52 protein-coding genes and 2 pseudogenes (1 of these 54 running past the window's edge) are annotated in these 56,453 nt (G+C 70.8%); 26 read left to right on the top strand and 28 right to left on the bottom strand.

All coding sequences use genetic code 11. The features are described 5' to 3' along the window. Positions 1–143, bottom strand: partial view of a penicillin acylase family protein gene (locus CU044_RS33705; protein ID WP_129772553.1) — the beginning only. 2,704 nt of this gene lie to the left of the window's left edge; only the first 143 of its 2,847 coding nucleotides appear in the window; its start codon is at positions 141–143; its stop codon lies off the left edge, out of view. Between the two features lie 241 nt (positions 144–384). Between CU044_RS33705 and CU044_RS33700 the strand changes: the two genes are divergently transcribed. Further along, the gene (locus tag CU044_RS33700; RefSeq protein ID WP_129772552.1) at positions 385–996 is read left to right on the top strand and encodes a hypothetical protein; all 612 of its coding nucleotides are present in this window, start codon (positions 385–387) and stop codon (positions 994–996) included. Between the two features lie 209 nt (positions 997–1,205). Here the strand turns inward: CU044_RS33700 and soxR are convergent, their stop codons facing one another. Beyond that, positions 1,206–1,688: a redox-sensitive transcriptional activator SoxR gene (gene soxR, locus CU044_RS33695; protein WP_129772551.1), complete on the bottom strand. Its 483-nt coding sequence runs from the start codon at positions 1,686–1,688 to the stop codon at positions 1,206–1,208. A gap of 171 nt (positions 1,689–1,859) precedes the next feature. Here soxR and CU044_RS33690 point away from each other — a divergent pair, with 171 nt between their 5' ends. Beyond that, the gene (locus tag CU044_RS33690) at positions 1,860–2,321 is read left to right on the top strand and encodes a MaoC family dehydratase (RefSeq protein ID WP_129772550.1); all 462 of its coding nucleotides are present in this window, start codon (positions 1,860–1,862) and stop codon (positions 2,319–2,321) included. A gap of 69 nt (positions 2,322–2,390) precedes the next feature. Here the strand turns inward: CU044_RS33690 and CU044_RS33685 are convergent, their stop codons facing one another. Both CU044_RS33685 and CU044_RS33680 read right to left on the bottom strand, forming a co-directional pair. Continuing rightward, entirely contained in the window at positions 2,391–3,017 is a 627-nt protein-coding gene (locus CU044_RS33685; RefSeq protein ID WP_129772549.1) for a TetR/AcrR family transcriptional regulator, read from the bottom strand. Between the two features lie 201 nt (positions 3,018–3,218). After that, positions 3,219–3,692 (bottom strand): rhodanese-like domain-containing protein, encoded by a 474-nt coding sequence (locus tag CU044_RS33680; RefSeq protein ID WP_129772548.1) that lies wholly within the window; start codon positions 3,690–3,692, stop codon positions 3,219–3,221. Between the two features lie 93 nt (positions 3,693–3,785). On the opposite strand from CU044_RS33680, the gene CU044_RS33675 reads away from it, so the two are divergent. Further along, positions 3,786–4,247 carry an Lrp/AsnC family transcriptional regulator gene (locus tag CU044_RS33675; RefSeq protein ID WP_129772547.1) on the top strand — a complete coding sequence of 154 codons (462 nt, stop codon included), beginning with the start codon at positions 3,786–3,788 and terminating at the stop codon, positions 4,245–4,247. Between the two features lie 75 nt (positions 4,248–4,322). Here CU044_RS33675 and CU044_RS33670 read toward each other — a convergent pair whose 3' ends face one another. Both CU044_RS33670 and CU044_RS33665 read right to left on the bottom strand, forming a co-directional pair. After that, entirely contained in the window at positions 4,323–4,610 is a 288-nt protein-coding gene (locus CU044_RS33670) for a YiaA/YiaB family inner membrane protein (protein WP_275670244.1), read from the bottom strand. Positions 4,611–4,669: 59 nt separating this feature from the next. Beyond that, entirely contained in the window at positions 4,670–5,821 is a 1,152-nt protein-coding gene (locus CU044_RS33665) for an acyl-CoA dehydrogenase family protein (RefSeq protein ID WP_129772545.1), read from the bottom strand. Positions 5,822–5,875: 54 nt separating this feature from the next. On the opposite strand from CU044_RS33665, the gene CU044_RS33660 reads away from it, so the two are divergent. From CU044_RS33660 to CU044_RS33650, 3 genes are read left to right on the top strand one after another with little or no spacing between them, the layout of a single operon-like run. Continuing rightward, on the top strand, positions 5,876–6,529 hold the full coding sequence (locus CU044_RS33660; protein ID WP_193564148.1) for a TetR/AcrR family transcriptional regulator: 654 nt from the start codon (positions 5,876–5,878) through the stop codon (positions 6,527–6,529). A 49-nt stretch (positions 6,530–6,578) separates the two neighbouring features. Next, complete coding sequence (locus tag CU044_RS33655) at positions 6,579–7,313, top strand: winged helix-turn-helix domain-containing protein (RefSeq protein ID WP_129772543.1); 735 nt, start codon at positions 6,579–6,581, stop codon at positions 7,311–7,313. A gap of 32 nt (positions 7,314–7,345) precedes the next feature. After that, positions 7,346–8,356 (top strand): DMT family transporter, encoded by a 1,011-nt coding sequence (locus tag CU044_RS33650; RefSeq protein ID WP_129772542.1) that lies wholly within the window; start codon positions 7,346–7,348, stop codon positions 8,354–8,356. A gap of 7 nt (positions 8,357–8,363) precedes the next feature. On the opposite strand, the gene CU044_RS33645 is transcribed toward CU044_RS33650, so the two are convergent. The 6 genes from CU044_RS33645 to CU044_RS33620 form a co-directional block, all read right to left on the bottom strand. Beyond that, entirely contained in the window at positions 8,364–9,443 is a 1,080-nt protein-coding gene (locus tag CU044_RS33645) for a Zn-dependent alcohol dehydrogenase (RefSeq protein WP_193564135.1), read from the bottom strand. A 67-nt stretch (positions 9,444–9,510) separates the two neighbouring features. Continuing rightward, on the bottom strand, positions 9,511–10,857 hold the full coding sequence (locus CU044_RS33640) for an ABC transporter ATP-binding protein (protein WP_129772540.1): 1,347 nt from the start codon (positions 10,855–10,857) through the stop codon (positions 9,511–9,513). Positions 10,858–10,999: 142 nt separating this feature from the next. Then, positions 11,000–12,322 (bottom strand): MFS transporter, encoded by a 1,323-nt coding sequence (locus tag CU044_RS33635; protein ID WP_129772539.1) that lies wholly within the window; start codon positions 12,320–12,322, stop codon positions 11,000–11,002. Continuing rightward, positions 12,322–13,797 (bottom strand): citrate:proton symporter, encoded by a 1,476-nt coding sequence (locus CU044_RS33630; RefSeq protein WP_129772538.1) that lies wholly within the window; start codon positions 13,795–13,797, stop codon positions 12,322–12,324. Before CU044_RS33630 ends, CU044_RS33635 begins: the two co-directional genes overlap by 1 nt. A gap of 147 nt (positions 13,798–13,944) precedes the next feature. After that, positions 13,945–16,263: a molybdopterin oxidoreductase family protein gene (locus tag CU044_RS33625; protein WP_129772537.1), complete on the bottom strand. Its 2,319-nt coding sequence runs from the start codon at positions 16,261–16,263 to the stop codon at positions 13,945–13,947. 197 nt (positions 16,264–16,460) lie between these two features. Further along, the gene (locus CU044_RS33620) at positions 16,461–17,075 is read right to left on the bottom strand and encodes a TetR/AcrR family transcriptional regulator (protein ID WP_240046018.1); all 615 of its coding nucleotides are present in this window, start codon (positions 17,073–17,075) and stop codon (positions 16,461–16,463) included. A gap of 252 nt (positions 17,076–17,327) precedes the next feature. On the opposite strand from CU044_RS33620, the gene hmgA reads away from it, so the two are divergent. The 4 genes from hmgA to CU044_RS33600 all read left to right on the top strand — a co-directional run bounded on the left by hmgA (position 17,328) and on the right by CU044_RS33600 (position 21,344). Then, positions 17,328–18,659, top strand: coding sequence for a homogentisate 1,2-dioxygenase (gene hmgA, locus CU044_RS33615; protein WP_129772535.1), 1,332 nt, complete (start codon positions 17,328–17,330; stop codon positions 18,657–18,659). Positions 18,660–18,728: 69 nt separating this feature from the next. Then, complete coding sequence (locus CU044_RS33610; RefSeq protein WP_129772534.1) at positions 18,729–19,487, top strand: GntR family transcriptional regulator; 759 nt, start codon at positions 18,729–18,731, stop codon at positions 19,485–19,487. 136 nt (positions 19,488–19,623) lie between these two features. Continuing rightward, complete coding sequence (locus CU044_RS40130) at positions 19,624–20,178, top strand: hypothetical protein (protein WP_193564134.1); 555 nt, start codon at positions 19,624–19,626, stop codon at positions 20,176–20,178. A gap of 215 nt (positions 20,179–20,393) precedes the next feature. Continuing rightward, positions 20,394–21,344: a GNAT family N-acetyltransferase gene (locus CU044_RS33600; RefSeq protein WP_240045997.1), complete on the top strand. Its 951-nt coding sequence runs from the start codon at positions 20,394–20,396 to the stop codon at positions 21,342–21,344. 171 nt (positions 21,345–21,515) lie between these two features. Here the strand turns inward: CU044_RS33600 and CU044_RS33595 are convergent, their stop codons facing one another. The 3 genes from CU044_RS33595 to CU044_RS33585 are packed head-to-tail and all read right to left on the bottom strand — an operon-like array spanning position 21,516 to position 25,136. After that, positions 21,516–24,077 carry a hypothetical protein gene (locus CU044_RS33595; RefSeq protein WP_129772533.1) on the bottom strand — a complete coding sequence of 854 codons (2,562 nt, stop codon included), beginning with the start codon at positions 24,075–24,077 and terminating at the stop codon, positions 21,516–21,518. Next, complete coding sequence (locus CU044_RS33590) at positions 24,074–24,766, bottom strand: ABC transporter ATP-binding protein (RefSeq protein WP_240045996.1); 693 nt, start codon at positions 24,764–24,766, stop codon at positions 24,074–24,076. Before CU044_RS33590 ends, CU044_RS33595 begins: the two co-directional genes overlap by 4 nt. 1 nt (position 24,767) lies before the next feature. Continuing rightward, positions 24,768–25,136, bottom strand: a complete 369-nt coding sequence (locus tag CU044_RS33585; RefSeq protein WP_205124134.1) for a hypothetical protein — start codon at positions 25,134–25,136, stop codon at positions 24,768–24,770. Positions 25,137–25,984: 848 nt separating this feature from the next. Between CU044_RS33585 and CU044_RS33580 the strand changes: the two genes are divergently transcribed. Continuing rightward, a complete protein-coding gene (locus CU044_RS33580; RefSeq protein ID WP_129772531.1) occupies positions 25,985–27,196 on the top strand; it encodes a type ISP restriction/modification enzyme in 1,212 nt (403 codons plus the stop codon). A gap of 15 nt (positions 27,197–27,211) precedes the next feature. On the opposite strand, the gene CU044_RS33575 is transcribed toward CU044_RS33580, so the two are convergent. Continuing rightward, positions 27,212–27,958, bottom strand: a complete 747-nt coding sequence (locus CU044_RS33575; protein ID WP_129772530.1) for a TetR/AcrR family transcriptional regulator — start codon at positions 27,956–27,958, stop codon at positions 27,212–27,214. Between the two features lie 64 nt (positions 27,959–28,022). On the opposite strand from CU044_RS33575, the gene CU044_RS33570 reads away from it, so the two are divergent. Both CU044_RS33570 and CU044_RS33565 read left to right on the top strand, forming a co-directional pair. Then, positions 28,023–29,063 carry an ATP-binding cassette domain-containing protein gene (locus tag CU044_RS33570; RefSeq protein ID WP_129772529.1) on the top strand — a complete coding sequence of 347 codons (1,041 nt, stop codon included), beginning with the start codon at positions 28,023–28,025 and terminating at the stop codon, positions 29,061–29,063. Beyond that, positions 29,060–29,842, top strand: a complete 783-nt coding sequence (locus CU044_RS33565; protein ID WP_129772528.1) for an ABC transporter permease — start codon at positions 29,060–29,062, stop codon at positions 29,840–29,842. Before CU044_RS33570 ends, CU044_RS33565 begins: the two co-directional genes overlap by 4 nt. A 320-nt stretch (positions 29,843–30,162) precedes the next feature. Here the strand turns inward: CU044_RS33565 and CU044_RS33560 are convergent, their stop codons facing one another. Both CU044_RS33560 and CU044_RS33555 read right to left on the bottom strand, forming a co-directional pair. Next, positions 30,163–30,426 (bottom strand): hypothetical protein, encoded by a 264-nt coding sequence (locus tag CU044_RS33560; RefSeq protein ID WP_129772527.1) that lies wholly within the window; start codon positions 30,424–30,426, stop codon positions 30,163–30,165. A gap of 245 nt (positions 30,427–30,671) precedes the next feature. Beyond that, positions 30,672–31,481, bottom strand: a complete 810-nt coding sequence (locus CU044_RS33555) for an SGNH/GDSL hydrolase family protein (protein ID WP_129772526.1) — start codon at positions 31,479–31,481, stop codon at positions 30,672–30,674. A 457-nt stretch (positions 31,482–31,938) separates the two neighbouring features. Between CU044_RS33555 and CU044_RS33550 the strand changes: the two genes are divergently transcribed. Next, the gene (locus CU044_RS33550) at positions 31,939–33,048 is read left to right on the top strand and encodes a DUF5925 domain-containing protein (RefSeq protein ID WP_129772525.1); all 1,110 of its coding nucleotides are present in this window, start codon (positions 31,939–31,941) and stop codon (positions 33,046–33,048) included. A 66-nt stretch (positions 33,049–33,114) separates the two neighbouring features. Here the strand turns inward: CU044_RS33550 and CU044_RS33545 are convergent, their stop codons facing one another. The 5 genes from CU044_RS33545 to CU044_RS33525 form a co-directional block, all read right to left on the bottom strand. Next, positions 33,115–33,489 carry a GntR family transcriptional regulator gene (locus CU044_RS33545; RefSeq protein ID WP_030354975.1) on the bottom strand — a complete coding sequence of 125 codons (375 nt, stop codon included), beginning with the start codon at positions 33,487–33,489 and terminating at the stop codon, positions 33,115–33,117. Positions 33,490–33,606: 117 nt separating this feature from the next. Further along, the gene (locus tag CU044_RS33540) at positions 33,607–34,767 is read right to left on the bottom strand and encodes a methyltransferase domain-containing protein (protein WP_129772524.1); all 1,161 of its coding nucleotides are present in this window, start codon (positions 34,765–34,767) and stop codon (positions 33,607–33,609) included. A 129-nt stretch (positions 34,768–34,896) separates the two neighbouring features. Then, positions 34,897–36,411 (bottom strand): tripartite tricarboxylate transporter permease, encoded by a 1,515-nt coding sequence (locus CU044_RS33535; protein ID WP_129772523.1) that lies wholly within the window; start codon positions 36,409–36,411, stop codon positions 34,897–34,899. A 3-nt stretch (positions 36,412–36,414) separates the two neighbouring features. Then, positions 36,415–36,996 (bottom strand): tripartite tricarboxylate transporter TctB family protein, encoded by a 582-nt coding sequence (locus CU044_RS33530; RefSeq protein WP_129772827.1) that lies wholly within the window; start codon positions 36,994–36,996, stop codon positions 36,415–36,417. Continuing rightward, positions 36,996–37,979, bottom strand: a complete 984-nt coding sequence (locus CU044_RS33525; RefSeq protein ID WP_129772522.1) for a tripartite tricarboxylate transporter substrate binding protein — start codon at positions 37,977–37,979, stop codon at positions 36,996–36,998. Before CU044_RS33525 ends, CU044_RS33530 begins: the two co-directional genes overlap by 1 nt. 149 nt (positions 37,980–38,128) lie before the next feature. Here CU044_RS33525 and CU044_RS33520 point away from each other — a divergent pair, with 149 nt between their 5' ends. Next, positions 38,129–38,812 (top strand): response regulator, encoded by a 684-nt coding sequence (locus CU044_RS33520; RefSeq protein ID WP_193564147.1) that lies wholly within the window; start codon positions 38,129–38,131, stop codon positions 38,810–38,812. Here the strand turns inward: CU044_RS33520 and CU044_RS33515 are convergent. From CU044_RS33515 to CU044_RS33495, 4 genes are all read right to left on the bottom strand, one after another. Beyond that, positions 38,794–39,849 (bottom strand): methyltransferase domain-containing protein, encoded by a 1,056-nt coding sequence (locus CU044_RS33515; protein ID WP_240045995.1) that lies wholly within the window; start codon positions 39,847–39,849, stop codon positions 38,794–38,796. The two genes, CU044_RS33520 and CU044_RS33515, sit on opposite strands and share 19 nt — an antisense overlap. Positions 39,850–40,186: 337 nt before the next feature. Then, positions 40,187–40,408 carry a hypothetical protein gene (locus CU044_RS40255; RefSeq protein WP_345790166.1) on the bottom strand — a complete coding sequence of 74 codons (222 nt, stop codon included), beginning with the start codon at positions 40,406–40,408 and terminating at the stop codon, positions 40,187–40,189. A 1,610-nt stretch (positions 40,409–42,018) separates the two neighbouring features. Further along, positions 42,019–42,351 carry a divalent-cation tolerance protein CutA gene (gene cutA, locus CU044_RS33500; RefSeq protein WP_129772521.1) on the bottom strand — a complete coding sequence of 111 codons (333 nt, stop codon included), beginning with the start codon at positions 42,349–42,351 and terminating at the stop codon, positions 42,019–42,021. Between the two features lie 37 nt (positions 42,352–42,388). After that, positions 42,389–43,027: a LysE family translocator gene (locus tag CU044_RS33495; RefSeq protein ID WP_129772520.1), complete on the bottom strand. Its 639-nt coding sequence runs from the start codon at positions 43,025–43,027 to the stop codon at positions 42,389–42,391. Positions 43,028–43,287: 260 nt separating this feature from the next. Here CU044_RS33495 and CU044_RS33490 point away from each other — a divergent pair, with 260 nt between their 5' ends. From CU044_RS33490 to CU044_RS33445, 10 genes and pseudogenes are all read left to right on the top strand, one after another. Continuing rightward, entirely contained in the window at positions 43,288–43,932 is a 645-nt protein-coding gene (locus CU044_RS33490) for a GntR family transcriptional regulator (RefSeq protein WP_129772519.1), read from the top strand. Beyond that, entirely contained in the window at positions 43,929–44,843 is a 915-nt protein-coding gene (locus CU044_RS33485; RefSeq protein WP_129772518.1) for a dihydrodipicolinate synthase family protein, read from the top strand. The genes CU044_RS33490 and CU044_RS33485 overlap by 4 nt, the downstream gene beginning before the upstream one ends. Further along, on the top strand, positions 44,840–46,654 hold the full coding sequence (gene araD / locus CU044_RS33480) for an L-arabinonate dehydratase (RefSeq protein WP_240045994.1): 1,815 nt from the start codon (positions 44,840–44,842) through the stop codon (positions 46,652–46,654). Before CU044_RS33485 ends, araD begins: the two co-directional genes overlap by 4 nt. Positions 46,655–46,875: 221 nt before the next feature. After that, entirely contained in the window at positions 46,876–47,835 is a 960-nt protein-coding gene (locus tag CU044_RS33475) for a sugar ABC transporter permease (protein ID WP_240046017.1), read from the top strand. After that, positions 47,832–48,746, top strand: a complete 915-nt coding sequence (locus CU044_RS33470; protein ID WP_240045993.1) for a carbohydrate ABC transporter permease — start codon at positions 47,832–47,834, stop codon at positions 48,744–48,746. Before CU044_RS33475 ends, CU044_RS33470 begins: the two co-directional genes overlap by 4 nt. Next, on the top strand, positions 48,743–49,972 hold the full coding sequence (locus CU044_RS33465) for a Gfo/Idh/MocA family oxidoreductase (protein ID WP_129772516.1): 1,230 nt from the start codon (positions 48,743–48,745) through the stop codon (positions 49,970–49,972). Before CU044_RS33470 ends, CU044_RS33465 begins: the two co-directional genes overlap by 4 nt. A 29-nt stretch (positions 49,973–50,001) precedes the next feature. Further along, positions 50,002–50,841 carry a PmoA family protein gene (locus CU044_RS33460; protein ID WP_240046016.1) on the top strand — a complete coding sequence of 280 codons (840 nt, stop codon included), beginning with the start codon at positions 50,002–50,004 and terminating at the stop codon, positions 50,839–50,841. A 268-nt stretch (positions 50,842–51,109) separates the two neighbouring features. After that, positions 51,110–52,030 (top strand): annotated as a pseudogene (locus tag CU044_RS33455) (pectinesterase family protein); the annotation flags it as partial. A 37-nt stretch (positions 52,031–52,067) separates the two neighbouring features. Next, entirely contained in the window at positions 52,068–53,405 is a 1,338-nt protein-coding gene (locus CU044_RS33450) for a sugar ABC transporter substrate-binding protein (RefSeq protein WP_129772513.1), read from the top strand. An 18-nt stretch (positions 53,406–53,423) separates the two neighbouring features. After that, the gene (locus tag CU044_RS33445) at positions 53,424–54,737 is read left to right on the top strand and encodes a pectate lyase (RefSeq protein ID WP_129772512.1); all 1,314 of its coding nucleotides are present in this window, start codon (positions 53,424–53,426) and stop codon (positions 54,735–54,737) included. Between the two features lie 9 nt (positions 54,738–54,746). Here CU044_RS33445 and CU044_RS33440 read toward each other — a convergent pair whose 3' ends face one another. Further along, entirely contained in the window at positions 54,747–55,541 is a 795-nt protein-coding gene (locus CU044_RS33440; RefSeq protein WP_129772511.1) for a putative protein N(5)-glutamine methyltransferase, read from the bottom strand. 456 nt (positions 55,542–55,997) lie between these two features. Between CU044_RS33440 and CU044_RS33435 the strand changes: the two are divergent. Then, a pseudogene (locus CU044_RS33435) lies at positions 55,998–56,345 on the top strand (lytic polysaccharide monooxygenase); the annotation flags it as partial. Positions 56,346–56,453 lie beyond the last annotated feature (108 nt).

Genomic DNA, 56,453 nt, shown 5'->3' with positions numbered 1-56,453 from the left:
GCCGCGCCGCGGGCGTCCGCCGCGGCGGCGGGTGCCCGCGCGGGTTCGGCGGCGGCCTGCGGCAGCGGGGTCAGCAGGGCCGCGCCCAGCGCGAACACCGCCGCGGCGGTGGCGCTGGTGAGTCTTCCGGTGCGTCGTCGCATGGGTGCTCCTCGGGGAGGACGGTGCGCCGGAGGTTACCGACGGTATGACCGATCGGTAAGGTGAACATCAGTCACCTTTCCCGAACCGTCACATGCCGGTTCCTGTGAATCGTTATCGAATTCAGCTCGATAACAACCGGAATGTCGGAATCCATGGGTGCCATCTGTTTTTTGATGGAGCCGAATGGGGCAGACGTACGTCCATTCCTCAACGCCGATGAAGCGACGGAGGTGGCATGCGATGGCCGGATTCCGGAGTCTTGCGAGACAGGTGCGCGACCCGCGATGCGATCTGGCCTTGCGACGGTACTCACTGCGCAAGTGCTTGGAACGGTTTGCCCCTTATGGACACCGGGCGACCTGGGATCACCTGTGTGCGAGGCACAGTATCGAGCCTGAGGACAGGGCGCCCGATCCGGTGCGGCTGATGGCCGCGCTGGACGAGCTGGAGGAGGCGCGGGCCGTATGGCTCGCGTACGAGAGGGAGTTCGCCGAACGGCGCAGGCGCGAGAAGCACGACGGGCTGCGGCGCCCCAAGAGCTTCGACGACTGGCACCGGCGGACCTGGGGCGGTAACGGCGTCGCCCGGTGCGACGACCCGGCCGCCCATCCGTCCGAGTCACTGGCCGAGGTGCTGCGCCGGCTGATCTCCGGACTGGAGACGGGCCCGGGGGCGAACTGCCCGGTCTGTGCGGACCGTGACATCGTCTGGCGTCCCGACCTGGAGGGCGAACCCTGGTCGGGACCGGTCTGTACGGGCTGCGGCATCGTCGTACCGCTGCCCGTCCTCACGTCCGATGCGCTGGACCGGGCGAAGCGGGCGCGGTTCACGGATCTGGCGTCGGTGGCCTGAGGTCTGCGGGGGCGGACTGCGGAGACGGCGCGCCCCCGCGGTATCGATGACCGGTGCGAGGGTGATCCGCGCGAGGGTGACCGTGCGAGGGTGACCGTGCGACGGTGATCCGCGCGAGGGTGACCGTTCAGCGGCGATCCGTGCGAGGGTGACCCGCTCATGTGCCGTTGCGGCGGCACGTCATGTGCCGTTACGGCCGCGCGCGGGTGTCAGGAGCACTCGGGGTTCTTCGGAGCCCGGCGCTCCGGGAGCAGGCGCGATCCCGTCATGCGCTCACCGAAAACATCGCCAGGGTTGGACAGCACACAGGTTTCCAGGGACAGGCAGCCGCAGCCGATGCAGTCGGTCAAGTGATCACGGAGCCGCCCGAGTTGCGTGATGCGCTCGTCCAGCTCCGCGCGCCACGCCTCGGAGAGCCGGGCCCAGTCGTCCCGGTTCGGGGTGCGCTCCTCGGGGAGTTCGGCCAGGGCGTCCCTGATCGTCGCGAGCGGGATGCCCACGCGCTGGGCGGCGCGGACGAACGCCACGCGGCGCAGTGCGTCGCGCCCGTAGCGGCGTTGGTTGCCGCTGGTCCTGCGGCTGCTGATGAGCCCCTTGGACTCGTAGAAGTGCAGGGCGGACACGGCTGCGCCGCTGCGCGCCGACAGCTGGCCGACGGTCAGCTCGTGAATCTTCTCGGGAACCTGTGACACTCCGCCACCCTAGGCGTTGCCCCCCGCGTCCGCCCTGGACAACCCCCGCGTCCGCCCTGGATGCCCCCTGTGTCCGCGTTGACAGGAGCGCGCCCGCCCAACATGCTGAGCAAGCGCTTAGACAGGGGCGCTTGACGGACTTCACGGGCTTGAGAGGCAGGGAGCAGGGACATGGCCGAGCCGAGGATCTTCACCTCCGCCGAGGAGCTGCGCGCCGGGATCGGCGAGCAGTTGGGGCACAGCGAGTGGCTGGAGATCGACCAGAAGCGGATCGACCTCTTCGCCGAGGCCACCGGTGATCACCAGTGGATCCATGTGGACCCGGAGCGGGCCGCGGCGGGGCCGTTCGGTACGACGATCGCGCACGGCTATCTGACGCTGTCGCTGCTGCCGGTGTTCGTGCCGCAGATCCTGCGGGTCGAGAACGTGCAGATGGGCATCAACTACGGGACCAACAAGGTCCGTTTCCCCTCCCCCGTACCGGTCGGCTCGCGGCTGCGCGCGTCGGCGGTCCTGACCGACGTGGCGGAGGCGGGCGGCGGGGTGCAGCTCACCACGCTCGTCACGGTCGAGCGCGAGGGCGGCGAGAAGCCGGCCTGTGTGGCGGAGTCCGTGTCCCGGTTCTACTTCTGAGCGTTCCGCTTCCGCGCGCTCCGTTTCCGCGCGTGCTGCTTCCGGACGGGTGCTGCTTCCGGACGGGTGCTACTTCTGGACGGCGACCATGCGCAGGACGAGGTCGGCATAGAGCGCGCCGACCTCGTCGGGGGTCCTGGCCCCCGCCGCGTTGAACCAGCGCGCCACATCGATACAGAGCGACAGCACCGCGAGTGTGGTGCCCCGCACATCGGGGACGTCGAACTCCCCGTCCCGTACCCCGTCGACCAGGATGCGCCGCACCGCCGCCGAACTGAGCCGCCGCAGTTCGACGATCTCGGCGCGGTGCTCGGGGCCGAGCGCGTCCAGCTCGTACTGCACGACCCGCGCCGTGGTGTGCCCCTCGGCGTGCCAGCGCACGAAGGAGTGGACGGCCTCGGCGAGCCGCTGCGCCGCCGTCCCCTCGCCGTCGGCCGCGGCCGTCAGCAGCGCCAGGGCCTTGTCGTGGCCGATCCGGCTGATCCGGTGGAGCAGCTCTTCCTTGGTCTTGTAGTGGATGTAGAGCGCCGCCGGACTCATCCCCGCGCGGCCGGCGATATCGCGGGTGGTGGTGGCGTGGTACCCACGCTCGGCGAACGCCTCGACCGCGGCGACCAGCAGTTTCCTGGCCGCCTCCGGGGTGACCTCACCCCACGGCGCGTTCTCGCCGTCCGCCGTCCGCTCCGCCGCGCGCATCGCTCACCTCGTCCCGTTCCGTCCGGCTCACCCGTCCCGCCCGGCCCACCGGGCGGGACGACGAACACCATACCCCGAGGGTGAGCAAGCGCTTAGTGCTGTTTCCGAACCGGGGGTGTCAGAGGTCAGATGTGATTCCCGACAGATCCGGCGGGCGGGGTGTCGGCGCGCATGACGCCCCCCACCGGGGTGCGGTGCGCGTCAGCATGCACAGGTGATGGCGCCGGGCGGCGCGGTCAGCGGATCGGCAGGCCGCAGCTCGACACCGTCCGGGGTCCGCACGGGGAACCCTTCGCGGATCCAGTACTCGATGCCGCCGATCATCTCCTTGACGCGGTAGCCGAGGCGGGCCAGCGCGAGGGCCGAGCGGGTGGCGCCGTCGCATCCCGGCCCCCAGCAGTAGGTGATCACCGGGAGGGCGGGGTCCAGCAGAGCGGCGGCCCTGGCGGGGATGTCGGCGGTGGGCAGGTGCAGCGCCCCGGGGATGTGCGCCTGCTGCCAGCCCGCGACGCCGCGGGAGTCGATCAGGACGAACCCCGCGTGCCCGGACAGCAGGGAGGCACGCACGTCGGAGACGTCGGCCTGGAAGGAGAGCCGTCCTTCGAAGAAGGTGACGGCGTCGGCGGGGTGCGCGGGCGGCACCGTCAGTGCCGCGCTCGCTGCGTTGTTTTCCATGCCCGCAACGCTATGACCGACCGGTACACGCGGGAAGCTCCGATCACCGGTGATCGGCTTGATTCACCGGCGATTCCCTGGCAGGTTCGCCATATGAGCACGTATTCGCCGGACAGTACGGACATGCGCATCCTGGAAGCCCTGCAGAGTGATGGCCGGGCCAGTTACGCGGAACTCGCCCGGATGGTGTCCATGTCCCCCAGCGCCGTCACCGAACGCGTCCGCCGCCTGGAGGAGACCGGTGTCATCGCCGGCTACTCCGCCGTCGCCGACCCCGAACGACTGGGACTCGACATCCTGGCCTTCGTCCGCCTGCGCTACCCCACCGGCAACTACAAGCCCTTCCACGACCTCGTCGCCACCACCCCCCAGATCATCGAGGCCCACCACGTCACCGGCGACGACTGCTTCATCCTCAAAGTCGTCGCCCGCTCCATGCGCCACCTCGAACAGACCACCGGCCGCATCGCCGGCCTCGGGTCCGTCACCACCACCATCGTCTACTCCAGCCCCCTGAAGGACCGCGCCATCACCGCCGCCGCCCTCAACGACTGAACGACGTCGAATGACCAGAACGCCCAGCTCGGCCCTGTTCCCGTACAGCCACAGATGCCCGCCGGGCCGACAAGCTCAGAGCTTCTGGAAGGGATCGTGTTCGGCGAGGATCTTCTCCAGTCTCGCCTGGTCGACCCGGCTGACGATCTGCCCGGCCTCCTGCCGGTCCCTGACCACCTTGGCCAGCGTGAACGCCGAGGTCGTCAGATAGAGGACGGCGATACCGAGGAAGCCACGCACCCACGCGCTGGCTTCGAGCTTGATGATGCCGACGGTCACGGCCGCCAGCGCGAGGCCGAAGGAAAGGACGGCCTGGCCGTAGAAGGCCGCGGTGTTCTGCTGCTTGACGGGAGTCTCAGTCATAACGGTCAGCATCGGGGGCTGTGGCGGGCGCCACATCCGTATCCGTACTCAGCAGGTACTCAGAACGCCGACACGCCCGTCAGCGCCCGGCCGATGATCAGCTTCTGGATCTGGCTGGTGCCCTCGTAGAGCGTCATCACCCGGGCGTCGCGCAGGAGTTTGCCGACCGGGTACTCGTCGATGTAGCCGTATCCGCCGAAGACCTGGAGGGCGTTGCTGGCGGCGCGCACGGCGGCCTCGGAGGCGAAGAGCTTGGCCTTGGAGGCGGCGGTGGCGAACTCCTCGCCCCGGTCGATCAGATCGGCGACCCGCCAGGTCAGCAGCCGGGCCGCGTCCACATCGACCGCGATGTCGCTGATCAGCTCCTGGACCAGCTGGTAGTGGGCGATGGACCTGCCGAACTGCTCGCGCTCCCCCGCGTACCCGACCGCCGCTTCGAGCGCGGCCCGCGCGATCCCGACGCAGCCCGCGGCGACGGACATCCGGCCCTTGGCGAGCGCGGACATGGCGAGGGAGAAGCCCTTGCCCTCGGGCCCGAGCAGCGCGGTGGCCGGCACCCGCACGTCCTCCAGGGTCAGTTCGGCGGTGGCCTGGCCGCGCAGTCCGAGCTTGCCGTACAGCTCGCGCCGGGTGAGCCCGGGGCTGTCGGCCGGTACGAGGAAGGCGGAGACGCCCCGGTGTCCGGGGGCGTCGTTGGTGCGGGCGAACAGCAGGACGACATCGGCCCAGGTGCCGTTGGTGATGAACATCTTGGAGCCGTTGACGACCCAGTCACCGCCGTCCCGCACGGCCCGGGTCGCGAGGCTGCCCGCGTCGGAGCCCGTGCCGGACTCGGTGAGCCCGAAACAGCCGAGCGTACGGCCGGAGGTGAGCCCCGGCAGCCACGCGCGCTTCTGCTCCTCGTCGCCCCAGGCCGCGATGGACTTGGCGACGAGACCGAGCGATACGGAGACGATGCCGCGCACCGACGAGTCGCCCCGGCCCAGCTCCTCCGTGACCAGGCAGTACGCGAAGTGGTCGCCGCCCGAGCCGCCGTACTCCTCGGGCACGGTCAGCCCGAGGAAGCCCAGCGCGCCGAGCTTCGCGACGATCCCCCGGTCGACGCTCTCGCGCCGGTCCCAGTCGGCGGCGTACGGGGTGATGTCGCGGTCGACGAAGTCCGCGGCGAGTTCACGTACCGCCTCGTGCTCGTCGCTCAGCCCCAGATCCACCTGCGCACCCCACGGTTGATTAGCACTGCTAGTTTCTGGTTGGCAGGCCCTACTATGTGCGCCATGGCCAGACCGCGCAAGCCCCTGCTCAGCAGAGAACGCATCGTCGAGACGGCGGGCGCGCTGGTGGACGCCGAGGGCCTCGAAGCGGTCTCCACCCGGCGGCTCGCCGCCGAGCTGGGGGTCAGCGGGCCCTCCCTCTACAACCACTTCCGCACCAAGGACGAGATCCTCGAAGCCGTCGCCGACGCGGTCAGCGCGCGGGTCGATCTGTCGATGTTCGGGGAGACCGACGGCCGCGACTGGCGTACCGCGCTGCACGACTGGGCCCTCTCCTACCGCGCGGCCCTGGCCGATCACCCGCACCTCGTCCCGGTACTCGCCGTCGGCCCCGGCCGCCGGCCGGCCGGGCTCCGGGTCGCCGACGCCGTCTTCGGCGCGATGGTCCGGGCCGGCTGGCCGCCCGCGCAGGCCACCCATATCGGCGCGCTGATGCGGTACTTCATCACCGGCTCGGCGCTCGGCTCGTTCGCCCGCGGCTTCGTCGACGACGCGACGGCGTACGACCCGGCCGACTACCCGCACCTCGGCCAGGCCCATCTGCTCGCCGAACGCCGGCAGCAGGTGGACGAGGGCGCCTTCGAGACCGGGCTGCGGGCGCTGCTCGACGGTCTCTCGCTCCAGTACGAGCGGTACGCGTCGCCGTAGGCACCACACTTCGGCCCGCGCCGAAGCGTCCCGGACGCATCCTGGAGACATGGCACGCACCGAGCACCCCCGTCACGCCGGACCGTCAGGGCGGTCCGGGCCCCGGCTCGCCGCCCTGGCCGCGCTGCTCGCCGACGACACCCGTGCCGTCTTCTGCCTCGCCCTGCTGGACGGCCGGGCGTGGACGGCGGGCGAGCTGGCGCGGTACGCCGGCGTCGCTCCGTCGACCGCCAGCGAGCATCTGGGAAAGCTGATCGCGGGCGGACTGCTCGCGGAGGAGCGGCAGGGCCGGCACCGCTACGTACGGTTCGCCGACCCGCGCGCCGCCCATCTGGTGGAGGATCTGGCCGCGCACCCCACACCCCCGAAGGAGCCGCCCCGCACGCTGCGCGCGGCCGGGGCGAACAGCGCCATGGCCCGGGGGCGCACCTGCTACGACCATCTCGCCGGGCGCCTCGGACTGGCGATCACGGACGCGCTGACCGTACGCGGACTGCTCCGCCAGGACACCGGTTTCGCCCTCACCGACCGGGGCGTGGCCTGGTTCGGGGAGCAGGGCATCGGGCTGGAGCGCACCGGCCGCCGGCCGCTCGTACGGTCGTGTCTCGACTGGACCGAGCGGAAGCCGCATCTGGCCGGGGTGGCGGGCGCGGCGCTGTGCCGCCACGCGCTGGACACCGGATGGTGCGTACGGATCGGTTCGGAGCGCGCGGTGAAGGTGACCGAGGACGGGGAGCGGGAGCTGTACGAGAGGCTGGGGATCGAGCCCGCGATATTGCGGTGAGGGCCGAAGCGTTGTCCGCGTACCTTCACCGTATGACGCACTCGACGACCTCCGCCCGTCCCGCCCCCGCGACCTGGCTGCCCGTGGCCGCGGCGGGTGTGACGGTCGTGCTCTGGGCCTCGGCCTTCGTCTCCATCCGCAGCGCCGGCGCCGCCTACTCGCCGGGGGCGCTGGCTCTCGGCCGGCTGCTCGCGGGCGCGGTCGTCCTCGGCGCGGTCTGGCTCGTACGGCGCGAGGGGCCCCCGCCGCGGGCCGCCTGGCCCGGGATCGCGGTGTCGGGTCTGCTCTGGTTCGGCGTCTACATGGTGGTGCTCAACTGGGGTGAGCAGGAGGTCGACGCGGGTACGGCCGCGATGGTCGTGAACATAGGCCCGATCCTCATCGCCCTGCTCGGCGCCCGGCTGCTGGGCGAGACGCTTCCGCCCCGGCTGGTGGCGGGCATGGCGGTGTCGTTCGCGGGCGCGGTGGCCGTGGGGCTGTCCATGTCCGGCGAGGGCCACGCCTCGGTGCTCGGGGTGCTGCTGTGCCTGCTGGCGGCGGTGGCCTACGCGGGCGGAGTGGTGGCGCAGAAGCCCGCGCTGGCGAAGGCGAGCGCGCTCCAGGTGACCACCTTCGGCTGTCTGGTCGGCGCGGTCGCCTGTCTGCCGTTCGCCGGACAACTGCTCGACGAGGCCGCGAGCGCCCCGCTGTCGGCCACGCTCAATATGGTCTACCTGGGCGTGTTCCCGACCGCGCTGGCGTTCACGACCTGGGCCTACGCGCTGGCCCGTACGACGGCGGGCCGGATGGGCGCGACGACGTACGCGGTCCCGGCGCTGGTCGTCCTGATGTCCTGGCTGTTCCTGGACGAGATCCCGGGCCTGTTCACCCTGGCGGGCGGTGCGCTGTGCCTGGCGGGGGTGGCGGTGTCGCGCTCGCGTCCGCGTCGCAGCGCCGTGATCGCACGGCACGACGGCGAAGGCGGCGAACGCGCGGGCAGGGCCGAACCGGCCCCCGCGCCGACGGGCACCCGCCACGAACCCCAGGGGCCCTCCCGGCACTGAAACGGCACTAGAAGACGACCAGGGCCCGGCCTCCCCGGCCCGCGAGCATGTTCTCGAACGCCGCCGGGATGCCGTCCAGCCCGATCCGTTCGGTGACCAGCGCGCTCAGATCGAACCGGCCCGCGCGGATGTGCTCCGCGAGCACCGGCAGGTCCTTCGACGGGTCGCTGTTGCCGTAGACGCAGCCGGAGAGCGTACGGCCCCAGTGGAACAGTTCCAGCGCGTTGAACGTGACCTCCTGGTCCTTGCCGCCGATACCGACGACCGTCGTACGGCCGCCGCGCCGGGTGGAGTCCCAGGCGGTACGGATGGTCGCGGCGCGGCCGACGCACTCGATGGCCACATCGGCTCCCCGGCCGCCGGTGAGCCGGCGGATGTCCTTGGCGGTGGTGTCGGAGGCGACGACGTACTCGGTGGCTCCGGCCGCGCGCGCCAGCGCCTCCTTCTCCGGGGAGACGTCGACGGCGATGACCGGCCCCGCTCCGGCGATCCGGGCGGACTGGAGGACGGCGAGACCGACCCCGCCGACGCCGAAGACCACGACGGACTCGCCCTCGCGGACGCGCGCCGCGTGGTGGACCGCGCCGTAGCCGGTGAGGACGGCGCAGCCCAGGAGGGCGGCGTCGGTGAGCGGTACCCCGGCCGGGAGCGGCAGGACACAGTTGGCGGCGACGACGGTCTCCTCGGCGAACGCCCCGACGTTCAGGCCGGGGTGGAGGTCCGTGCCGTCGGCGGTACGGGCGTGGACGCCCGCCGCGCCCGCGAGCGCGCTGTCGCAGAGCCAGACCTCGCCGAGGGCGCAGGCCGGGCAGGTCCCGCAGGACGGGGCCCAGTTGAGGACGACACCGTCGCCGGGCGCGACATGCGTGACGCCCTCGCCGACGGAGACGACCGTACCGGCGCCCTCGTGGCCGAGGACCGCGGGGAGCGGGATGCGCATCGTGCCGTTGGACAGGGACAGATCGGAGTGACAGACACCGGCGGCGGCGAGACGGACCCGCACCCGGCCGGGACCGGGTTCGGGCAGCTCGATCCCCGCGATCTCCAGCGGGGCTCCGACGGCGGACAGGATGGCGGCGCGGACCACGAAAGTACTCTCCCGGTTCAGAGGCGATGCGGGTGTTGCGGCGCCGGGCACCGCGGGCGTCCGGGCGTCACATGTCCACCAGGCCCGGCATGTCCCTCGGCGCCGGGCAGATCCGGCGGCCGTAGTCGTCGAAGACATAGAGATGCGCGAGATCGACGAGGATCGGCACCTGCGCGCCCGTCCGCAGCCGCATGTCGGGGCCGGTACGGACGACCAGATCGCTGGCCGAGATGGCGGCACGCTCCGGACTGTACGTGGCCGGGCGCGGCGGTTCCGGGTCGTCGAGCGCCACGACCGGACCGCTGATCCGGCCGATCGTGCGCTCCTTGAGCCGCTCCAGCATTCCGGGGCCGCTCCTGCCGCGGCGCCGGATGGGCGACCTGGGCCGGGGTGATTCGAGATCGGCCACCACCGCGGGCCGGGAGCCGATGTCGAGATGGACCAGCGCCTCGTGGCCCTGGTACTCCATGTGCTCGACGATGCCGCTCAGCGCCACCTCACCGGGGCGGGCCTGGCTCGGCGGGGCGATACGGGCCGCTTCGGAGCGCAGCCCGACGATGATCTGCCTGCCCTGCTGGATACGGAGCAACTGGTGGTCGGAGCTGAGGGGTTCGGGCAGCGGGAGGCGCTGTTTGCCGAGGTCGATGGACATCCGTCCGTCCAGCGGCGCGAACACCACGGCCTGGAGGAGATTGATCCGGGGGGTGCCGATGAACGCGGCCACGAACACGTTCTCCGGCAGCGCGTACACCTCGCGCGGCGCGCTCACCTGCTGGAGCACTCCGCCGCGCATCACCGCGACCCGGTCGCCGAGCGACATCGCCTCGCCCTGATCATGTGTCACATAGACGGTGGTGACGCCCAGTTCGGCGGTGAGCTGGGCTATCTCGGCGCGCAGATGGCTGCGCAGCTTCGAGTCGAGATTGGAGAGCGGTTCGTCCATCAGAAAGGTGGAGGGCCGCCGGGAGATGGCCCGGCCCATCGCGACGCGCTGGCGTTCGCCGCCGGACAGCTGGCTCGGATAGCGGTCGAGCACGCTCTCGATACCGAGCATCCGGGCGGTGGCGTCGACTCGTTGGGTGCGGTCCTCGCGCGGATTCTCCAGCATGAGGGGGAAGCCGATGTTGTCGCGGTTGGTCATGTTCGGGTAGAGCGCGAAGTTCTGGAACACCATCGCCATGTCGCGTTCGCGCGGCGGGGCGTCGTTGGACAGCTCGCCGTCCAGGAGGAGTTCGCCGTCGGTGATGTGCTCAAGACCGGCGATCATGCGCAGCACGGTCGATTTACCGCATCCCGAGGGGCCGAGGAGCACCACGAACTCGCCTGGTGCGATATCGATCGAGAAGCGGTCGACGGCGCGCGTGGAGCGTCCGTACACCTTGCTGACGCTGTGCAGTGAGATGGCGCGAGTCATGAATGGTTCCGCCCGGGAGGAAGAAAGGTGGAGCGGGTGCGACGCCTGAAGTTAGCCGACTACGCGCTGTCAGGGAATGACCCGCGAGAAGGTTGAGTGACCTTGAGGCACTCAGGGGCGCTCGTCGGGACCGGGCCCTGCCTCAGGGGGTGTCGCGGGCCGGGGCCGGGCGGTGGCCGGGCCCGGTGGCGGTGCCATGCGGTGCGTCGGGGGGCGTCACTGCGGGGGGCGGCGGGTCCGTGGGCTGCATGGCCGGTGGGTCCGCGGGCGTCCCGCCCGACTTGCGCAGGCCGAGTCCCGCCGCGCCCACCAGCAGCACGCCGAGCATCAGGAACGGCGCGGCCGTACCCGCGACCCCCGCGACCAGACCGGCGGAGGCCGGGGCGGCGACCTGTCCGAGCCGGTTGCCGGTGAGCCGTAGCGCGAGGGCGGTGGAGCGGGCTCCGTCGGGGGCGGCCCGTACGACGGTCGTCATCGACAGCGGCTGGCCGACGCCCAGGCAGAACCCGAGCGCCGCGAGCATCAGGGCGAGCCCCCACACCGGTACGGGCAGGGCGATGCCCGCGCACAGCAGGCCGCCGAGCAGACAGGTGACGGTGAGCAGGACCGTACGGCCGAGCCACCGGATCATCGGGGTCATCACGAGCCGGCAGGCGATGGTGGCCGCGGCGCGCAGGCTGAGCAGGAGTCCGATCACGGTGGGCGTGATGCCCCGCTCCTCGCCGATGACCGGAAGGTAGGCGGTGAGGATGTCGGTCGCGGAGAGCACGGCCAGGCTGATGAAGATGCCCGCCGGTACGCCCCTGGTCCGCAGGATGCGGCGGACGGGGACCTTGGCGGAGCGCCGGGCGGCGGTGGTGTCGCGGGCCGTACGCGCCTCCAGCCGCCACAGGGAGATGAAGGAGACCGCCGCGGCTGCGGCCGAGACGAGCAGCGCGAGGCCGCTCGTACGGGCCATCTCGCCGCCTTGGCCGGAGACCAGCAGCCCGGCGGCGACCGGTCCTGTCAGCTGCCCGAGGGAGGCGCCGATGGTGAAGTGGCCGAAGTTGCGGTCCTGTTCGTCCGGGGCGCTGCGGCGGGCGACGATCGACTGGGCGCCGATGACGAAGCAGAGATGGCCGAGGCCCATCACCCCGCTCCAGGCGGCCAGTTCGGGCAGGGAACCCGACGTACCGCTGAGCGCGCAGCCGGCGGAGATGAGGACCACACCGGCCACCAGCAGGGGGGCGCACCGTCCGTGGTCGGTCCTGCGGCCGAGTGGTACGGCGGCGAAGAGCGGCAGCAGCGCGTAGACCGCCGTGATCACACCGATCGCGCGCTCGTCCGCGCCCACGGACAGTGCCCGGTAGGAGACCGCGGGGCGCGCCATCGACACCGCGCCCTGCGTGAAACTGAAGGCGATGACCAGACGGAGGAGCCAGCCTCTCCCACCGGGCGCCCCGACCGGAGCCTGAGCGGGGACCATCAGATGATGCCGAAGAGGATTCCGGCGGCGAGCACCACCAGCGAGGTGAGCGCGGCCCACTTGACCGTGAACTTGGTGTGGTCGCCGAACTCGACCTTGGCCATGCCGACGAGGACGTAGACGGCGGGCACCAGCGGGCTGGACATGTGCAGCGGCTGGCCGACGAGGGAGGCGCGGGCTATCTCCAGCGGGGAGACGCCGTGGGCGGCGCCGGCCTCTGCGAGCACGGGCAGGACTCCGAAGTAGAAACCGTCGTTGGACATGAAGTACGTGAGCGGCAGGCTCAGCACGCCGGTGACGAGGGCCATGTGCGGGCCCATGCCGTCCGGAATGGCGCCGACGAGCCAGTCGGCCATGTGCTGGACCATACCGGTGCCGGTCAGGACACCGGTGAAGACGGCGGCGGCGAAGACCATACCGGAGACGTTCACGACGTTGTCGGCGTGGGCCGCGATCCGGGCCTTCTGCTCGGCCATCTTGGGGTAGTTGACGGTGAGGGCGAGGGCCGCTCCGAGGAGGAAGAGAACCGGAATCGGCATCAGCGCCGTGATCATCGCGGTGAGCAGGGCGGCCGTCAGCGCGGCGTTGAACCAGTAGAGCCGGGGGCGCAGGGTCGCGCGGCGGGGGTCGAGCCCCTGGAAGCCGTCGCCGTCGGACGCCCCGTCGTCGTCGCTGCCGCCGGTGCCGGTGGTGCCGGTGGTGCCGGTGGTGCCGGTGGTGCCGGTGGCCCTGCCCGCGGCACTCCCGCCCTTGCCGGTGCCGGTGCCCGCGCCGTCGGCCGTCACGCTCGTACCACCGCCGGCCTTGACCAGTACGGTCTCGCTCGTGGTCCCGCTCTCCAGCGCCTCGTCAAGGGTGAGGACGCCGAGCCGCTTGCGCTCCCGGAGGCCCAGCACATAGGCGAGGAAGAACACGGCGAGCAGTCCGACCCCGAGCGCCGGGATCATCGGGACGAAGACCTCGCCGGCGTCGACCTTGAGCGCGGTCGCCGCACGGGATGTCGGGCCGCCCCAGGGCAGGGTGTTCATCACGCCGTTCGCGGTGGCGGCGACGCCGGTCATCACGACCCGGCTCATCCCGAGGCGCTTGTAGAGCGGGTACATCGCGGAGACGGTGATCATGAAGGTGGTGGAGCCGTCGCCGTCCAGCGAGACGACCGCGGCGAGCACGGCCGTACCGACGACGATCCGCATCGGGTCCGCCTTGCAGAAGCGCAGGATGCCCCGGACGATCGGATCGAACAGCCCTACGTCGATCATCACGCCGAAGTAGATGATGGCGAACATCAGCATGACGGCGGTGGGCGCGAGTTCGCCGACGCCCTTGATGACGTAGTCACCCAGCTGTCCGCCCTGCCCCACAAGGACACAGAAGAGTGCTGGGATGAGTGCCAGCGCCGCGATCGGCGACATCTTCTTCGTCATGATCAGCACCAGGAAGGTGGCGATCATGACGAAGCCGAGGATGGTCAGCATGGAGAGGCCCCTCACGTTCACCCTTGAACTCCCGCCGGGGGCGGCGGTTCGGATGACGTTAGGTCTGGCCACCAGCCGTTAACAAGATGTTGACACGCGAGCAATACGAGCAAAAGCCCAGGTCACGGCGGGGATGGTAAGAGGGAGCTAAAGGGACGGGGCGGCCGGCGACAGCTCGACGGGGAATCCGTTGAGCACCGCCGTACCCGAGAGCGGGTCGAGCCGCGAGCCGTCGAGCAGCTGATTGACATTGACTCCGGGCCGGGCGCTCGCCACCGAGGTGCGGGTGCCCGGACGGTCGTGGCCCCAGCCGTGCGGCAGGCTCACCACCCCAGTCCGCACGGTGTCGGTGATCTCCACCGGCGCCTCCAGCGCTCCCCCGTCGGCGGTGATACGGACCGCCCCGCCGTCCTTGAGACCGAGCCGGGCCGCGTCGTCCGGATGGATCTGGAGGGTGCAGCGGTTCGAACCGCCGTTCAGCGCGGGGAGGTTGTGCATCCAGCTGTTGTTGGAGCGCAGATGGCGGCGGCCGACGAGCACCAGGGCGGCGGGCCGCTCGGCGAGGGCGGCACGCAGCCGGGGCAGATCGGCGGCGAGGGGCGCGGGCAGCAGTTCGATCCGCCCGCTGCGGGTCTTCAGCGGCTCGGGCAGCCGGGGGCGCAGGGGGCCCAGGTCGATGCCGTGGGGGTGTTCCAGCAGCCGTTCGAGCCGGAGCCCCGGGACGCCGGAGTCCTCAGGGACGCCGGAGCCCTCCGCGACACCGCCCGTCCCGGCGGCGAATCCGTCGCCGTACGGGCCGAGCCGCAGCTTCAGATCGAGCTGCCGCTCGGGTCCGCTCGCGCCGGTGAGCAGCGCGGACAGCTCTCCGGGGTCGCGGCCGTGCACGGGCGAGTGCGGGTCGGTCACGGCCCTGGCGAGCGTACGGTCGATGGCCATCTCGTCCACGGCCGAGGGGGACACGCCGTCCATACCGCTGACCGCGAGGACCAGCCGGGCCAGGATCTCGCTCTCGTCGAGCCGGCCCTCCTCCAGCGGGACGGCGGCGCGGGTGTAGCGGACCTGGTTCCGTACGGCGAAGCCGTTGAAGGCGAAGTCGAAGTGGGCGCTCTGCGCGGGCGGCGGTGGCGGCAGGACGACATCCGCGTGGCGCGAGGTCTCGTTGAGGTACGGATCGACGCTGACCATGAAGTCGAGGCCGGCCAGCGCCCGGTCGAGCCGGTCACCGTCGGGCGCGGACAGCACGGGGTTGGCGGCGAGGGCGATCACCGCGCGGATCCGGCCCTCCCCCGGCGTCTCGATCTCCTCGGCGAGCGCGACGAGGGGCAGTTCGCCCTTGGCCTCCGGATGTCCGCCCACCCTGCTCGTCCAGCGGCCGAGCCTGAACCCCTTGCCGGGGGCGGGAATCCGGGGCGGCCGGTCGGTGGCGGAGAGCGGGAAGAGCGCGCCGCCGGGCCGGTCCAGGTTGCCGGTGAGGATGTTCAGCACGTCGACCAGCCAGCTGGCGAGCGTGCCGTACTCGACGGTGCAGCTGCCGACCCGGCCGTAGACGGCGGCGGTGGGCGCGGCGGCCAGCTCCCGGGCGATCGTACGGATCTCCCCGGCGGTCATGTCGCAGGCCGGGGCGACCGCCTCGGGGGTGAAGTCCCGTAGCGCGTCCCGCAGTTCGTCCATGCCTTCGACGTGTCCCGCGAGCGGCCCGAGGTCGGTCAGCCGCTCCTCGAAGAGGACGTGGGCGAGGGCGGCGAGCAGCAGGGCGTCCGTACCGGGCCGGATGGGGATATGCCGGTCGGCGAGCCGCGCCGTGCGGGTACGGCGCGGGTCGACGACGGTGAGCGTGCCGCCGCGCCGGCGCAGCGCCCTCAGCTTGCCGGGGAAGTCGGGCGCGGTGCAGAGACTGCCGTTGGAATCCAGCGGGTTGGCGCCCAGGAGCAGCAGATGGTCCGTACGGTCCAGATCGGGTACGGGGATGGCGAACGCGTCCCCGAAGAGCAGCCCGCTGGAGACATGCTTGGGCATCTGGTCGAGGGTGCTGGCCGTGAAGAGATTGCGGGTGCCGAGCGCGCCCAGGAGGAGCTGCGGATAGAGGGCCCCGGCCATCGTGTGGACATTGGGGTTGCCGAGGACGACGCCGACGGACTGCGGCCCGTGCTCCTCGGCCAGCGGCCGTATCCGGGCGGCTGTCAGCGCGAACGCCTCCTGCCAGCTCGCCTCCCGCAGTTCCCCGTCGACACGGACGAGCGGGACGCGCAGCCGGTCGGGGTCGGCGTCCAGCTCGCCGAAGGAGGCTCCCTTGGGGCAGATGAAGCCCCGGCTGAAGACATCGTCGCGGTCGCCCCTGGCACCGGTGACCCTGGTCCCCTCGATGGTGAGGGTCAGTCCGCAGGTGGCCTCGCAGAAGGGGCAGATGCGCGGGGCGGTACGGGTCCGCCCCGCCTCCGGGGTGCGGGGTGCGTCTTCGGGGTGCATGGGCCCTCCGGGCGGCGGCAGCGGTGACGCGCGAGCACTCCGAGCATACCGACCGGTACGGACAACACCAGGGGAAAGCGAAAAGCGGAAGAGCGGAAGGGCGGGAAGAGAGGGAAGAAGAGGGGAAGAGGGGAAGAGGCGGCGGGCAGGGAAGCGGACAGGGAAAGGGGCGCGAGAAGGCCGGCCGGACGCCCGCGTCAGTCGAATGTCCTCGCGAGATAGGCGCGCAGCAGCTTCCTGGTCTCCCCCACGATCCAGGGATCACCCGCCGGATCCGTACGGAACGCCAGCTGGAGCAGCGCGTCGGCGGCCTCGACGGCGACCAGGACCGTGCGCTGCAACGCCGGGTCGGGGGCCCGGCCCAGATGGCTGGAGAGCAGTCCGGCGAGACGTCTGGCGACCCGGTGGTTGGGATCGGTCGCCGGGTCGACGGGGATGCGGTCGAGGGCCTGCGGCCGGGTGCCCAGGGGGAGCTGCGAACCGAAGTCCACGAGCGAGAAGCCGGGCACGGTGCGCTTCATGGAGAGGTACTCGTCCAGTACGGCATCGATGGCACCCCGCCAGTCATTCGGGTCGAGCGTCGCGAGCCGGTCCGCGATGCCCTCGGTATAGCTGTCGAGATTGCGCCTTCCGAGTGCGTCTGCCATGGCCCGTTTGTTGACGAAGAAGCGGTAGACCGAGCCGATGGGAACGCCCGCGCGGGCGGCGACGGCCCGGGTGGACAGCTGCTCGTACCCGGCCTCGTCGAGAAGCGCCCCGCAGGCGTCGAGGATCCGGGCCAGCCGCTCCGTGCTGCGCTGCTGCACAGGCACTTTGCGGAGCCCTCCGACCTCGGAGTCTTCGTCCGCCTCCGCGTCCGCCCCGGGATCCGCGTCGGGGACGGAGTCGGGCTCGGGCTCGGGTTCGGCGCCGGCCTGGGGCTCGGCATCGGGCTGGGTATGCGTACGGTCGCGTGACACGGGATCCATGATGCCGCTCGGCCCCGTTGACGAAGCGCACCACTAATCCTACGGTTGTCCATAGGATTAGCCTTCCGGGATTCCTTGACCGAGGAGCGGACGCGGATGACGAACGACATCGAGCAGGCGCGGAAGACGGCCGGGGCCCTGGACCACTCCTCCGGCTTCGGCAACGAGCACAGCTCCGAGGCTGTGCCGGGAGCACTCCCGGTCGGCCGCAACACACCCCAGCGCGCACCCCTCGGTCTCTACGCGGAGCAGCTGAGCGGCAGCGCGTTCACCGAACCCCGCGCGCACAACCGGCGGACCTGGCTGTACCGGATCCGGCCGTCGGCCGCGCATCCGCCGTTCGCCCGTATCGACAACGGCTCGCTGCGCGGGGCCCCGTTCACGGAGACCGCCCCCGACCCCAACCGGCTGCGCTGGGACCCGCTGCCCGAGCCCGCCCCCGGCACCGACTTCCTGGCCGGCCTGTGGACGCTGGGCGGCAACGGGGACGCGACCCAGCGCACGGGAATGGCGATTCATCTCTACTACGCCAACTCCCCCATGAAGGACCGGGTGTTCAGCGACGCGGACGGCGAACTGCTGATCGTTCCCGAACACGGCGGCCTGCTGATCCGCACCGAACTGGGCCTGCTCGCCGCCCGTCCGGGCGAGGTGGCGCTGATACCCCGTGGTGTGCGCTTCCGGGTGGAGCCGCTGGACGAGACGGCACGCGGCTATGTCTGCGAGAACCACGGCCGGCCCTTCGTCCTGCCCGACCTCGGGCCGATCGGCGCCAACGGCCTCGCCAACGCGCGTGACTTCCGCGCGCCGGTCGCCGCGTACGAGGACATCGAGCGGCCGACCCAGGTGGTCAACAAGTTCTGCGGCAACCTCTGGGCCGCCACCTACGACCACTCCCCGCTCGACGTGGTGGCCTGGCACGGCAATCACGTGCCGTACGTCTACGATCTGCGCCGCTTCAATGTCATGGGGACCATCAGCTACGACCACCCCGACCCGTCGATCTTCACGGTGCTGACGTCGCCGTCCGAGACCCCGGGCCTCGCCGGAGTCGACTTCGTCGTCTTCGCCCCGCGCTGGCTGGTCGGCGAGGACACGTTCCGGCCGCCGTACTTCCACCGCAACGTGATGAGCGAGTACATGGGCCTCATCGAGGGCGCGTACGACGCGAAGACGGCCGGCAAGGGCGGCTTCGTCCCCGGCGGCGGCTCGCTGCACAACATGATGTCGGCGCACGGCCCCGACCGGCAGACCTTCGACCGGGCGAGCGCCGCCGAGCTGAAGCCGCAGAAGATCGACGACGGCCTGGCCTTCATGTTCGAGACCCGCTGGCCGGTGACGGCGACCGCACAGGCGGCCGGTGCCGGCCATCTCCAGCGCGGTTACGACAACGTATGGCAAGGTCTGGAGCGCCACTTCAGGCCATGACCCGGAGTTTCGGACACACAGTCGTGGAGGTGCCACCGTTTTGGAGTCGCCACAGTCGGGGAGTCGCCGGTGACCTCCTTCGCCCCGGACTCACTGATCCTGAACCGCAAGCTTCCGCTCTGGTATCAGGTCTCCCAGTCGCTGCGCGCCTCGATACTGGGCCGCCGGCCGCACGATCCGCTGCGGCTGCCGACCGAGGAGCAGCTCGCCACGCACTACGGCGTCAGCGTGCTGACGATGCGTCAGGCGCTCAAGGAGCTGGAGGAGGAGGGCCTGATCAGCCGGCACCGGCGGCGCGGCACCTTCATCGAACCGGGCGCCAGGCGCGGTGCGCCGCGCCGGCTGCTCGGCTCGATCGACGCGATCGTCGCCCAGCAGTCCGGTGAGCTGACCACGCTCCTCGGCCATGGCCCGGCCCCGGTGCCCGGCGCCCTCGCGGAGTACTTCCCCGGGGCGGACGAGGTGATCACCTACCGCCGGCTGCGCTGCGACGGCGAGAGCGGCGAGCCCGTCAACTGGGCGGAGAACGCGGTCCGTCCGGATATCGCGGCCGGTATCGATGTGACGGATCTGGAGCGCTGGCCGATGACGAAGGTGCTGCGCGACCTGGTCGGAGTGCGGATCAGCCGGATCACGGACACGGTGGAGGCCCGGCTCGCGGACCCGGCCACGGCCGAGCTGCTGCGGGTGCCGCTGCTGAGCCCGATCCTGCACTACACGGGGGTGACGTACGACGAGAGCGGCCGGGTCGCGGACGTGGCGCGGATCCACTACCGGGGGGACCGGTTCTCCTTCTCGGTCACGGTGGAGCCGGACCTCAAGGCTTAGCTTGGCGTTTAACGTCACAGGCTGACAACGACACCGGCCTGCTGCCCGCCGAGCTGACCGAGATGGCTCTCTATTACCGGGATTACCGGGCCAAGGCCCACAAGGACCTCGGCCACAACGACGCCGCCGCGCCGGGATGCGACAGGCCGCCGACGCCGACGGCCGGCTCGCGCCCCGGGCCCGCCGCGGCCTGGCCAACCTGGCCCGCCTGGCCGGCGACTTCCCCACCGCCCTGCCGCCGTCCCCCACCCTCGGCTGGAAAGGCCGCCACCACCGCGTCCTCGGCGATATCCACTGGTCCCAGGCCGACACCACCGCCGCCATCGCCGCCTTCGAAGCCGGCCGCGCCGAGGCCGAACAGCACGGCGCCGCCGGCGAGCGCGCCATGACGCAGGTCCGTCTCAACCTCGCCGTCTCCTTCGCCGACCCCGTACGGGCCGCCGACGAACTCGCTCTCGCCGGCCCACTCCCGAACGGCCTCGACCAGCGCTCCAACCGCTCCTCGCCCAGGCGGTCACACACGCGCTACGACCCCGACCAGATATGTCTGATCGGGGCCGTCCTTTTGCGGGCAAGGACCGAGCACCGGGCCCGGGGAGAACAGCCGGCGTCGGACCGGCGAAAGCCGCTCAGGCGCCGATCACCGATCTTCAGGCTCTGTCCACGAGTTCGGACAGCATGTGTCCTTTGACAGTGAAGTTGGTCGGCGGCAGCGCCATGACCTGGGGCGACTGGCTTCCCTGTCAAAGGGACGTCATCGGCTGGGCCGCTTACGATCCCACCTCGGGACAGCGGACCGCTCCCGTCCTCCTCGTGCTGCGAGCGGTGTCTGATCCACGAGGCCCTGCCGTCTCGCCCCAGCGGAAAACCGCGGGCGCACGCCGACAGCACGAGGGATCATGAGGCATGCGTCCGGACGGCTGGCACCTCACCGAAGACCTCAACGGCTTTCTCGCCCGGGCCGCGGACTTCCTGCGCTCGCGCCCTGCCCTGCACACCGTCCCGCTGACGGTGACCGAGGCACTGCGTACGCGCGGGGCGGACGCGTACGGCGCCGAAGCCCCCATCTTCGGCAGCCTGGAGCGGGCGGGCGAGGTCCGCGCGGCCTTCTTCCGCACCCCGCCCCGCCGCCCGTACCTCACCTCCCTCACCCCTGAGGAGGCCGATACCCTCGCCGCCCACCTGGCCCGCCTCGGCCACCGCCTCCCCGGCGTCAACGCGGACCACGACACCGCCACCGCCTTCGCCGATGCCTGGGCGCGGCACACGGGCGCGACGCCGACGTTGCACGAGCGGAAGCGTCTGTACCGCCTCGGCACGCTCACACCACCAGAGCCACTCCCGGAGGGCCGAAGCCGAGTCGCGGGCGAGCAGGACCGCGAGCAACTCATGCTCTGGCACCGTGAGTTCATCACGGCCATCGGAGGAACCCCCGCTGCGGACAACAGCTCATGGGCGGATACACGCATCGCGCAAGGACGCGTCACGCTCTGGGAAACCCCGGACGGCGACCCCGCCTCGATGGCGGGCGTGACCCCGATGGTCGCCGGCCAGGTCCGGGTGGCCCCGGTCTACACCCCGGCTTACCTACGCGGCCACGGTTACGCGGGCGCCGCGACGGTCGAGGTGAGTAGGGCCGCGCTGGCCGCAGGCACGGCGGAGGTCCTCCTGTTCGCGGACCTGGCCAACCCCACCAGCAACGGCCTCTACCAGCGGATCGGATACCGCCCGGTTACCGACTTCTCGGTGTACGACTTCTCGTGTGCCGGGCCGGAAATTCGTCCACCCGGCATCGCGCCGCGGGCCGTCGGTGTGGACGACTTCGCGCTCCGCCGGGGGCACGTCCACGGGACGTGATCATCGACGCCGAGACCCACCGGGTCCTGGACCTGCTGCCCGAACGGGACACGGCCACGCTCGCCCCCTGGCCGGCCCGACATCCGCAGGTCGAGGTCATCTGCCGCGACCGTTCCGGCGCCTACGCGGACGCGGCGGCCTCACGCCGATTGGCCTCCTCCGGGCCCGGCTTCATTTCCCCACGACGCGAAGGCGGAGGACGGAGCGGGTGGCGGCGAGGGCGGCGGCGAGGTAGATCGCCGCGAGCAGGATGGCGAGTTGTCCCCAGGGGACGCTCAGGACGAAGCCGGAGATCCGGTTGGCGATGACCACGGTCGGTATCAGGGCGATGACCAGGCCGAGGAAGGTGCTGGCGGCGATGAGAGCGCCGTGCTGACAGAGCAGGATGTGCCGGGCCCAGGCGTGGGGGAGGCCGAGCGCGGAGAGGCTGGCCAGGTATCCGCGGAGGGCGTGGGTCTGTCCGCGGACGGCGGTCAGCACCGTGACCAGGACGAGGAGAACCAGCGCGGCGGCGGTGGCAAGGAGCGCGGCTGGGGGAACAGCGGGCTGGGGTGGTACGTGGATCCGGACTGCGCGTGCGTCGAGCCCGGCGTCGATGACCGCCTGCTGGACTGTCTCGGCCTCCTTGTCCGAGATGCCGGTGACCATCACCGGGCCCGGCTCCTGAAGCGGGAGACGCTGGGTGAGAGCGGTGGAGCGGAGCATGATGCCGTCCGTGCCGGCTCGCCAGCCCGAGGGTGCGGCTTCCACTGTGGTGGCGGGCAGTGCAGAGGTGCGGCCGAGGATCTCGCCGTTCTCCTGTATGAGAAGTTCGGTGCGTGCCGCGGTGCCGGTCGGTGCGTCGGGTGCGTCCGCCCAGATGAGTAGCCCTCCGCCGGTCAGTGTGGATGCCTGGGCACGGTCGAGGGGGCGTCCGAGCAGCAGTTCGGCGTTCGCCGGGGAATCCACGGCGAGGAAAATAGTGTGCTTCCCCGGCCGGGTGGCCGAGCGTGTGGTCGTCTTGTCTTCGTCGATGGTGTCGACGGGAGCGACCTCGAAGCGGGGGAGGCCCTCGAGGACGCCGGAGCTCTCGGCGGCCCGCACAACGTCCTCGGACGGCGCGTCGCGGTCACTGGAGCTACCGGCCAGCAGGACCTGACCTGGCTGGACGTCGGGGTGGTTCTGGGCGTCCGCGGTGCGCAGCAGTGTATCCAGCAGGGCCAGGAAGCCCAGGGACGTGCCAAAGAGCACGGTGAGTACGGCCAGGGCGGCGCAGGCCCGGCGTGAGTCGGCGGCCAGTTGTCGTCGGGCGAGGCGGAGGCGGGGACCCCGCTCCGGGAGGAGCCGGAGCAGCAGGGCGAATGCTTCGGGGATGACCAGCAGTACGGCAACGGTCACGACACCGACCAGCATCATGGCCATGGCGGGGGATTCGACGCGTGCGGCGTAGACACCGATGGCGCACCAGGCAGCCAGGGCAAGCAGTTGCCGGCCGTCTCGCAGGCGACGGGCGGTCTTTGTGGCCGGGGCCGTGGCGCTGTCGCGTTCCGCCCTCTCGTGGCGTCGGGTGACGGGGTGGCGGCGGGTGCGGGTCAGGGTCAGCCCCGCGCCGACGGAGGCGAGCACGATCAGGACGAGCAGGCGCAGGACGGGATCGGTGAGTCCTTCGACAGGGCCGGCCGGACGCTCGCGCAGGTGGGCGATGAGGAGACGGGCAGCCGCTCCCCCTCCCCAGCCCGCCAGAGCGCCTGCCGCCGCCGCGATCAACGACCACAACAGGGCGGCCAGGGTGATCCCGGCCGCGGCCGTCCGGCGCGGGACGCCGAGGGCGGTCAGGGTGCCCACCGTGCGCCTGAAGCGCCGGTCGTTGAGCCCGAACATCAGCATTACCGCGCCAATTGGCACCAGCAGCGCCGGGACCGTGTATCCGGCCGGGGTCTTGTCGATCCACATCCCTTCCGCGCCGAGTTCTGTCCGCAAGGACAGCGTGTCGGCGGCAGCTGCGGAACCTGCCTCGACGGTGTTGCCTTTCTCCTTCTCCCAGTCGCGGATGGCGGTGGTGAAGGCGTCGACGGCGGCCTTCGGTTCGGCCCCGGACCACAGGAGGAAGGGCTGGGCCCCCAGCAGGGGATGACGCTCGTTCAGGTCCCCTGCCAGTGTCGCCCACGTGCGGGATGCGACCAACAGGTTCGATGTGTCGGCGTAGCGATCGTCGGCCGTGCCGACCACCGTGAGACGTACGTCCCCCAGGACGGTCAGTGCCTCGCCCGGCGCGGTCCTCACGTCGTCGGCCTCGGTGACGACCACTTCACCCGGACGGCTCGGCCACCGCCCGGACTGGAGTTCGTAGCGTTTCGGATAGGGGCTGGAGGTCCAGTCGCCTTCCAGCATCGTCACTTTGCGCGCGGGCGTGGTGTTCAGTTGCAGGTCGAAGACACTGAGCATGACCTGCGCGTCCGTGACCCCGGCACCCTGCATCCGCTCCCGCAGCGCAGAGGTGAAAGCGTCGTCCCCGGGAGGGATCCGGATACTTCCATACCCCACGGAGGCGTCGAAGCGGCCCATGTCCCGATCGGCCACCTGTGTCCCCGACAACGACAGCGTCTTGAGGACGATGAACATCGTCATGACGAAGAACGCGGCGACGAACACCATCGAGGTGGACCGGATCAGCGCCCGCGAGCGCGCCAGCCGCCGGGCGAGACGGAACGCGAGACGCGGTTCTCCCAGGATCGGCTCGGTTCCGGAGCTCACGAGCGGGCCTCCAGCCGGCCGTCGATGACCTCATAGACGGTGTCGGCGTAGTCCCTGCATCGGGGGTCGTGCGAGCAGACCACGGCCAGGACCCCCTCGTCGCACAACTCACGGATCAGGGAGAACAGTTCCCTGGTCGCCGCCGAATCCAGCGCCCCGGTCGGCTCGTCCGCCAGAAGTACCTTGCGCTGTCCCGTGAGCGCCCGAGCCACTCCCACACGCTGCCGCTGGCCGCCGGACATCTGCCAGGGCATCCGGTCCTCCAGGCCGGCCAGGCCGACCCGCGACAGTTGCTCCAGGGCTTCGGAGCGGGCCCGCTCGGCAGGCAGACCGAGTGCCTCCAGGGGCAGCGCCACATTCTCGACGGCGGTGAACTCCTGGATCAGGTTGTGATCCTGGAAGACGACACCCACCGTACGCAGCCGCAGTTCCGCCCGGCGTTCCTCGTCGGCGGTACCCACCTCGACGCCGCCGACCCGGATCTCGCCCGAGTCGGCGAGGTCCAGGCCGGCCAGCAGGTTGAGCAGAGTCGACTTCCCCGACCCGCTGGCGCCGTAGATGCACACAAACTCACCGGACCGGGCAACGAAGTCCACATCGCGCGCCGCCCACACCGTCTCCACCTCGGAGCGGTAGGTCTTGCAGACCGCATTGGTCCGGATCAGCGCGGCATCCACGGCCTCGGTCAACTCAACAACCGCCGTTGGTACGCCAGGACGTCACTTCGTCGCTGTTCAGGGGGGACACGTTGTTGTCGTTGCTGGCCCTGGCCATGCCCTGCTTGTCACCAGCGCCGTTGGCGGCTCCGGTCATACACCCGTCGTACCGCGAGGAGAGGTTGGCCCACGAGTCCATCTGGTCGTTCTTGTCCCCGGTCAGGTTCACGAAGGAAGTGCTTCCGTGGGCACGCTCGCCGATCAGCCACATGAAGTCATTGTTGCCCCACATGCACATGTTGCTTCCGGAGCACTCGCTCAGGGCGGCGTTCGCCACGGAGGGCGACATCGACAGGGCCGCGAACGTAATCGTCAACGATGCTATGACCGTCTTGGCTCTCACAGTCTCTCCCGTAATGACTCGCTGGATCCGAGCGTGTTCGAAGGGTAGCGCTCGGCGGTGGACATCATGTTCATGGTCGTGATCACGAGTCAACGGACACACCTGTCGGAAACTGGTCAACCATGCTGGAATTTGGCCAATTAGATGCTATGTCGGCCAAGGCACTCCACGGCGCGCGGCCCGCTTCGTACCGTGCCGCCGATCAGCGCGGCTCGATCGATGCGCACCGTCACCCGTACCCCGACCCGCCATTACAAAGAGGTGGGGATCTTGCGCGGTACGGGACGACGGCAAATATGGTGCATGGAGATGCTCCTCTTTGCGGCAGGGGCCTCGCGCAGGGAGCCCTTCCGGTCTGTGGCCTGGTAGCCGTGGCCGGAGCGGGGCTCCTTTGCTGTATGCGGGTCCAGGTCAGTGGCGGCGGAGCCGTGATGGCGGACGTAGCGGGCGACGGCCCAGGCCCTCGATGAACGCCTCGTCCAGTGGTTCCGAGTGCGTCGAGTGTGTCGCCGGGGCGGTCACCTGCTGGTACCAGTGCCGGGCCTCCCGGAATTCCTGGAGGTGGCGGTGGTGCAGGTGCAGGCAGTAGGCGGCTGTCCTGCTGCCGGCCCCCGCCGCGAACTGCCACCAGAACTGGGCGGACTCCCGATGCTGCCGACAAGCTCAGCGCGTGTTGCGGAAGTCCCGCCTGGACAGCACCTGGCCGGGAGACAGGTACGTCCGAAGTGCCCCGAAGCCTCCCTCGGCGGACCCTTCGCGGTGGCCGATAGCATGCGGCTCGGACTTACTCGTCCGGGCCCTGGCCGACAGGGTCCAGGGCGCACAGACCGACGGGAGGGGCGGTCCGCATGACGGCGACGCGGTCCGGGGCGACGGACGGGAGCCCCCTGCTGAGCGATCTCATGCCGTGGTCGACGCCCCCGCTGCGGTTCGGCAGGGAGTGGGTCCTCGCCCCCGACCGGCCCTCCCTCACCGCCCGCTGGGACCGGCTCGTACGGGCCGAGGGCGCCGAGCGCGAGGCGCTGTTCGGGCCGACCCGGGCGCGTACGCCGAACAGCGCGGTCGCCGCGCTGCCCGGCCGGGCCACCGGCACCGGGCGGTTCGCGCGGGAGTCGGGGCGCTGCCCCGAGCCGGTGCGGGTGCTCCACGGACCGTTCGACGAGCAGTGGCTGATCCCGGACCACCGGCTGATCGACGCGGCCCGCCCCGAGCTGTGGCGGGTCGCCGACGACCACCAGGTCTTCGCCGTGGAGCAGGGTTACGTACCGGGGGCCGCGGGGCCCGCGCTGCTGGTCGGCGCGGTGCTCCCGGACGGCCGTTCGCCGGCCGGGCGGCCGGGCAGGATCCGGCCGCTCTACCGCAGGCCCGGCGGCGTGGAACCCAATCTGGCCCCGGGGCTGACCGCCCTGCTGGCCGCGCGGTACGGCCAGCGGGTCACCGCCGAGGAGCTGCTCGCCTGGGCCGTGGCGGTCGCCGTCGGGACCCCGGCCGGCTGCGCGGTCCCGCTGACCGCCGACCCCGCCGTCTGGGCCTCCGGGGTCGAGCTGGGGCGGCGGATGGTCCGGATCCAGCTGCGCGGGGCACACGGCGGTGAGCGGCCCCGGCTGCCCGGTGGCCGCCGCCCCTATGTGCGGGCCGCCGTTCCGGCCCGGCCGGAGGACATCGAGTACGACCCGGCGGACGAGGTGCTCCGGCTCGGCTCGGGCCGTATCTCGCCCGTACCGGCCGGGGCATGGGACTTCACGGTGAGCGGCGTACGGACGCTGGAGCTGTGGTTCGAGCGCCGTACCGCGCGTCCGGAGCCGGGCACGCTGGCGGCGGTCGGCCCGTCGGAGTGGCCGCGGGAGTGGACCTCCGAGCTGCTCGAACTGATCACGGTCCTGGCGCTCCTGGCGGAACTCCGGCCGCTCCAGGCGGAGTTGCCCGGGTCCGGTCCGGCGATCGGTACGGCGGAGCTGCGCGCAGCGGGCGTCCTGCCGGTCCCGGCGGCGGCGCGGCGGCCGGCCTCCGTACTGGACCACCACGAGGAGGGGCCGGAAGGCCAGTTCGCGCTGATCTGACCTCGGCGGCCCGCTTCAGGGGGTCTCCGGCCGGGGGGAGGTCTCCGGCCGCCGGGTGTCGAACGCGTCCAGGACCCGTGCGAGCGCCCGGTCGAAGACGGCCTCCATGTCGATCGGCCCCGAGTCCTCCGCGAACGCCGCCGCCATGCGCGGATAGCGGCCCGACGCGATCTCCCGGCCCAGGTAGGCCATGCGTATGGCGTGCTCCCGCTCGGCGGACCACGGCAGGGACTTGGTGCGCTCGGCCGTCTGGAGCTCGTTGGCGACATACGTGGTCACGACACCGTTGACCATCGCCACCAGCTCCATCTTCTCGCCGTAGGGCGCGTCGATGGCGTCCAGGCAGGTCAGGCTGTATTCGAGGTACCGCATCGTGTTCGGGCTGAATCCGTAGACCGCCGACATCAGCCGCGCCATCCAGGGATGCGTGTGCATGATCGTTCGGGCGCGGTGCGCAAGGTCGGTCAGATCGGCCCGCCAGTCACCGGACGGCTTCTCGGGCAGGTCGTACTCGCCGGCGACCCGGTCGACCATCAGCTCGTACAGATCCTCCTTGCGCGGCACGTAGTTGTAGAGCGACATCGTGCCGCAGCCCAGTTCGGCGGCGACATGGCGCATGGTGACGGCGTCGAGGCCGCCCGTGTCGGCGACACGGCAGGCCGCCGCCGCGATATCGGCGCGGCTGAAGGCCGGCTTGGGACCGCGTCCTGACCGCTCGGGACGTGCCCAGATCACTTCGGGTTCAGCAGGTCGCCCCGCCATCGATCATCACCTCGTCCACCATCTTAGTTACGTACAACGTACGTAGTGCGCTACGGTGGACCGCATGACAACTACGTACGCCGTACTTAGTGAAGGTCTGGAGAAGCGCTACGGGGCCGATGTGTACGCCCTTCGCGGCCTGGATCTGGCCGTCGCGGAGGGCACCGTCTGCGGGGTGCTCGGGCCGAACGGCGCGGGCAAGACCACCGCCGTACGAATCCTGACCACCCTCACCGCCCCCGACGCGGGCACCGCGCTGGTCGCCGGGCACGACGTCCTCGCCGATCCGCGCGCGGTACGCCGGTCGATCGGGGTCGCCGGCCAGTACGCCTCCGTGGATGGCGAGCTGACGGGCCGGGAGAACCTCCGGCTCTTCGCGAAGCTGCTCCGCCTCAGGGGCGCCGCGGGCCGGGCCCGCGCCGATGAGCTCCTGGAGCGGTTCGAACTGACGGACGCGGCGGACCGGCCGGCCCGGACCTATTCCGGCGGGATGCGGCGGCGGCTCGATCTGGCCGCCAGTCTGCTGACCCGCCCCCGGGTGCTCTTCCTCGACGAGCCGACCACCGGGCTCGACCCGCACAGCCGCAACCAGATCTGGCGGGCCGTTCGCGAACTCGCCGGCCTGGGCACCACGATCCTGCTGACCACGCAGTACCTGGAGGAGGCCGACCGGCTGGCCGACGACATCGTGCTGATCGACCGGGGCCGGGCCGCACACCGCGGCACCCCGGCCGCACTCAAGGCGCTCATCGGCTCGTACGCGGAGGTCGTCCTCGCCGAGGAGGCCACGGAGACGGCGGCGGAGACGGCGATCCTCGCGGCGGCGGCCGTACTCGACCGGCTGACCGGTGCCGAGCCCGCGCTCGACCGGGAGCGCCGCACCGCGGGGGCCGTGGCGAAGGACCCGGCGCTGACCCTGCCCCGGCTCGTCCGGGAGCTGGACGCGGCGGGGGTGCCGGTGGCCGACGCCAGTCTGCGTCCGCCGACGCTCGACGAGGTCTTCCTGCGGCTGACCGACCGTACGGACCCCCGAGCGCCCCACCGGCACGACGAGCCATCCGCCCGGCGGGACGGCGGGCGACACGACAAGGAGCACGCCGCATGAGCACCCTCGCGTACGACAGCGGTGCCGTCCTCGGACGCCACCTCCAGCGCATCAGGCACGCCCCGGGCGTGGTGATCCTCACCCAGGCCATGCCGGTCAACATGCTGCTCTTCTTCGGCTATGTCTTCGGCAGCGCGCTGGCGATGCCGGGTGAGCAGTACCGCGCCTATCTCGTGCCGGGGCTGCTCGCCGCGACGGCCGCGGGCGGCGTCATGACCGGGATGTTCCAGGCGTCGCAGGACGTGCAGCGCGGGGTCATGGACCGGTTTCTGACGCTGCCGATGAGCAGGGTCGCCGTACCGCTGGGGCAGACCACGGCGGATCTGCTGACCACGGCCGCGGGGATGGTGCCGCTGCTGCTGGTGGGGCTCGCGGTGGGGTGGCGGATCGAGGGCGGTGTCCTCGGCGCGCTCGGCGCCCTCGGACTGCTGCTGCTCTTCCGGTTCGCGGCCAACTGGGTCGGTACGTATCTCGGGCTGCTCATCCGAAATGAGGAAGCGGCCGGTCAGCTCGGCGCCGCGACATTCGTTCTGCCGCTGCTCTCCAACGCGTACATCCCGGCCGAGGGGCTGCCCGGCTGGCTGCGCGTGGTCGCGGAGTGGAACCCGATCAGCGCGCTCGCGGCGGCGGTCCGCGATCTCTGCGGCAATGCCGCGCCGGCCGCGGACGCCGCCTGGCCGGTGGCGCATCCGGTGGCCGGATCGCTGTTCTGGTCGCTGCTGCTCCTCGCCCTGTTCGTCCCGCTCGCGGTCCGGCGGTACGCCCGAAGCGACGCCTGAGGCGGAGAAGGCCGGGGCGGCCGGCCCGGACCGGTGCCGGGGAGTGGGTGCACCGGCCGGGACCACCGCTTCGAGGAGATCCGAGGAAGAGGTGAGGAGAAGTGAGGTGAGGTGAGGAAGGGTCACGCACCGGGCGAACGCTCCGGCGCACTGCTGCGGGCCCGCTGGGGATGACGGACGACTGGATGCGGCACTGCGCCGGACGGCGTGATCACCCGAGCGCGTTCGGGAAGACCCGGACGCGCTCAGGCATGCCATAACGCCGTGAGGCGGTCACGCGCTCACGGTGTTGGCGCGCCGGCGCCATGGAACCGTGAGGATCAGCGGCGGCTGCCGAACAGCGTGCGGCGCAGCCGCCGCAGCGGCGCGAAGAGCGAGACGCGCGCACCCTTGCTTCCCTGTGCCTCCGAGCGATCACGCGATGTCAGCTCGCGCATCAGCAGCGTCGCCTCGGCCGTCTCCCGCTGTGGCACGGCGGGTCCGCCGAGCACCGAGAGATGTCGGTCGAGGCGCGAACTGGACGCGCCGCTCCCGCATGTGATCGCAGGGACTCGCGCCCTGCTGTGCACCGTTATCTGTTCCATTTCACTCCCCACCCGTACGAGGGCACCCGGCCCGGGCAGGTTAACCCTATCGCCCCACCGGGACACCCGTGTATACCGCCTTTGCGACGGACCACACCCGTACGGGTAGCGACCGCCACCGCCCGATCCATCTTATTTCAGGGCGAGTTGGACACTTCGCCGCATCGAGGACCGCAGCGTGCGGCGGGGCCGGTTCCGGGTCTCTCCAGGCCCCGGCGACCGGCCCCGCCCTCGTCGTCCGGGTGTCAGGCCGCCGAGCGGAAGGCCGGCAGATAGCCGCCCGACTGACCGGCGGCGGTGGGGTGGTACGACTCGCCGATGTTGAGCCAGTTCACGCTGTGCAGCCACGCCGAGCCGGAGCAGATCTCATGTCCGGTGAAGGCCCCGGCGACATCGGCGAAGGTGAAGCCATAGTCGGCCGCCCGCTTGGCGGTCGCCGTGTTGAGGTAGTCGGCGGCGCTGTTGATCGCGGCGCGCTCGTTCTCGCTCAGCCCTGAGGTGCAGGTGCCGTTGAGCTGGTAGAAGCGCGGATACCCGAGGACGACCACCCGGGCCGACGGCGCCTTGGATCTGATCGCCGAGTACACCGAGTTGAGGTTTCCGGGCAGGGTGCCGTCGACGAACGCGCGCGCCTGCGCGACCCGGCTGAGGCAGGTCGCCTCCGACTGGAGCACGCAGGTGGTCATCACGTCGGCGAAACCGGCGTCGTTCCCGCCGATACTGATGCTGACGAGATCGGTTCCCGAGTTGACCGGGCCCAGCTGACTGGCGGTCACATCACCCGTACGGGCGCCGGAACAGGCGGTGAACGCGAACGAGGCGGGTGCGTTCGCGGCCGCCCAGAGCGCGGGGAACGCCTTGGGGGTGCGTTTGCAACTGCCGCTCCCGCTGTCGTAGCTGCCGGAACCGACGCCGGAGGAGTACGAGTCGCCGAGCGCCACATAGTCGACGGCTGCCGCCGAGTCCGCGGCCTGGGCCGTGGCGGCTCCGGTGAGAGCGAGGACGGCGCCGAGAAGGAGCGAGGACGAGAACGCTGTGATGCGGGACAGTTTCATGAGACCTCTCCTAGCAGGATTGCTGCCTCAACTTAGTTACCAGGCAGTTCACTTCACTGGAAGTGTTCATGCCAAGAACATTCCATGAGGCTTCCGGCCGGAGCATCAGAAGCGCACGCTTCGCCCCCATTCGAATAGATCCGATCGAAGGGGTTACGGAATCGACCGGCGATGTACGACCAAAGAAGCGAAAAGCGCACCTACGTTCCAGGTCTTGCCACAGGGCCCCCGTGATCAATGCCGTCGTACAGCCACCCGCACCGGTCTCTCGCACGTGCGGACCAAGGGGAGGGCCCAGGAGTCGCGTTGACCTCCGGAGCGGGTCGCGGCAGGGGGTGGCCGCGGGTGCGGGCGCGCGGAGCGAGCTCCGGCGCGTTCGGTCGCCAGGCCCTGTCCGGTCGCCGCCACAGGGCTAAACACCGTGCATCGGCCGCGCCTGTGCCGGATCATGGGCGACATGTCTGCCAAGCCTCAGGACGCCCTGCCGATCCGGCTCAACGTCGACGACAGCGACTCGCCCTCGGATGTGGTCGACGCGCTGTTCCTCGGCCGCTTCGCCACGGGCGAGCAGCCGCACTCCCACAGCTCCACGATCGACCGGGTCAGAACGGGGGTGACGCTGCTGCCGCCGGACGCGACCGTGCTGCGCTCGGCCCGCGACGACGACCGCAGCGCGACGCTCGCCGAGGGCGCCGGCTGGACGCTGCTGGTGTCCCGCTGGAACCGCGGCGCCGATGTCACGGTGACGGCGGTCAGCTCGGAACTGGCCGAGAAGATCCACCACCAGGTGACCGACGGCGCGCAGGACGAGCCGGAACCGCAGCCCGAGAACGTGACCATGGGCTTCTGGTACGTCTCACCGCGCCGCGGCCCGCACCGCACCACCCGGCAGATCGCGGCCGGTACGTGGGACGAGGTCAGGCCCAACTACACCGCGCCGGTGGCCGACGCGATGGACCGGCTGATGAAGGTGACCCCGGACGACATCGCGGGCCGGCTGCTCCTGCTGCACGGCCCGCCGGGCACCGGCAAGACGTCCGCGCTGCGCACGCTGGCCCGTTCGTGGCGCGACTGGTGCCAGGTGGACTGTGTGCTCGACCCCGAGCGGCTCTTCAACGATGTCGGCTATCTGATGGACATCGCGATCGGCGAGGACGACGGCTCGGCAAAGGGCCGCTGGCGGCTGCTGCTCCTGGAGGACTGCGACGAACTGATCCGCGGCGAGGCCAAGCACACGGCGGGACAGGCACTCTCGCGGCTGCTGAACCTCACCGACGGACTGCTCGGCCAGGGCAGGAACGTGCTGGTGGGGGTGACGACCAACGAGGACCTGGAGCGGCTGCATCCGGCGGTGGTCAGACCGGGACGCTGTCTGGCCAGGATCGAGGTCGGCTCACTGACCCGTCCGGAGGCGCTGTCCTGGCTGAGCAGGGAGGACGGCGACTGGGAGACGGCGGTCGGCCGGGAGGGGGCGACGCTGGCGGAGCTGTACGCGCTGCGCCGCGGCACCGGCCCGGCGTCGGTCCCGGCCCAGCACACGGGCGAGGACGCGGGCCTCTACCTCTGACGTCCCGCGTCCGGCGCCCGATTGCCCGTCACCCGCCGGCCCGGCGGCCGGCCGTGCCGTTTCCGGTCATCTGGCGTAGACGGCCCGTACCGCTTCCTCCACCGCGGCGAGCGCGGCGGCCCGGCCGAGCCCCAGTCGCTGGGCGCGCTCCGCGTAGGCCCGCGCGGCTGCCGCGGTCTCCCGCTCGGCGGCCTCCCCCGCGGCGGCGACGAACGTACCGTTTCTGCCCCGGGTCTCGATCACCCCGTCGGTCTCCAGCGCGCGATATGCCTTGGCGACGGTGTTGGCGGCCAGCCCCAGCTCCTCGGCGAGCCCCCGCACGGTCGGGAGTCTGTATCCGACCGGCAGCGCGCCTGACCGTGCCTTCGCGGAGATCTGGGTACGCAGTTGTTCGTACGGTGCGGTCGTGGCGGCCGGGTCGATCACGATCTTCAAGGTCACGAATCGATTCTCCCCCACGACCCACCGCCACCGTGCGGTACACGGCAGGGGTGGCCGGAACGCGACGGGAGCGGGGCGCGTAAGGGGCGGCGCCCCGGTGGTACCCGGCCAACGGTCCTACGCTTCCGAGCTCCCGGAGATGGCCGTGTCAGTGACCGAGCCGGTGCCGGTTTCGGCGACGGAGGCGGCGACGGTGGCCGGCAGGATGACCGACCGGTCCGGGGTGCCCGGGGTGTGGGCGATCGGATCGTCGTCCTCGTGCCAGTGGATGACGAAGCGTTCGCCGGCGCGATAGGCGTCGAGTCCCGCGCGGCAGTAGGCGACCAGATCGTCCGGGAGCGCGGACAGCGGATGCCAGGAGAGGCCGGAGCACTTCTCCGGCTCGCGGTTGTACGGCTCGCCCCCGGCGCCGTACCCCGCCTCGAAGAACCAGCCGATCCGGGGCTGTCCGGCCGGTCCCCGGTGCTGCATGACCAGCGCGACGCGCAGATCGGCGGGGGTCAGCTCGACGCCGGTCTCCTCGCGCGCCTCACGGATCATGGCCGTACGGACGTCCTCGCCCTGCTCGACATGTCCGGAGGGGCCGTTGAGCAGGCCGTCCCCGTATCCCGTGCCGGAGCGGCGGGCGAGCAGGACCTCGTCGCCCCTGCGCAGGATCAGATGGACATCGACCACCTCGGTATGGCGCCGGGGCGGGGCCGACCGGGCGATCAGCGCGTACCGTTCGTCGTCCACCGGGCGCCCCCAGAGGGCGGGGTCGGCGGAGAGCCGCTCATGGTGGACCCGTTCGGTGAGCGGGGCCAGGGCGGCGGTGAGCCGGGCGGCGGGCAGGCCGCCCGTGCCGGACCAGACCCCCTCGATCAGCACCAGCCGGCCACCCGGTCGCAGCAGCGACGCCCAGTGCCGCAGGGCCTCTTCGGGATCCGGCAGCATCCACACCACATGGCGGGCCAGGACCACGTCGAACGTGCGCTCCCCCACCGGCGGCCGTCCCGCGTCGCCGACCAGCACCTCCGCGTCCGTACCCGCCAGCTTGGCTCTGGCCAGAGCCACCATGCGGGGCGAGAGATCGACGGCCGTGACCCGATGGCCCCGCTCGGCGGCGAGCAGGGCCAGGCTCCCCGTACCGCATCCGACGTCGAGCACCCGGGAAGGAGCCCCGGGCAGCCAGTCCGCCAGCCGGGCGGCCCAGGCGGCGCGGACGTCGGGGTCCAGCAGCCCGTGATCGGGCTCCTGGTCGAAGGAGTCGGCGAGGGAGTCCCAGTCGATCGTCGTCATGCTCCGATGGTGGCACCCACCACTGACAACGCCCCTGACCTCCCGCGGACCACGCGCCGCCGCCCCGCGGCCACCGGAGTGGCGGTCGCGGGGCGGAGGAGGGTGCGGCCGTGCGTCAGTCGTCGCCGGTCACACCGTCACATCGCTGCGGTCACCGCGGTCGCGGCGCAGCGCGATCAGCTTCTTCACCCCCGGCCAGGCGAGCAGCAGCACGATCACCGCGTACACCGTCACGGAGAACGGCGTGTTGACCAGTCCGGACACGCTTCCGTCGCTGATCTGGAGCGCGCGCCGCAGCTGCTGTTCGGCGGCCGGGCCCAGGATGACGCCGATCACGGCCGGCAGCACCGGCAGTCCGTACCGCCGCATACCGAAGCCGATCAGACCGATGATCAGCAGGATGACCAGGTCCAGCGCCTCCCCGCCGACCGCGTACGCGCCGACGGCCGCGAAGAAGAGGATCCCCGCGTAGAGATAGGGGCGCGGGATGCGCAGCAGCTTGGCCCAGACCGGTGCGAGCGGCAGGTTGAGCGCGAGCAGCAGCACCATACCGACGAAGAGCGAGGCGATCAGGCCCCAGACCAGGTCGGGTTCGCGTTCGAAGAGCAGCGGTCCCGGCTGGATGCCGTACTGCTGGAAGGCGGCCAGCATCACGGCGGCGACGGCCGTCGTGGGCAGACCGAGGGTCAGCATCGAGACCAGCGTCCCGGCCGCCGAGGCGGAGGCCGCGGACTCGGGTCCCGCCACGCCCTCGATGGCGCCCTTGCCGAACTCGTCCTTGTGCTTGGAGAGCCGCTTCTCCGTGACGTACGAGAGGAACGTGGGGATCTCCGCGCCGCCGGCCGGGATCGCGCCGAACGGGAAGCCGATGAGCGGGCCGCGCAGCCAGGGCCGCCAGGTGCGGCCGACGTCCTTCTTGCCGAGCCAGGGGCGGCCGACCGGAATGGCCTCGCCCGTGGAGCGCCGCAGGTGCGCGGCGACCCAGAGGGCCTCGCCGATCGCGAAGAGCCCGACGGCGACGATGACCACGTCGATGCCGTCGGCGAGCTGGAGCGAGCCGAAGGTCAGCCGCTGCTGGCCGGTCATCTGGTCCAGGCCGACCAGACCGAGGGTGAGTCCGATGAGCAGCGAGGCGAGTCCGCGGATCCGCGAGGAGCCGAGGACGGAGGTGACGGCGATGAACGCCAGCACCATGATCGCGAAGTAGTCGGGGGCGCCGATGTCCACCGCGAGCGAGGCGACGGTGGGCGCGAGGACCACCAGCAGGATCGTGCCGATCATGCCGCCGGCGAAGTGCCCGCCGGCCGCCGCGGCGAGCGCCTGCGCTCCCCGTCCGGCCTTGGCCATCGGGTTGCCCTCGATGGCGGCCACGACGGCGGCGCTCTCACCGGGGGTGTTGAGCAGGATCGAGGTGGTCGAGCCGCCGAACATCGCGCCGTAGTAGATACCGGCGAACATGATGAACGCGCCGGTCGGTTCGAGCCCGTACGTCACGGGGAGCAGCAGGGCGACGGCCATGGCGGGGCCGATGCCGGGCAGGACCCCGATGGCCGTGCCGAGCAGCACGCCTATCGCGGCCCAGAGCAGATTCATCGGCGTGAGCGCCGTACCGAAGCCGTCGATGAGCGAGTTCAGGGAGTCCATCGGTTACAGCACCCCCATCAGCGGGCCACCGGGGAGGGGGACACCGAGCAGGTTGTTGAAGACGAAGTAGGTGACCAGCGCGAGGCCCGCGGCGATGAGCGGGTCACGGTGGTAGTGGCGGCTGCCGAGCGCGTACGCCGAGCCCCAGAAGAGCAGGGCGCCGGAGATCGGGAAGCCGAGCGGGCCGATCAGGACGGCGTTGCCGAGGAAGACACCGGCGAGCAGCAGGACGGTCCGCCAGTCGCTGGGCTCCGCGAGGTCGATGTCCTCGCCGCCCTCCGCCTCGCCCCGGCCGCCGCGCAGGACGTCGAGGGTGAGCAGTACGGCGACGGCGATCAGGCCGAAGCCGACGACGACCGGGACGGTCTTGGGGCCGACGGGGCCGCGCTGGGCGATGTCGACGTTCATGGTGAGCGCGTCGGTGAGGACGAGGACACCGAGGACGAGCAGGAGGAGTCCGACGCCGATCTCGGAGTGCTCGCGCAGCCAGGAGCGGGCGCCGGAGTCCGGTGTTCCGGAGGCTGCCCGCGGCTCGGTCGCCGTGTGCGGCTCGTTCGGTGTTTCCGGCGTGCCGGTGGGTGACATCACAGTCCCAGCTCCTTCAGGACCGAGTCCACGCGGCGGTCTTCCTCGGCGAGGAAGTCACCGAACTTCTCGCCGGTCAGGAACGCGTCGTCCCAGCCGTTCTTCTTGAGGGAGTCCCGCCACTGGGGCGAGTCGTGGAGCTTCTCGAAGAAGGCGAGAAGCTTGGTGCGCTCGGCGTCGGAGATGCCCGGCGGGGCGACGATGCCGCGCCAGTTGGTGAAGTCGGTGTCGAGGCCGGACTCGCGCAGGGTGGGGGCGTCCAGGCCGGGGATCCGCTCGGGGCCGGTGACCGCGAGGAGCCGCAGCTCACCGGATTCGATCTGGTCGAGGTATTCACCGAGGCCGGAGACGCCGAAGGCGACCTTGTTGCCGAGGATCGAGGCGAGGAGTTCGCCGCCGCCGTCGAACGGGATGTAGTTGACCGTCTTCGGGGCGATGCCCGCGGCGTCCGCCATCAGCATGGGGGCGAGATGGTCGGGCCCGCCGGGCGCCGATCCGCCGCCGACCGGCACCTTGGCCGGGTTGGCCTTCCAGGCCGTCAGCAGGTCGTCGATAGTCTTGAACGGGGAGTCCTTGCCGACGACGACGATGTCCGATTCCTCGGTGATCCGGGCGATCGGGGTCGTGTCGGCGAGGGTCTTGGGCGACTTGTTGGTGTGGACGGCGCCGACCACCCCGAGCCCCATGGACATCGCGAGCTTGCCGTTGCCGTGCTCGCCGACGAGCCGGGTGAGCCCGACGGTGCCGCCGGCCCCGGGCAGGTTGAAGACCTCGATGTTGTGGGTCAGTTCGGCGTCCTCGGCGTTCTTGGCCAGGGTGCGGGCCGTGATGTCGTAGCCGCCGCCGGGGGTGTTGGGGACCATGAAGCGCAGGCCGGGGATCTGCGTACCGGTGTCGGCGCCACTGCCCGAGGAGAGCAGCGGCGGCCCCACCAGCACCAGCAGCGCCGACCCGAGCAGGGCCAGGGGGGTGCGCGATCGCACGTGTGCCGCCTTTCGGAGTGCTGTGCGCGGAGAGGTGCGCGAAAAGCTGTGAAGTGGGCCACATGTTGCCTTCGCGTTAACAAGCTGTCTCTCTTCCGGAATCAACGGACGTTGTGGTCGTTGTGGTCGCCGCCTAGCGTGTCGGCGTGATGAAAGTGCTGGTGGTGGACGACGACTTCATGGTCGCGAAGCTGCACAGCCGCTATGTGTCCGCGATGGACGGGTTTTCGGTCGTCGGGGTGGCCCACAGCGGTGCCGAGGCGCTGCGCGCCGCCGAGCGGCTGTGGCCCGACCTGGTCCTGCTCGACATCTATCTGCCCGATATGGACGGGATCGCCGTACTGCGCGAGCTGCGGGCGGCGGAGGAACGGGACCGAAGACCCAACAGCGTCGACGCCCTGTTCATCACGGCCGCGCGGGACGCGGGCGTGATCAGGGCCGCGCTGCGGGCCGGCGCCCTGCACTATCTGATCAAGCCCTTCAACCAGGCGGCGCTCCAGGAGCAGCTGCGCCACGTCGCCTCCCTCCGCTCGCGCCTGGCCGGCCTGGGCGAGGCGCGCCAGGAGGACGTGGACCACATCTTCGGCACCCGCCCGCCCGGCAGCCGCGGCCTCCCGAAGGGCCTGGCCCCGCACACCGCCGACCTGGTCGAACGCGTCCTGCGCGAGCACGCGGACGGCCTCTCGGCCACGGAGTGCGCGGAGGCGGGCGCCCTGTCGCGGGTGAGCGCCCGCCGCTATCTGGAGTACTTCGCGACCACGGGCCGAGCGGAGATCACCCTCCGCTACGGCGGCACGGGCCGCCCGGAACGCCGCTACCGCTGGCGGGCCTGAGCGCGTCGCCGGGGGTCGTCCAGCCACACCCGGTGCTCGTCGTCGGCCGTGACGGTGAGCCCGAACCGTTCAAGTCCGGGCCGTCCTCGCGCGACCCACCAGCGGTGGGCCGCCTCGATCTCGTCCCAGAGCCGACGCGGTCCCGACTGACGGACCTCCAACGACTCGGCGCCCCGTACGGAGTCCACCGTGGCCCAGGAGGTAACACCCGTGTCGAAGAGCCACCACGTCCAGCCACCGCCCTCCGGCGACCGCCGGTAGTAGAGGTCCGGCACCAGCAGCCCGAGGAGGAAGGTCAGCCAGCTGCCCCGGAACGTCTCCGGGTCGAGCGACGTGGACGCGCGCGGAGCGTCACCCGGCCACTCACCCGGCAGATAGTCGTCCACGGACGGGGCCCGGTACCTCTGCCGCCGGAGCCGCATGAACGCGGAGGAACGCGTGAACGCGCCCGAGGCCGAGCCGTCCCCGCCCACGACCAGCCGGGCGATCGCGCCGTCGCCGAACAGTGTGGACACCGGAGTCACGATGACTCCACCTGGCCTGCACTGCCTGATCCACGCACCGGGGACGCGCAGGACGGAACAGGTGGCGATGAGCCGGTCGGAACGCTCTGCCGGCAGTGACTCTCCGGCGCCGTCGGCGTGGAGGACCCGCGGCCGCAGCCCGGCATCGCGATGCACCCGCCGAGCCCTCGCGGCAACGCCGCCGTCCACCTCGACCGTGGTCACATTGGCGTCGCCCAGCCGGTGCGCGAGAAGCCCCGCGTTGTAGCCGGTCCCCGTACCGATCTCCCTGACCCTCATGCCCACTTCGACGTCCAGGTCGCCCAGCATGGCCGCCACCATGGTGGGCATGGACGCCGAGGACGTGGGCACCTCGCGGCCGTCTCCTTCACCGTCGTCCCACTGCGTCACGATCGGAACGTCGCTGTACGCCAGCCGCATCCACCGGTCCGCGTCCCGCGATGCCGCGCACTCCGCGTCCCCGCCGTCCTCCGTCGCCCAGAAGACGTCCGGGAGAAAGAGGTGGCGGGGCACACCGAGGAACGAGTCCCGCCACCCCGGAGTGGAGAGTGCCGGCCTCTTCGAGCGCCGACACCATCGCCATCCGTGCCGTCTTCGCATCGGTCACAGCGCCCGCCTACTTGTGCTTGGGGGGAGGCGTCGGCCCCGCCCCGTCCTTGGAAGGCTTGTCTCCGATCAGCGGACCACCAGGCTTGGCGGGAGATCTCGGCATCCCGCTCTCGGCGTGGCTCATGCGCGATCTCCCTGGTGGCACGACTGGCTGTCGTCCGGCTCGTCCACGTCATCGTGGGCGGTCGCGGACAGCCGTCCGCCCCTGCTTTCGGCGACCCGCAACGCGTCACGTAATGCCTCACACAATCGGTGCCCCAGGAACCGGAGTTCCCAGGTCCGCCTTGTGATCGTTGAGCATCTCCGCGGCGTGACCGAGCACAGCCTCACCCGCGCCGAGCTGGACCGCTTCCATCTCATCGGCCAATTGCCACAGGTAGCTGTCACCCCCCTCATCGGTCACCAGGTACGAGCGTTGTCCGGACGGGCCAAGCCACGGAAGCAGCCGGGGATGCGTACTCATGCCGTCACCCCTGACCAGTGCGCGTCGCACATCGGATCCGTACGCCAGACGTACGGATCAGGTGCACGCATCAGGCCCAGTGCCGGTACATACGGATACTCCACGCGGCTCGCACCGACCGCGCGACGACGGGACGCGGAAGGCGACAACAGCCGCCATAGCCAGTTCACGATCGGGGGGATTTCGTTCGTGGGTATCCCCTTGTTGGGCAGGCTGACGCGAAGGGGAGTGGGACACACTGTCACCAGCAGGCGCAATGGGGCACCACTATGACCGCTTACCAACCGCCGACAGCTCTACCGGGCGAACTTCTTGAGCAGCAAAAGATGCGAGCAGCGATTGCGGCTCACGACTTCGGCGTTGTCTTCTCACTAGCGCGCGAGGTGGCGAAGATCAGCTATTCGAAGATTGCCGCCGAGTGCGATATCAAGCCGGAACGGGTAGGCGCACTGGCGCGAGGCCGAGGCAGCATCACCTCGTTCGACAAGATTGCGAAGATCGCGGATGCCTTACGCATCCCGGGAGACCTGCTCGGTCTCGCTCCCCGCGAGTGGGAAGTGGCAAACCCACCCCCTCGTGCCCCGGCCGGGCCAACAGAGAACGCGATCGTCAATCGAGAGGAGACAGGCACAGTGCTGCGCAGAGAGTTCTTCAAAGCTTCGGCCGGGGCCGGATTGGTCGTAGGACTGCCGGACCTGGCTCAAGCCGGCTGCGGCCGTCGTGTAGGCAGCAAAGTACCTGTGCAGTTGCGTCAGCGGGCCGCGCGATTGCGTCGACTCGACGACGTCCTCGGCGGAGGCGACACATTCCGTGTCTATCTCGGCGAGTACCAAGCCACCAAAACGATGCTTCGAGACGGCAGTTACACCGAGGCAACGGGCCATGCTCTCCTGTCGGTCCTGTCCGAACAGGCGCAGCAGGCCGGATGGGCCGCATTCGATGCGGGCAAGCATGCCGACGCCAGCAGTCTCTACGAGGACAGCCGCCAAGCCGCCGTGGAATCGGGAGACGCCTCGCTCGCTGGAAACGCTCTCGCCTTCCTCGCTTATCAGAGAGTCGATGCCGACCACACGGCAGGTACAGAAACGGCCATTCAGGCGTGCCACGTCGCGGGCCCGGACGCCGCCCCCGGCGTTCGCGCTCTGCTGAATGAACGACTCGCGTGGACTTATGCCATCTCTGGGAACGCCGGCGAGACGGAACGCGCACTCGACGCCGCCGAAGCCGCACTCAGCGAAGGAAACAAAAACCCCCAACCCGACTGGGCAGCCTGGGTGGACCGCAATGAACTCCAGGTCATGACCGGACGATGCTGGACCGAACTACGCCGGCCACTTCGCGCGGTCCCTGTCCTGGAAGACGTGCTGGCGCGATACGACAACACCCACGCACGCGACAAGAGCCTTTATCTCTCGTGGCTCGCCGACTCCTACCTGGCCGCCGGAGAAGTCGAACAGGCTGCCGCTGTCACCGGCCGCGCTCTGAACTGTCAGCCGGGGTTGCCTCCGTGCGACCGCGCGCGCGTCTGGCTCCGATCCTTCGACAGCTCAGGGATCACTACGACGTGCCGGCTGTGGCCGACGTTCCAGAAAGAGCGAAACCCTGAGAGGTCAGTCCGCAGAGTCCAGGTCCGTGGTCTTTTCCACCCACCGCAGATAGGCATCCGATCCCGCGACGATCGGCACAGCCGAGATTTCCGGGTTCTTCCACGGATGGTGCCGCAGCAAATGCCCCTCAAGATCGGCATAACGATCGGCGCGGGTCTTGAACAAGAGCTGCCACTCCTCCGCGGTCCCGAACTCGCCCTGATGCCAGAAGGTGGAGATCACGGGCCCGACGATCTGGGCACCGGCCGCGAGCCGCCCTTCCACCACCGAGCGTGCCAGCCTCTCGGCCTCCTCCCGGTTCTCCGTCGCCGTCGACACCTGAAGCAGATCAACCATGCGCCGAGCCTAACGCGGCACACCTACGCCTGAAGCGCTACTCCTTGTGGCCCGTCGTGGCGACCGTGACGCCGAGGCCGATCATCGTGAGCCCACCCGCACCGCCGACCAGGGAGAGCCGCCGCGGTGAGCGGGCGAACCAGCTCCGTGTGGTGGCCGCGACCAGTCCCCATGCGCTGTCGCAGGCCAGTGCGATGACGTTGAAGACCAGCCCGAGCAAGAGCATCTGAACCGTGGCGTGGCCCCGCTCGCGGTCGACGAACTGGGGCAGTACGGCCGCGAAGAACACCATGGTCTTGGGGTTCGCCACGCCGACCGCGAACCCTTCCCACACCGTGCGCAGGCCGCTGTGCGCGGGACCCTCACCGGCGAACGCGGCGCGCATCGATCCGCGTTGCCGCACCGCCTTGACACCGAGGTACACCAAGTACGCGGCGCCCACGAGCTTCAGCGTCGTGAAGACGAGCACCGAGCGCTCCACGACGGCGCCGACCCCGAGGGCCACGGCCACGACGAGTACGCAGGCTCCGAGCGTGTTCCCCACGACCGTGGTCAGCGCGGCCCGGCGCCCCTGTGCCAGGGCCCGCCCGATCACGAACAGCACGCTGGGGCCGGGGATCACGATCAGCAGGAACGACATGGCCGCGAACGCCAGCAGTCGGTCGGTGGACACCATGAGGCCCATGTAAGCACGGGGACGGCTCGCGCCCGCAGCCCTTTTCCGCTCGCCGGATCGCGCCGCGTCCGCACGCCGGATCGCGCCGCGTCCGCACGCCGGATCGCGCCGCGTCCGCACGCCGGATCGCGCCGCGCACTTCGTAGAAAGCGCTTCACCAAACTTCTGCGCGAAGCATTGACGAAACATTGGGACCGGCTCTAGCTTCATCGCGTCGTACTTCGTACGTCATATATGAGACACGAGATGTGAGAGCGCCCATGGCCTTCGCCCCGAGTCCGATCCCCTCCCGCACCCAGTACGTTCTGGAAGCGATCAAACACGGCATCCTCACCGGCGGCCTCAGCCCCGGTCAGGCCCTGGTCGAGACCGAACTGGCCGCGCAATTCGGGGTGTCGAAGACTCCGGTGCGGGAGGCGCTGAAGACCCTGGCGGGCACCGGCCTCGTCGTGATGAGCCAGTTCAAGGGTGTCACCGTCCGTGCGGTCGACGCGGCGATGGCCCACGAGGTGTATGACGTACGGCTGTTGCTGGAGCCGGAGGCGCTCCGCCGCTCGCTGACCCTTCGCGCCTCGCTGGAGCCCGCCAGGGAAGCCCTGGTCAAGGCCGACGAAGCGGCGGACCGGGCCGAGCGCTCCCTCGCCAACAGGGAGTTCCACCGGGCGCTGTATCTCCCCTGCGGCAATCCGCTGCTGGCCCGGATGCTCGACGAGGTACGGGACCAGGCGGCTCTCGTCTCGACCGTCGCGTGGGCCGCCGTCCCGTCCTGGGAGCAGGAGGCCGGGGAGCACCGGGAGATCCTGCGGCTCGCGCTCGCCGGTGACGCCGACGGCGCCGCACGTGCCCTGCACGACCACATCGCCTCGTTCGTACAGCGGGCGTTCCCCGAGGGAGACCACGCATGACGACCAGCCCCGATCTCGCCTCCTCGCGGGACGCGCTCGCCGATGTCGTGGCGATCCCCGTCACCCCGTTCGGCGACGACGACACGCTCGACATCACCGCCCATCGCGCCCTGCTGCGCCGGCTGCTCGACGGCGGCGTCCGCACCCTCACCCCGAACGGCAACACCGGTGAGTACTACGCGCTCAGCCCCGACGAGCGCCGCGTCGTCACCGAGCTGACCATCGAGGAGGCGGCGGGCCGGGCCTCCGTGCTGGTCGGCATCGGCCTCGACCTGCCGACGGCGGTGGCCGCGGCGCGGCACGCCCGCGAGGCCGGGGCCGGGATGGTGATGGTCCATCAGCCCGTCCATCCCTACGTCTCGCAGGCCGGCTGGATCGACTACCACCGCACCATCGCGGACGCGGTGCCCGAGCTGGGCGTCGTCCCGTACATCCGCAACCCGCAGCTGAGCGGTGCGGGACTCGCGGCGCTCGGGGAGCTGTGCCCCAATGTCATCGGGGCGAAGTACGCCGTACCGGACGCGGCGGGCTTCGCGGCCTTCGCGCGGGACGCGGGTCTGGAGCGGTTCGTCTGGGTCGCGGGGCTCGCCGAGCTGTACGCGCCCTCGTACTTCGCGGGCGGTGCCACCGGCTTCACCTCGGGCCTCGTCAATGTCGCCCCGGCCGTCTCGCTGGGGATGCTGGAGGCGCTGCGGGCCGGGGACTACGCGGCCGCCATGAAGGTGTGGGAGCAGATCAGGCCGTTCGAGGAGCTGCGGGCCGCGCGGCAGTCCGCCGACAACGTGACGGTGGTCAAGGAGGCGCTGGCCGCGCTCGGCCTGTGCCGGCGCGACATCCGCCCGCCGAGCCGCGCCCTGCCCGAGGAGCGGCGCGCCGAGGTGGCCGCGATGGTGGCGGGGTGGGCGATATGACCGTACGGCGAGAGGGCGCGACCGGCCGGCCGGCCGACGGGACGGCGCGACGCCCCGACGGAACCGCGGAGCCCGAGGGCCCGACCGTACGCCCCGAGGACCTGCGCAGTCATCGCTGGTACGGCGGCGACGGATCGACCGGCCTCCGCTCCTTCAGCCACCGCGCCCGCACCCGCCAGCTCGGCTACCTCCCCGAGGAGCATCTGGGCAAGCCGGTCATCGCGATCCTCAACACCTGGTCCGACATCAACCCCTGCCATGTCCATCTGCGGGAGCGCGCGCAGGCGGTGAAGCGGGGGGTGTGGCAGGCCGGCGGATTCCCGCTGGAGTTCCCCGTCTCCACGCTCTCCGAGACGTTCCAGAAGCCCACGCCCATGCTCTACCGCAATCTGCTGGCGATGGAGACGGAGGAGTTGCTCCGCTCCTATCCGGTCGACGGCGCGGTGCTGATGGGCGGCTGCGACAAGACGACACCGGCGCTGTTGATGGGCGCGGCCAGCGTCGATCTGCCGGCCGTCTTCGTACCCGCCGGGCCCATGCTGCCGGGGCACTGGCGCAACGAAGTGCTCGGCTCGGGCACGGACATGTGGAAGTACTGGGACGACAAGCGCGCCGGGCTGATCGGCGACGCCGAGATGGCCGAGCTGGAGAACGGCCTGGCCCGGTCGCCCGGCCACTGCATGACCATGGGCACCGCCTCCACGCTCACCGCCGCCGCCGAGGCGCTGGGCGTCACCATGCCCGGGGCCTCCTCGATCCCGGCCGTGGACTCCGGACACGACCGGATGGCCGCGGCGTCCGGCCGACGCGTGGTGGAGCTGGTACGCCACGATCTGCGGCTCTCGAAGATCCTGACCCGGGAGGCGTACGAGGACGCGGTGGCCACCGTCCTCGCGCTGGGCGGCTCGACGAACGCGGTGATCCATCTGATCGCGATGGCGGGACGCTCGGGCATCCGGCTCACCCTCGACGACTTCGACAGGACCGCGCGTACGGTGCCGGTGCTGGCGAACCTCCGTCCCGGCGGCCGGTATCTGATGGAGGACTTCCACTTCGCCGGCGGGCTGCCCGCGTTCCTGGGGCGGCTGACGGACATCCTGCACCTGGACCGGCCGACCGTCGCGCACCCCACCCTGCGGGAACAGCTCGACGGCGCGCTCGTCCACGATCCGGAGGTGATCCGGCCGCGCGACAACCCGCTCGCACCGGAGGGCGGGGTGGCGGTCCTGCGCGGCAATCTCTGTCCCGACGGCGCGGTCATCAAGCACATCGCCGCCGAACCGCGCCTGCTCAGGCACACCGGTCCCGCGGTGGTCTTCGACGACTACCGGACGATGCAGCGGACCATCAACGACCCGCAGCTCGGCATCACCCCCGATCATGTGCTGGTGCTGCGCAACGCGGGCCCCAAGGGCGGGCCCGGCATGCCGGAGTACGGGATGCTGCCGATCCCGGACTATCTCCTCAAGCAGGGGGTGCGCGACATGGTCCGGATCTCCGACGCCCGGATGAGCGGCACGAGTTACGGCGCGTGCGTGCTGCACATCGCGCCCGAGTCCTATGTCGGCGGGCCGCTCGCGCTCGTGCGCACCGGCGACACGATCACGCTCGACGTCGGCGCCCGCAGTCTCCATCTCCACCTGTCGGACGAGGAGTTGGCGCGGCGGCGAAGCGAGTGGACACCGCCGCCCGAGCGCTACCAGCGCGGTTACGGCGCGCTCTACAACGAACAGATCACCCAGGCCGACACCGGCTGCGACTTCACCTTCCTGGCGAAGCCCGGCGAGGTGCCCGACCCGTACGTGGGCTGAGACGGCCCCGCGCACGACCACCCCGCGCACGACCACCCCTCGCACGACCGCCCGTCGCACGACCGCCCATCCTCGTCCGCCCCCCTCATCGTCTCCCCCTCCGCCCCCTCATCGTCCCCAACGTCCGCCCCCTCATTCGCCCGATCCACCGGTTCGACCTGTCGAACACCGTCTGCGAAGCGCTTCACCAACGGAACGGAGAAGCAGTCATGGCCTCAGCTGTGGCGCAGGACTCACCCGGGGCTCCACCGCCCCGGACCCCCGGGAAACCGGGGAAGCCCGGGAAGCCGGGGCGCCGTACGGGAGCCACACCACGCCGTCTCCCGTATCTGCTGATCGCCCCCGCCGGACTGCTGATGCTGGGATTCATCGCCTATCCGATGCTCAGCGTCTTCTACTACAGCCTCCAGAACCACAACGTCACCAAGCCCTGGCGGAACGGCTTCGCCGGACTCGACAACTTCCGGCGGATCCTCACCGACGATCCGCTGTTCTGGGACAGCCTCGTCTTCAGCGGTAAATGGGTCGTCACGGAGGTCACGCTCCAACTGGCCCTGGGGCTGGTGCTGGCGCTGCTCGTCAACCAGACCTTCATGGGCCGCGCCGCGGCCCGCGCCCTGGTCTTCTCGCCCTGGGCCGTCTCCGGCGTACTGACAACGACCATCTGGCTGCTGCTCTACAACCCGTCCACGGGCGTCGGCCGCTATCTCGCGGACGCGGGCATCGGTGAGTACGGCTCCTCCGTGCTCTCCGACACCGGCACCGTCTTCTGGGCCGCCGTACTGGCCGAACTCTGGCGCGGTGTGCCGTTCTTCGCGATCCTCATCCTCGCCGATCTCCAGTCCATCCCCGGCGATCTCTACGAGGCGGCCTCGGTCGACGGGGCGAACAGGTTCCGGCAGTTCTTCCACATCACACTCCCCCACCTCAGGGACGCGATCATCCTCTCCACGCTGCTGCGCGCCGTGTGGGAGTTCAACAACGTCGATCTGCTGCTGACGCTCACCGAGGGCGGCCCCGCCGGTGTCACCACCACACTGCCGCTGTATGTGGCCGTCACCGGCTTCGAGGCACACGACTTCGGCTACGCGACCGCGCTGACGACCGTCGCCTTCGCGATCCTCCTCTTCTGCTCGATCCTCTATCTCCGCCTGAGCAAGTTCGGAGGCGACCACAAGTGACCGCTGTCATGACCGAGAAGGGCCTGCCCGCCGCGCCCGCGGACGGCGGCCGGAAGTCCCCGCCCCCGCGGCGGAGGCGGCGCGGGCGGCGCGAACGGGCCTTCGACGAGGTCCCCCGGTGGCAGATCTATCTGCCGCTCGGCCTCTATCTGCTCTTCACGCTCGTCCCCTTCTACTGGATGCTGCTCTTCTCGCTGCGGCCCGCCGGCTCCACCTCGCTGGTGCCGTGGCCGGTCACCTTCGACCACTTCGAGAAGGTCTGGAACGAACGCAGTTTCTCGGTCTTCTTCCAGAACAGCGCGCTGATCGGGGTCTTCACCCTGATCTGTACGACGGGGGTCGCGCTGGCCGGCGGCTACGCCCTGGCGCGCTTCGACTTCCGTATCAAGCAGGGCTTCATGCTGGCGCTGCTGTGCTCGCAGTTCATCCCGGGCGCGCTGATGCTCGTCCCGCTCTTCCAGATCTTCAAGAACCTGTCGCTGATCAACTCCCCGCTGAGCGTGGTCATCGCGGAGACGGTCTTCCAGCTGCCGCTGTCGATCATCCTGATCAGCGGCTTCATCAAGAATGTGCCGTACTCCCTGGAGGAGGCGGCCTGGGTGGACGGCTGCTCACGGTTCCAGGCGTTCCGTATCGTCGTCCTGCCCATGCTGCGGCCCGGTCTGATCGCCGTCGGCTCCTTCGCCTTCGTCCACAGCTGGAACCACTTCCTCTTCGCGCTGATGTTCCTGATGGACCAGGACAAGCAGACGATCCCGGTCGGCCTGTCCACGCTCATCGGGGCGGACAGTGTGGACTTCGGGGCGCTCGCCGCGGGCGGTGTGATCTCCGCCGTGCCGGTCGTCATCGTCTTCGCGTTCATCCAGAAGTGGCTGATCACCGGCTTCAGCGCGGGGGCGGTGAAGGGATGAGCCTCCCCGTCGTGCTGGCAGGGGCGCGCGGCCACGGCCGTACGCATCTGCGCAACATCCGCCGTCTCGAACACACCGGACAGGTACGGCTCGTGGGCATCTGCGAGCTGGAACCACTGACCCCGCGCGAGCTGGCCGACGCCGGTTACGGCGCTCCCGAACCTACGCTGTCCGCCGGTTACGGCGCTCCCGAACCTACGCTGTCCGCCGGTCACTACGCTCCCGGGCCCGCGCAGTCCGCCGATCTCGGCGAGTTGCTGGAGCGCACCGGCGCGCGGATCGCCGTCATCTGCACGCCCATCCACACCCACACCGGGCTCGCGCTCACCGCCGCCGCCCATGGTGTGCACTCCCTGCTGGAGAAGCCGACCACGGCTTCGTACCCGGAGTACGCCCGCCTGCTCACCGGTCTTGAGGAGAAGGGCACGGCCTGTCAGATCGGGTTCCAGTCGCTCGGCTCCCACGCGGTCGACGCGATCAGGGAGCTGGTCGCGGACGGCGCGATCGGGCCGCTGCGCGGGATCGGCGCCGCTGGGGCGTGGGTACGCGACGAGGCGTACTTCCGGCGGGTCCCCTGGGCCGGACGCCGGACCCTGGACGGGCGGGACGTCGTGGACGGGGTGCTCACCAACCCGCTCGCGCACGCGGTGGCGACCGCCCTGCGCATCGACGGCAGCGATCTGGCCGAGGACCTCGCGGAAGCGGAGCTCGAACAGTACCGGGCCCATGACATCGAGGCCGACGACACCAGTTGTCTGCGGCTGAGGACGGCGAGGGGGACCCGCATCACGGTCGCCGTCACGCTGTGCGCGGAGCGGAACGCGGAGCCGTACGTCCTGGTCCACGGGACGAGGGGCCGGATCACCTTCTGGTACAAGCAGGACCGGGTGCTGGTGGAGCGTACGGGCGCGGGCCCGGTCGAGACCGTCCACCCGCGTACCGACCTGCTGGAGAACCTGGTCGCGCATCTGCGCGACGGCAGCGGTCTGCTCGTACCGCCCCGCCGTACGGGCGCCTTCATGCGGATCGTCGAAGCCATCAGGACCGGACCGCTGCCCGAGCCGCTGCCCGCGGACGCCTGGTACAGCGCGCCGGGAGAGAAGGCGCCGCGCCGGATCGTCAAGGGCGTCGACGCGCTGACCGAGGCCGCCGCCGAATCCCTCGCCACCTTCTCCGAGCTGGGCGCGGACTGGGGCGTGCCGCCGGCGCGGGTGCTTCCGCGGTGAGCGGGGCACGGCTCTCCCGGGCGGAAGAGGTGACGGTACTGCGCTGTGACGTCGGTCCCGTGGCCGAGTACGTACACCGGCCCCGGCTGCCCGGGACCCTGTCGCCGCGGCCGTATCTGCATCCCGTGCGGACCCTCGGCGGTGTCACGGTCACGGAGCTGGGGCCCGCCGACCACGCGCACCACCTGGGCGTCTCCATGGCGGTGCCGGACGTCGCCGGTGCCAACTTCTGGGGCGGGCGGACCTTCGTACGCGACCAGGGCCCCGTATGGCTGGCCAACCACGGCGCGCAGCGGCACACGGGCTGGCTGCTGCGGGACCCCGACGGCTGTGTCCAGGAGCTGTCCTGGACACAGGGCGACCGCCAACTGCTCACGGAGCGCCGCACGATCAGCGCTCTCGCCCTCTCCGGTGACGCGTGGGTCCTCGACTTCACCTCGTCGCTGACCAATGTGTCGGGCGGGGAGCTGTCGTTCGGCAGTCCGGCCACCAACGGCCGTACGGGGGCGGGGTACGGGGGATTCTTCTGGCGTGCGCCCAAGGGCGGCGCGGCGGACCCGGCGCCCGACGCCTTCACCGAGGACGCCTCGGGCGAGAGCGCGGTGCACGGGCGCACCGCGCCGTGGCTGGCGCTGGCGGGCCGGGACTGGACCCTGATCTTCGCCGGGGCGAACCGGGAGACCCGCGAGGACCCCTGGTTCGTCCGTACCGCCCAGTACCCGGGGGTCGGCTCCGCGCTGGCCTGGGGGCGGCGGCTGCCGCTGCCGGCGGGCGGGAGCGTCTCCCGGCGCGTGGTGACGGTCGTCGCGGACGGCCGGCTCGGCCGGCAGGCCGCCGCCGCGCTCGCGCGGAAGGCGGTGGCGGTATGAGTGCCGACCGGAAAGAGGGCCGCGCCGGGACGGCCGCCTTCGACGACTTCGACGACCTGCCCATCACCGACTGACGCACGCCTGTGAGGAGAGCCGCATGACGCACCCGCCGCACCCGCACCTGCTCAGCAAGCGCTTTCGGACCAGAGCCGCCGCCTGTTCGACCGCTCTGGCCACCCTGCTCGCGGTCTTCGCCGCGACGCCCACCGCCGCCGCACCGGGGCCGGGGCCGGACAACGGCACCAGCACTGGCACTGGCACCGGCACCGTGCTGAACGTCCCGGCCACGTACCGCACCGTCCAGGCCGCCGTGGACGCCGTACCCGCGGGCAACACCGACCGGGTGACCATCGCCATCGCGCCCGGTACGTACCGGGAACAGGTCCGGGTGCCGGCGAACAAGCCCCATCTGCTCTTCCAGGGCACGGGAAGCGACCGGTCGAAGTCGGTCATCGTCCACGACACCCCGAACGAGTACGGCGGCTCCAGCGGCAGCGCCACCGTGCTGATCGCGGCGGACGATGTCACCGCCCGCAATCTGACCTTCGTCAACGACTTCGACGAGGCGGCGCACGAGCTGGCCGGCGAACAGGCGCTGGCGATGAAGACGACCGGCGACCGGATCGTCTTCGATAACACCGCCTTCAAGGCCAACCAGGACACGCTGATGACCGACAGCCCCGCGCTGACCCGGATCAGCAGGGTCTATGTCCGGGACTCGTACATCGAGGGTGACGTCGACTTCGTCTACGGGCGGGCGACCACCGTCATCGACCGCTCCGTCATCAGGGCGCTCAGCCGTGGCTCCGCCACCAACAACGGCTACATCACGGCGGCCTCGACCTGGAAGGGCAACCCGTACGGCTTCCTGATCACCAACAGCCGGGTCACCAGCGACGCGCCCGCGCGCTCCTTCCACCTCGGCAGGCCCTGGCACCCCGGCGGCGAACCTGACGCGATCGGACAGGTGCTGTTCCGGGACACCGAGCTGCCCGCGGCCGTCAAGTCCTCGCCGTGGACCGACATGAGCGGCTTCCCGTGGCGTGAGGCGCGCTTCGCCGAATACCGGACGTACGGCCCCGGGGCGGCCGTGACGCCCGACCGTCCGCAGCTGACGGACGCGGACGCCGCCGTTCACCAGGTGTCGAACTATCTGACGGGCACGGATGGCTGGGCGCCGCACCGATGAATGCAGCAGAGAACCGACCGAGAGAGAAGAGCCGACCATGAGGATCTCCAGGACATACAGAGGGCGGGCGGTCGCGGCCGTCTCCCTGACGGCGGTACTCGCCCTGACGGCGACCGCGTGCGGTGACGACGGAAGCGGCGGGAGCGGCGGCGAAGGCTCCGGCAAGGGGGAGATCACCCTCTGGGACAACAACACGGGTGAGCGCAGGGAGATCTGGGCCCGGATCATCAAGGACTTCGAGAAGCAGAACCCGGACATCAAGGTCAAGTACGTCGGCCTCCCCATCGACCAGGTCCAGGCGAAGTACGACACGGCGATCGAAGGCGGCGGGCTGCCGGACGTCGGCGGCGTCGGTACCGCCTATCTCTCCAACCTGGTGATACGGGACGTCCTGGAGCCGCTCGACGACCGTATCGACGCGGGCCCGCTCAAGGGCAAGCTCGTGCCGGCGCTGGTGGACAGCGTCAAGGCGGCGGGCGGCCGGGGGGACACCATGTACTCGGTGCCGACCTCCACCAACAACGGCACGCTCTGGTATCGCACGGACCTGTTCGCGCGGGCGGGGCTCGAACCGCCCACCACGTGGCCGGCGTTCTACGCGGCGGCCGAGAAGCTCACCAAGGCGGGGACGGACCAGTTCGGTTACACCATCAGGGGCGGCGCGGGTTCCATCGCCCCGGCGATGGACGCGATGTACGGCCAGTCCGGCATCACGTCGTTCTGGGACGGTGACAGGACGACCGTCAACGACCCAAAGAACGTCGCGGCGCTGGAGAAGTACGTCGCCCTGTACAAGAAGGTGACGCCGTCCGCCGACGTCAACAACGACTTCATCAAGATGGTCGCCCAGTGGGACAACGGCACCATCGGCATGCTGACCCACAACCTCGCCTCGTACCAGGACCATGTGAAGGCGTTGGGGGAGGAGAAGTTCAAGGGCCTCCCCTACCCGGCCCAGGAGAACGGCACGCGCGTCCAGGTCTCCAACCCGGTGGACGGTCTCGGCCTGTTCAGGAACAGCGAGAACAAGGCGGCGGCCTGGAAGCTCATCGAGTTCGCCGCCTCCCACACGTCGAACAGCGCGTGGAACGAGTCGGCGGGGTCCATTCCGGCGAACACCGATGCCGCCGACGACGCGTGGATCCAGCAGGCGGAGCCGACCGCGGCCGCGATGAAGGCGCTCAGCGACGGCTCGACGAAGATCGTCAATCTGCCGTACTACCTGCCCGACTGGAACACCATCAGCAAGTCCGGCAACGAGCCGAACTTCCAGAAGGTACTGCTCGGTGACATGTCCGCGAAGGAGTTCGCGGACAAGATCGCCAAGGAGCTGAACGAGGCCCAGGCGGAGTGGAACGAACAGACCAAGAGCTGATCCGACGGAGGAGGAGTCATGCGCAGACGGAGACATCACGCACTCATCGCGGCGGCGGGACTGGCGTGCGCGCTGGCGCTGCCCCCGGCCGCCCTGGCGGCACCGGCACCGGCACGGCCCTCCCTCGAACGGGCCGTCCTCGCCCCGGACGACGGCTGGGCCTCGGCCGACGGCGGCACCACCGGGGGCAGCGCGGCCAGCCCCGCGCACATCTACACCGTCACCACCTGGGCCGAGTTCAGGAAGGCACTGTCCGATGCCGCCGGGAGCCCGTCGGTCATCCGGGTCAAGGGCACCCTGGACGCGCTCAGCGACCCTCGGGGAACCCCCCTCACCTGCGACGACTACGCGGCGGACGGCTACTCCTTCGCCGCGTACCTCGCCGCGTACGATCCGGCGGTCTGGGGCCGCGAGACCCCGGTCAGCGGCGAACAGGAGGACCTGCGCGCCGCCTCGGCCAGGAACCAGGACGCGCAGATCAAGGCGTACGTCCCGGCCGACACGACCATCGTCGGCGTGGGCCGGGACGCCCGTATCCTCGGCGGCAGCCTCCAGGTGAAGGATGCCGACAACGTCATCATCCGCAACCTCACCTTCGAGGACACCTTCGACTGCTTCCCGCAGTGGGACCCGACGGACACCGAGCTCGGCAACTGGAACTCCGAGTACGACAACCTGGTGCTGTCCGGCGCCACGCACGTGTGGGTGGATCACAACACCTTCACCGACGGCCGCCGCCCGGACAGTGAACAGCCGTACCACTACGGCCGGTTGTACCAGCAGCACGACGGGGAACTGGACATCGTCCGGGGCTCCGATCTCGTCACCGTCTCCTGGAACGTCCTCGCCGACCACGACAAGACCATGCTGATCGGCAACAGCGACGGCGCGGGCGCCACCGACCGCGGCAAGCTGCGGGTCACCCTGCACCACAACCAGTTCAAGAACCTCGTCGAGCGGGCGCCCCGGGTCCGCTTCGGCCGGGTCGACACGTACAACAACCACTACGTCGTCCAGCCGTCCGGCTACGGATACTCCTTCGGCATCGGCGTCGAATCCCAGCTGGTCGCGGAGAAGAACGCGTTCACGATGCCGGCGGGCGTGAGCCCCGGGCGGATCCTGAAGAAGTGGAACGACTCGCCGGTCACCACCGCGGACAACCACGTCAACGGGAAGCGCGTCGATCTGCTCGCCGTCCACAACGCGGAGGTCCCCGAGGAGACACTGCGCCCGGACGCGGGCTGGACGCCGACGCTCCGCACCAGGGTCGACGACCCGCGCACGGTCCCGCGCCTGGTCGACGGCGCGGCGGGCGCCGGAAAGCTCCGCTGACCGGACAGCTCAGGGGGCGGGCATGGTTCCCACGACGACGGTGGCGTACAGCTCCTCGCAGCTCGCCACCCTCGGGATCAGCCCGCTCCCGGCGACGGTCCCGACGGCGCGCGCCGCCTGGTGCTCGCTCGTCTCGACCAGCAGGCTGCCGCCGGGGGCCAGCCAGCGCGGCGCCCGCTCGGCCACCCGCCGCAGGACGTCGAGCCCGTCCGCACCGCCGTCGAGCGCCACCCGCGCCTCATGGATACGGGCCTCGGGGGGCAGCAGTCCGACCTCCTCGGTGGGGACGTACGGCACATTGGCGAGCAGGACGTCCACGCGGCCCCGCAGCGCGGCGGGCAGCGGATCGTACAGGTCGCCCTCGTACACCCGGCCGCCGACGGCGGCGACATTCCGCCGGGCACAGCGCACCGCGGCCGGGTCGATATCGGCGGCGTGCAGCTCGGCCCGGTCCAGGATCCCGGCCAGCGCCGCGCCCAGCGCGCCCGAGCCGCAGCACAGGTCGACCACGACAGCCGGCCGGCCGAGGCCGGTGGCGGCGACGGCGGCCCGCCGCACGAGGAACTCGGTACGGCGGCGGGGTACGAAGACCCCCGGGTCCACGGCGATCCGCAGCCCGCAGAACTCCGCCCAGCCGAGGACGTGTTCAAGCGGCAGACCACCGGCGCGCCGGTCCACCATGGCGGCGAGAGCGTCCGGCGTCGCCGCCGTGGAGATGAGCAGCCGCGCCTCGTCCTCGGCGAAGACACAGCCGGCGGCGCGGAGCCTGGAGACGATGACGGACTCGGAGAAAGGAGCTGACATGAGAAGGGGGAAGCCTTTCGGGATGCCGATGGGCACTCCCGGCGGTCAGCTATGTCTGAGGGACCGCGCGGCCGTGGGAGGGGAGCACCCGACCTGATACAGCGGTGATGGGTCTCGCCTCCTTCGGTGGGTACGTCTGCGGCTCGTACTGCGCAGGTCACCCTACCCGAGCCGGGCAGCGGACGCGTGGGGGACGGCCCGGCCCGCGGGGCTTTCCGGGACTTCCCGGGGACTTCCTGAGCGGCTTCCGAGCGACTTCCGCGGGTCTTCCTGAGCGGTCTCTTAGCGCTTGCTTAAGCGGAGCATAAGGATCGCCCCCACCCCCTCCCAGCAGCCGATTTCACTGTTCCGGGCGGCTAGTTTGCTGATCGCTGGGGCGGTACGGCGACGGGGAGGTCACCTGCCGCTCCGGCTGTCCCCCCTCCCCGTGCCGCCGCTCCGAAGGAGAACCAGTTCATGTCCGTTCGACGTACGGCCACCGGGATCGTCGTCCTCGGCCTCGCCCCGCTCGCGCTGGCCGGGCTCGCCGCCGTGCCGGCCGCCGCCCATGGTTCGATGACCGATCCGGTCAGCCGGGTCGCCGCGTGTTTCGCCGAGGGACCGGAGAGCCCGCGGTCGGCGGCGTGCAAGGCGGCGGTCGCGGCCGGCGGGACGCAGGCGCTCTACGACTGGAACGAGGTCAACATCGCCAACGCCGCCGGGAACCACCGGCAGTTGATCCCGGACGGCAAGCTGTGCAGCGCGGGCAGGGACAAGTACAAGGGGCTCGACCTGGCGCGCGGCGACTGGCCGTCGTCCGAGCTGGCACCGGGCATGCGGGACAGGTGCGCGAGCAGCTGACCCGCGGCGACGGCAACGTAAAGCACGACCAGCGCCCCGAGTACGAGGTCGAGCCAGTCATAGGCCGTGCCC

Source organism: Streptomyces sp. L-9-10 (assembly GCF_004151105.1).
In the GTDB taxonomy this organism is placed as follows: domain Bacteria; phylum Actinomycetota; class Actinomycetes; order Streptomycetales; family Streptomycetaceae; genus Streptomyces.
This window is presented reverse-complemented; position numbering and strand designations above follow the sequence as displayed.

What these genes read in the sequence shown, in the direction of transcription:
- CU044_RS33700 (WP_129772552.1), top strand. Translation starts at nt 385, where the DNA reads ATGGCCGGATTCCGGAGTCTTGCGAGACAGGTGCGCGACCCGCGATGC.
- CU044_RS33690 (WP_129772550.1), top strand. Translation starts at nt 1,860, where the DNA reads ATGGCCGAGCCGAGGATCTTCACCTCCGCCGAGGAGCTGCGCGCCGGG.
- CU044_RS33685 (WP_129772549.1), bottom strand. Translation starts at nt 3,017, where the DNA reads ATGCGCGCGGCGGAGCGGACGGCGGACGGCGAGAACGCGCCGTGGGGT.
- CU044_RS33680 (WP_129772548.1), bottom strand. Translation starts at nt 3,692, where the DNA reads ATGGAAAACAACGCAGCGAGCGCGGCACTGACGGTGCCGCCCGCGCAC.
- CU044_RS33675 (WP_129772547.1), top strand. Translation starts at nt 3,786, where the DNA reads ATGAGCACGTATTCGCCGGACAGTACGGACATGCGCATCCTGGAAGCC.
- CU044_RS33670 (WP_275670244.1), bottom strand. Translation starts at nt 4,610, where the DNA reads ATGACTGAGACTCCCGTCAAGCAGCAGAACACCGCGGCCTTCTACGGC.
- CU044_RS33660 (WP_193564148.1), top strand. Translation starts at nt 5,876, where the DNA reads ATGTGCGCCATGGCCAGACCGCGCAAGCCCCTGCTCAGCAGAGAACGC.
- CU044_RS33655 (WP_129772543.1), top strand. Translation starts at nt 6,579, where the DNA reads ATGGCACGCACCGAGCACCCCCGTCACGCCGGACCGTCAGGGCGGTCC.
- CU044_RS33650 (WP_129772542.1), top strand. Translation starts at nt 7,346, where the DNA reads ATGACGCACTCGACGACCTCCGCCCGTCCCGCCCCCGCGACCTGGCTG.
- CU044_RS33640 (WP_129772540.1), bottom strand. Translation starts at nt 10,857, where the DNA reads ATGACTCGCGCCATCTCACTGCACAGCGTCAGCAAGGTGTACGGACGC.
- CU044_RS33635 (WP_129772539.1), bottom strand. Translation starts at nt 12,322, where the DNA reads ATGGTCCCCGCTCAGGCTCCGGTCGGGGCGCCCGGTGGGAGAGGCTGG.
- CU044_RS33630 (WP_129772538.1), bottom strand. Translation starts at nt 13,797, where the DNA reads ATGCTGACCATCCTCGGCTTCGTCATGATCGCCACCTTCCTGGTGCTG.
- CU044_RS33625 (WP_129772537.1), bottom strand. Translation starts at nt 16,263, where the DNA reads ATGCACCCCGAAGACGCACCCCGCACCCCGGAGGCGGGGCGGACCCGT.
- hmgA (WP_129772535.1), top strand. Translation starts at nt 17,328, where the DNA reads ATGACGAACGACATCGAGCAGGCGCGGAAGACGGCCGGGGCCCTGGAC.
- CU044_RS40130 (WP_193564134.1), top strand. Translation starts at nt 19,624, where the DNA reads ATGCGACAGGCCGCCGACGCCGACGGCCGGCTCGCGCCCCGGGCCCGC.
- CU044_RS33600 (WP_240045997.1), top strand. Translation starts at nt 20,394, where the DNA reads ATGCGTCCGGACGGCTGGCACCTCACCGAAGACCTCAACGGCTTTCTC.
- CU044_RS33580 (WP_129772531.1), top strand. Translation starts at nt 25,985, where the DNA reads ATGACGGCGACGCGGTCCGGGGCGACGGACGGGAGCCCCCTGCTGAGC.
- CU044_RS33575 (WP_129772530.1), bottom strand. Translation starts at nt 27,958, where the DNA reads ATGGCGGGGCGACCTGCTGAACCCGAAGTGATCTGGGCACGTCCCGAG.
- CU044_RS33570 (WP_129772529.1), top strand. Translation starts at nt 28,023, where the DNA reads ATGACAACTACGTACGCCGTACTTAGTGAAGGTCTGGAGAAGCGCTAC.
- CU044_RS33565 (WP_129772528.1), top strand. Translation starts at nt 29,060, where the DNA reads ATGAGCACCCTCGCGTACGACAGCGGTGCCGTCCTCGGACGCCACCTC.
- CU044_RS33560 (WP_129772527.1), bottom strand. Translation starts at nt 30,426, where the DNA reads ATGGAACAGATAACGGTGCACAGCAGGGCGCGAGTCCCTGCGATCACA.
- CU044_RS33555 (WP_129772526.1), bottom strand. Translation starts at nt 31,481, where the DNA reads ATGAAACTGTCCCGCATCACAGCGTTCTCGTCCTCGCTCCTTCTCGGC.
- CU044_RS33550 (WP_129772525.1), top strand. Translation starts at nt 31,939, where the DNA reads ATGTCTGCCAAGCCTCAGGACGCCCTGCCGATCCGGCTCAACGTCGAC.
- CU044_RS33540 (WP_129772524.1), bottom strand. Translation starts at nt 34,767, where the DNA reads ATGACGACGATCGACTGGGACTCCCTCGCCGACTCCTTCGACCAGGAG.
- CU044_RS33535 (WP_129772523.1), bottom strand. Translation starts at nt 36,411, where the DNA reads ATGGACTCCCTGAACTCGCTCATCGACGGCTTCGGTACGGCGCTCACG.
- CU044_RS33530 (WP_129772827.1), bottom strand. Translation starts at nt 36,996, where the DNA reads ATGTCACCCACCGGCACGCCGGAAACACCGAACGAGCCGCACACGGCG.
- CU044_RS33520 (WP_193564147.1), top strand. Translation starts at nt 38,129, where the DNA reads ATGAAAGTGCTGGTGGTGGACGACGACTTCATGGTCGCGAAGCTGCAC.
- CU044_RS40255 (WP_345790166.1), bottom strand. Translation starts at nt 40,408, where the DNA reads ATGAGTACGCATCCCCGGCTGCTTCCGTGGCTTGGCCCGTCCGGACAA.
- cutA (WP_129772521.1), bottom strand. Translation starts at nt 42,351, where the DNA reads ATGGTTGATCTGCTTCAGGTGTCGACGGCGACGGAGAACCGGGAGGAG.
- CU044_RS33495 (WP_129772520.1), bottom strand. Translation starts at nt 43,027, where the DNA reads ATGGTGTCCACCGACCGACTGCTGGCGTTCGCGGCCATGTCGTTCCTG.
- CU044_RS33490 (WP_129772519.1), top strand. Translation starts at nt 43,288, where the DNA reads ATGGCCTTCGCCCCGAGTCCGATCCCCTCCCGCACCCAGTACGTTCTG.
- CU044_RS33485 (WP_129772518.1), top strand. Translation starts at nt 43,929, where the DNA reads ATGACGACCAGCCCCGATCTCGCCTCCTCGCGGGACGCGCTCGCCGAT.
- araD (WP_240045994.1), top strand. Translation starts at nt 44,840, where the DNA reads ATGACCGTACGGCGAGAGGGCGCGACCGGCCGGCCGGCCGACGGGACG.
- CU044_RS33465 (WP_129772516.1), top strand. Translation starts at nt 48,743, where the DNA reads ATGAGCCTCCCCGTCGTGCTGGCAGGGGCGCGCGGCCACGGCCGTACG.
- CU044_RS33450 (WP_129772513.1), top strand. Translation starts at nt 52,068, where the DNA reads ATGAGGATCTCCAGGACATACAGAGGGCGGGCGGTCGCGGCCGTCTCC.
- CU044_RS33445 (WP_129772512.1), top strand. Translation starts at nt 53,424, where the DNA reads ATGCGCAGACGGAGACATCACGCACTCATCGCGGCGGCGGGACTGGCG.
- CU044_RS33440 (WP_129772511.1), bottom strand. Translation starts at nt 55,541, where the DNA reads ATGTCAGCTCCTTTCTCCGAGTCCGTCATCGTCTCCAGGCTCCGCGCC.